The sequence below is a fragment of the Paraburkholderia graminis C4D1M genome, assembly GCF_000172415.1.
Classification (GTDB): domain Bacteria; phylum Pseudomonadota; class Gammaproteobacteria; order Burkholderiales; family Burkholderiaceae; genus Paraburkholderia; species Paraburkholderia graminis.
Genome location: NZ_ABLD01000007.1, coordinates 55806 through 111361, shown reverse-complemented (window position 1 = coordinate 111361; position 55556 = coordinate 55806). Strand labels below are relative to the sequence as shown.

Annotated in this window: 50 protein-coding genes and 2 pseudogenes (2 of these 52 cut by a window edge); 26 read left to right on the top strand and 26 right to left on the bottom strand. The window is 62.9% G+C overall.

The genetic code is table 11. The features are described from left to right. The 3 genes in view from BGRAMDRAFT_RS14605 to ptsP are tightly spaced (at most 13 nt apart) and all read right to left on the bottom strand, a layout consistent with a single transcriptional unit that may run on beyond the window. A protein-coding gene (locus BGRAMDRAFT_RS14605; RefSeq protein ID WP_006049539.1) for a PTS fructose-like transporter subunit IIB crosses the window boundary here: on the bottom strand, positions 1-795 show its 5' end (the start). 1035 nt of this gene lie to the left of the window's left edge; 795 of the gene's 1830 nt are visible here — the first part of the coding sequence; its start codon is at positions 793-795; the stop codon falls past the left edge of the window. 13 nt (positions 796-808) lie between these two features. Beyond that, the gene (locus tag BGRAMDRAFT_RS14600) at positions 809-1852 is read right to left on the bottom strand and encodes a 1-phosphofructokinase family hexose kinase (protein ID WP_006049538.1); all 1044 of its coding nucleotides are present in this window, start codon (positions 1850-1852) and stop codon (positions 809-811) included. Continuing rightward, on the bottom strand, positions 1849-4356 hold the full coding sequence (ptsP, locus tag BGRAMDRAFT_RS14595; RefSeq protein WP_006049537.1) for a phosphoenolpyruvate--protein phosphotransferase: 2508 nt from the start codon (positions 4354-4356) through the stop codon (positions 1849-1851). The genes BGRAMDRAFT_RS14600 and ptsP overlap by 4 nt, the downstream gene beginning before the upstream one ends. 227 nt (positions 4357-4583) lie before the next feature. Between ptsP and BGRAMDRAFT_RS14590 the strand changes: the two genes are divergently transcribed. Then, a complete protein-coding gene (locus tag BGRAMDRAFT_RS14590) occupies positions 4584-5576 on the top strand; it encodes a LacI family DNA-binding transcriptional regulator (RefSeq protein ID WP_006049536.1) in 993 nt (330 codons plus the stop codon). 157 nt (positions 5577-5733) lie between these two features. After that, the gene (locus tag BGRAMDRAFT_RS14585) at positions 5734-6126 is read left to right on the top strand and encodes a response regulator (RefSeq protein ID WP_006049535.1); all 393 of its coding nucleotides are present in this window, start codon (positions 5734-5736) and stop codon (positions 6124-6126) included. A gap of 255 nt (positions 6127-6381) precedes the next feature. On the opposite strand, the gene BGRAMDRAFT_RS14580 is transcribed toward BGRAMDRAFT_RS14585, so the two are convergent. Continuing rightward, the gene (locus BGRAMDRAFT_RS14580) at positions 6382-6837 is read right to left on the bottom strand and encodes a hypothetical protein (RefSeq protein ID WP_006049534.1); all 456 of its coding nucleotides are present in this window, start codon (positions 6835-6837) and stop codon (positions 6382-6384) included. A gap of 380 nt (positions 6838-7217) precedes the next feature. Here BGRAMDRAFT_RS14580 and BGRAMDRAFT_RS14575 point away from each other — a divergent pair, with 380 nt between their 5' ends. Continuing rightward, a complete protein-coding gene (locus BGRAMDRAFT_RS14575) occupies positions 7218-7649 on the top strand; it encodes a phasin family protein (protein ID WP_006049533.1) in 432 nt (143 codons plus the stop codon). 160 nt (positions 7650-7809) lie between these two features. Next, a pseudogene (locus BGRAMDRAFT_RS14570) lies at positions 7810-8151 on the top strand (DUF3443 family protein); the annotation flags it as partial. Positions 8152-8229: 78 nt separating this feature from the next. Here BGRAMDRAFT_RS14570 and BGRAMDRAFT_RS14565 read toward each other — a convergent pair. Continuing rightward, on the bottom strand, positions 8230-10077 hold the full coding sequence (locus BGRAMDRAFT_RS14565) for a hypothetical protein (RefSeq protein WP_006049531.1): 1848 nt from the start codon (positions 10075-10077) through the stop codon (positions 8230-8232). A gap of 237 nt (positions 10078-10314) precedes the next feature. Next, positions 10315-11406 (bottom strand): zinc-binding metallopeptidase family protein, encoded by a 1092-nt coding sequence (locus tag BGRAMDRAFT_RS14560; RefSeq protein WP_006049530.1) that lies wholly within the window; start codon positions 11404-11406, stop codon positions 10315-10317. Positions 11407-11601: 195 nt separating this feature from the next. On the opposite strand from BGRAMDRAFT_RS14560, the gene BGRAMDRAFT_RS14555 reads away from it, so the two are divergent. Continuing rightward, positions 11602-12147 carry a DUF488 domain-containing protein gene (locus BGRAMDRAFT_RS14555; RefSeq protein ID WP_006049529.1) on the top strand — a complete coding sequence of 182 codons (546 nt, stop codon included), beginning with the start codon at positions 11602-11604 and terminating at the stop codon, positions 12145-12147. A gap of 30 nt (positions 12148-12177) precedes the next feature. Here BGRAMDRAFT_RS14555 and BGRAMDRAFT_RS14550 read toward each other — a convergent pair whose 3' ends face one another. The 3 genes from BGRAMDRAFT_RS14550 to BGRAMDRAFT_RS14540 form a co-directional block, all read right to left on the bottom strand. Further along, positions 12178-13977, bottom strand: coding sequence for a chloride channel protein (locus tag BGRAMDRAFT_RS14550; protein WP_006049528.1), 1800 nt, complete (start codon positions 13975-13977; stop codon positions 12178-12180). 2 nt (positions 13978-13979) lie between these two features. After that, positions 13980-14396, bottom strand: a complete 417-nt coding sequence (locus tag BGRAMDRAFT_RS14545) for a MarR family winged helix-turn-helix transcriptional regulator (protein WP_006049527.1) — start codon at positions 14394-14396, stop codon at positions 13980-13982. 93 nt (positions 14397-14489) lie between these two features. Continuing rightward, entirely contained in the window at positions 14490-15656 is a 1167-nt protein-coding gene (locus BGRAMDRAFT_RS14540) for an HPP family protein (RefSeq protein WP_006049526.1), read from the bottom strand. Positions 15657-15956: 300 nt separating this feature from the next. On the opposite strand from BGRAMDRAFT_RS14540, the gene BGRAMDRAFT_RS14535 reads away from it, so the two are divergent. Next, on the top strand, positions 15957-16274 hold the full coding sequence (locus BGRAMDRAFT_RS14535) for a DUF1840 domain-containing protein (protein ID WP_006049525.1): 318 nt from the start codon (positions 15957-15959) through the stop codon (positions 16272-16274). 49 nt (positions 16275-16323) lie between these two features. On the opposite strand, the gene BGRAMDRAFT_RS14530 is transcribed toward BGRAMDRAFT_RS14535, so the two are convergent. Then, positions 16324-16509: a hypothetical protein gene (locus BGRAMDRAFT_RS14530; protein ID WP_006049524.1), complete on the bottom strand. Its 186-nt coding sequence runs from the start codon at positions 16507-16509 to the stop codon at positions 16324-16326. Between the two features lie 202 nt (positions 16510-16711). On the opposite strand from BGRAMDRAFT_RS14530, the gene BGRAMDRAFT_RS14525 reads away from it, so the two are divergent. After that, positions 16712-17242 (top strand): universal stress protein, encoded by a 531-nt coding sequence (locus BGRAMDRAFT_RS14525; RefSeq protein ID WP_006049523.1) that lies wholly within the window; start codon positions 16712-16714, stop codon positions 17240-17242. Positions 17243-17246: 4 nt separating this feature from the next. Here BGRAMDRAFT_RS14525 and BGRAMDRAFT_RS14520 read toward each other — a convergent pair whose 3' ends face one another. After that, the gene (locus tag BGRAMDRAFT_RS14520) at positions 17247-18593 is read right to left on the bottom strand and encodes a class I SAM-dependent methyltransferase (RefSeq protein ID WP_006049522.1); all 1347 of its coding nucleotides are present in this window, start codon (positions 18591-18593) and stop codon (positions 17247-17249) included. 232 nt (positions 18594-18825) lie between these two features. Between BGRAMDRAFT_RS14520 and BGRAMDRAFT_RS14515 the strand changes: the two genes are divergently transcribed. From BGRAMDRAFT_RS14515 to BGRAMDRAFT_RS14460, 11 genes and pseudogenes are all read left to right on the top strand, one after another. Continuing rightward, positions 18826-19719 carry a hypothetical protein gene (locus BGRAMDRAFT_RS14515; protein ID WP_006049521.1) on the top strand — a complete coding sequence of 298 codons (894 nt, stop codon included), beginning with the start codon at positions 18826-18828 and terminating at the stop codon, positions 19717-19719. A gap of 146 nt (positions 19720-19865) precedes the next feature. Then, positions 19866-20186 carry a hypothetical protein gene (locus BGRAMDRAFT_RS14510; RefSeq protein ID WP_006049520.1) on the top strand — a complete coding sequence of 107 codons (321 nt, stop codon included), beginning with the start codon at positions 19866-19868 and terminating at the stop codon, positions 20184-20186. A gap of 151 nt (positions 20187-20337) precedes the next feature. Then, a complete protein-coding gene (locus BGRAMDRAFT_RS14505; protein WP_006049519.1) occupies positions 20338-22500 on the top strand; it encodes a hybrid sensor histidine kinase/response regulator in 2163 nt (720 codons plus the stop codon). Further along, positions 22497-24128: a hybrid sensor histidine kinase/response regulator gene (locus BGRAMDRAFT_RS14500; protein ID WP_006049518.1), complete on the top strand. Its 1632-nt coding sequence runs from the start codon at positions 22497-22499 to the stop codon at positions 24126-24128. Before BGRAMDRAFT_RS14505 ends, BGRAMDRAFT_RS14500 begins: the two co-directional genes overlap by 4 nt. Continuing rightward, positions 24125-24757, top strand: a complete 633-nt coding sequence (locus tag BGRAMDRAFT_RS14495; RefSeq protein WP_006049517.1) for a response regulator — start codon at positions 24125-24127, stop codon at positions 24755-24757. The genes BGRAMDRAFT_RS14500 and BGRAMDRAFT_RS14495 overlap by 4 nt, the downstream gene beginning before the upstream one ends. Positions 24758-25171: 414 nt before the next feature. After that, a complete protein-coding gene (locus BGRAMDRAFT_RS14485; RefSeq protein WP_006049515.1) occupies positions 25172-25381 on the top strand; it encodes a hypothetical protein in 210 nt (69 codons plus the stop codon). A gap of 76 nt (positions 25382-25457) precedes the next feature. Beyond that, complete coding sequence (locus BGRAMDRAFT_RS14480; RefSeq protein WP_006049514.1) at positions 25458-26735, top strand: NupC/NupG family nucleoside CNT transporter; 1278 nt, start codon at positions 25458-25460, stop codon at positions 26733-26735. 16 nt (positions 26736-26751) lie between these two features. After that, the gene (locus tag BGRAMDRAFT_RS14475; protein ID WP_006049513.1) at positions 26752-27141 is read left to right on the top strand and encodes a cytidine deaminase; all 390 of its coding nucleotides are present in this window, start codon (positions 26752-26754) and stop codon (positions 27139-27141) included. Continuing rightward, positions 27138-28102, top strand: a pseudogene (locus BGRAMDRAFT_RS14470) (nucleoside hydrolase). Before BGRAMDRAFT_RS14475 ends, BGRAMDRAFT_RS14470 begins: the two are co-directional and overlap by 4 nt. Before the next feature lie 79 nt (positions 28103-28181). Continuing rightward, positions 28182-29117, top strand: a complete 936-nt coding sequence (gene panE / locus BGRAMDRAFT_RS14465; protein WP_006049510.1) for a 2-dehydropantoate 2-reductase — start codon at positions 28182-28184, stop codon at positions 29115-29117. A gap of 64 nt (positions 29118-29181) precedes the next feature. Then, positions 29182-29481 (top strand): hypothetical protein, encoded by a 300-nt coding sequence (locus tag BGRAMDRAFT_RS14460; protein WP_006049509.1) that lies wholly within the window; start codon positions 29182-29184, stop codon positions 29479-29481. Positions 29482-29567: 86 nt separating this feature from the next. On the opposite strand, the gene BGRAMDRAFT_RS14455 is transcribed toward BGRAMDRAFT_RS14460, so the two are convergent. The 7 genes from BGRAMDRAFT_RS14455 to BGRAMDRAFT_RS14425 are packed head-to-tail and all read right to left on the bottom strand — an operon-like array spanning position 29568 to position 36414. After that, on the bottom strand, positions 29568-30614 hold the full coding sequence (locus BGRAMDRAFT_RS14455; RefSeq protein ID WP_006049508.1) for an ABC transporter substrate-binding protein: 1047 nt from the start codon (positions 30612-30614) through the stop codon (positions 29568-29570). 43 nt (positions 30615-30657) lie between these two features. Next, complete coding sequence (locus tag BGRAMDRAFT_RS14450; protein ID WP_006049507.1) at positions 30658-31785, bottom strand: NAD(P)/FAD-dependent oxidoreductase; 1128 nt, start codon at positions 31783-31785, stop codon at positions 30658-30660. Continuing rightward, positions 31778-33211: an NAD(P)/FAD-dependent oxidoreductase gene (locus BGRAMDRAFT_RS14445; RefSeq protein WP_006049506.1), complete on the bottom strand. Its 1434-nt coding sequence runs from the start codon at positions 33209-33211 to the stop codon at positions 31778-31780. The genes BGRAMDRAFT_RS14450 and BGRAMDRAFT_RS14445 overlap by 8 nt, the downstream gene beginning before the upstream one ends. Then, positions 33208-33567, bottom strand: coding sequence for a (2Fe-2S)-binding protein (locus BGRAMDRAFT_RS14440; RefSeq protein WP_044021109.1), 360 nt, complete (start codon positions 33565-33567; stop codon positions 33208-33210). Before BGRAMDRAFT_RS14440 ends, BGRAMDRAFT_RS14445 begins: the two co-directional genes overlap by 4 nt. A 23-nt stretch (positions 33568-33590) precedes the next feature. Continuing rightward, a complete protein-coding gene (locus BGRAMDRAFT_RS14435; RefSeq protein ID WP_006049504.1) occupies positions 33591-34385 on the bottom strand; it encodes an ABC transporter permease in 795 nt (264 codons plus the stop codon). Between the two features lie 30 nt (positions 34386-34415). Next, positions 34416-35330: an ABC transporter permease gene (locus BGRAMDRAFT_RS14430; protein ID WP_006049503.1), complete on the bottom strand. Its 915-nt coding sequence runs from the start codon at positions 35328-35330 to the stop codon at positions 34416-34418. Next, complete coding sequence (locus tag BGRAMDRAFT_RS14425; protein ID WP_006049502.1) at positions 35323-36414, bottom strand: ABC transporter ATP-binding protein; 1092 nt, start codon at positions 36412-36414, stop codon at positions 35323-35325. The genes BGRAMDRAFT_RS14430 and BGRAMDRAFT_RS14425 overlap by 8 nt, the downstream gene beginning before the upstream one ends. 278 nt (positions 36415-36692) lie before the next feature. Between BGRAMDRAFT_RS14425 and BGRAMDRAFT_RS14420 the strand changes: the two genes are divergently transcribed. Beyond that, positions 36693-37583, top strand: coding sequence for an IclR family transcriptional regulator (locus tag BGRAMDRAFT_RS14420; protein ID WP_006049501.1), 891 nt, complete (start codon positions 36693-36695; stop codon positions 37581-37583). Positions 37584-37672: 89 nt separating this feature from the next. Here BGRAMDRAFT_RS14420 and BGRAMDRAFT_RS14415 read toward each other — a convergent pair whose 3' ends face one another. The 7 genes from BGRAMDRAFT_RS14415 to BGRAMDRAFT_RS14385 all read right to left on the bottom strand — a co-directional run bounded on the left by BGRAMDRAFT_RS14415 (position 37673) and on the right by BGRAMDRAFT_RS14385 (position 45675). Further along, a complete protein-coding gene (locus BGRAMDRAFT_RS14415; RefSeq protein WP_006049500.1) occupies positions 37673-39235 on the bottom strand; it encodes an OprD family outer membrane porin in 1563 nt (520 codons plus the stop codon). 155 nt (positions 39236-39390) lie between these two features. Beyond that, a complete protein-coding gene (locus tag BGRAMDRAFT_RS14410; protein ID WP_006049499.1) occupies positions 39391-40410 on the bottom strand; it encodes an ABC transporter ATP-binding protein in 1020 nt (339 codons plus the stop codon). Beyond that, positions 40407-41429: an ABC transporter ATP-binding protein gene (locus tag BGRAMDRAFT_RS14405; protein WP_006049498.1), complete on the bottom strand. Its 1023-nt coding sequence runs from the start codon at positions 41427-41429 to the stop codon at positions 40407-40409. The genes BGRAMDRAFT_RS14410 and BGRAMDRAFT_RS14405 overlap by 4 nt, the downstream gene beginning before the upstream one ends. Position 41430: 1 nt before the next feature. Beyond that, positions 41431-42345, bottom strand: a complete 915-nt coding sequence (locus BGRAMDRAFT_RS14400) for an ABC transporter permease (RefSeq protein ID WP_006049497.1) — start codon at positions 42343-42345, stop codon at positions 41431-41433. Between the two features lie 2 nt (positions 42346-42347). Next, the gene (locus tag BGRAMDRAFT_RS14395) at positions 42348-43286 is read right to left on the bottom strand and encodes an ABC transporter permease subunit (protein ID WP_006049496.1); all 939 of its coding nucleotides are present in this window, start codon (positions 43284-43286) and stop codon (positions 42348-42350) included. A 15-nt stretch (positions 43287-43301) separates the two neighbouring features. Beyond that, positions 43302-44930 carry a peptide ABC transporter substrate-binding protein gene (locus BGRAMDRAFT_RS14390; RefSeq protein WP_006049495.1) on the bottom strand — a complete coding sequence of 543 codons (1629 nt, stop codon included), beginning with the start codon at positions 44928-44930 and terminating at the stop codon, positions 43302-43304. 172 nt (positions 44931-45102) lie between these two features. Then, complete coding sequence (locus BGRAMDRAFT_RS14385; protein WP_006049494.1) at positions 45103-45675, bottom strand: helix-turn-helix domain-containing protein; 573 nt, start codon at positions 45673-45675, stop codon at positions 45103-45105. Between the two features lie 390 nt (positions 45676-46065). Here BGRAMDRAFT_RS14385 and BGRAMDRAFT_RS14380 point away from each other — a divergent pair, with 390 nt between their 5' ends. The 7 genes from BGRAMDRAFT_RS14380 (at position 46066) to BGRAMDRAFT_RS14350 (ending at position 54695) form a co-directional block, all read left to right on the top strand. After that, the gene (locus tag BGRAMDRAFT_RS14380) at positions 46066-47607 is read left to right on the top strand and encodes a peptide MFS transporter (protein WP_006049493.1); all 1542 of its coding nucleotides are present in this window, start codon (positions 46066-46068) and stop codon (positions 47605-47607) included. 95 nt (positions 47608-47702) lie between these two features. Then, positions 47703-49178: a MocR-like pyridoxine biosynthesis transcription factor PdxR gene (pdxR, locus tag BGRAMDRAFT_RS14375; protein WP_006049492.1), complete on the top strand. Its 1476-nt coding sequence runs from the start codon at positions 47703-47705 to the stop codon at positions 49176-49178. Between the two features lie 380 nt (positions 49179-49558). Further along, on the top strand, positions 49559-50011 hold the full coding sequence (locus tag BGRAMDRAFT_RS14370; protein ID WP_006049491.1) for an HU family DNA-binding protein: 453 nt from the start codon (positions 49559-49561) through the stop codon (positions 50009-50011). Positions 50012-50361: 350 nt separating this feature from the next. Then, positions 50362-51771: a circularly permuted type 2 ATP-grasp protein gene (locus BGRAMDRAFT_RS14365; protein WP_006049490.1), complete on the top strand. Its 1410-nt coding sequence runs from the start codon at positions 50362-50364 to the stop codon at positions 51769-51771. A gap of 149 nt (positions 51772-51920) precedes the next feature. After that, positions 51921-52871 (top strand): alpha-E domain-containing protein, encoded by a 951-nt coding sequence (locus BGRAMDRAFT_RS14360; RefSeq protein WP_006049489.1) that lies wholly within the window; start codon positions 51921-51923, stop codon positions 52869-52871. 10 nt (positions 52872-52881) lie between these two features. After that, entirely contained in the window at positions 52882-53676 is a 795-nt protein-coding gene (locus tag BGRAMDRAFT_RS14355) for a transglutaminase family protein (protein WP_006049488.1), read from the top strand. Positions 53677-53825: 149 nt separating this feature from the next. Then, on the top strand, positions 53826-54695 hold the full coding sequence (locus tag BGRAMDRAFT_RS14350; RefSeq protein ID WP_006049487.1) for a proteasome-type protease: 870 nt from the start codon (positions 53826-53828) through the stop codon (positions 54693-54695). 112 nt (positions 54696-54807) lie between these two features. On the opposite strand, the gene BGRAMDRAFT_RS14345 is transcribed toward BGRAMDRAFT_RS14350, so the two are convergent. Continuing rightward, positions 54808-55556, bottom strand: partial view of a porin gene (locus BGRAMDRAFT_RS14345; RefSeq protein WP_006049486.1) — the 3' portion only. The gene runs 451 nt beyond the window's last position; the window shows 749 of its 1200 coding nt (coding positions 452-1200); its start codon lies off the right edge, out of view; its stop codon occupies positions 54808-54810.

Below are 55556 nucleotides of genomic sequence, written 5' to 3'. Positions count from 1 at the left end.
CTGCTTCTTCGCTGCGGCGACCTGATCGGCGAGCGCGCCGCCCGCCGCCGATTGACCGTTTGCGCTTGCGTTTGCTTGCGAAGCGGGCGCGTTGCCATCGACGGACGCTTCGGCAATCGCTCGTTCGATCAACGCCGCGCCTTTGCCGATCGCGCCCTTCGTGCCGGTTTCGTAGATGGGCTTGCCGCGAAAGCGGCTTTTGTCGACTTGCGTATCGGCGGCGATCACGACGAGGTCGGCTGCGGCGATCTGTTCGTCGCTCAGCGTGTTTTGCGCGCCGACCGAGCCCTGCGTTTCGACGTGAATCTCGTGACCGAGCGACTTCGCGCCTTGCGCCAATCCTTCGGCGGCCATGAAGGTGTGCGCGATGCCGGTCGGGCACGATGTGATCGCAACGATTTTCAGCGCGCGTGGCGAGGCTTGCGCGCCTTGCGCGGCGCGTGCATTGCCTGCGCCTTGCGCCGTATTCGAAGCCGCGCCCGTGCTCGCGCCCGCGGCGACGCGTGCGAGCACCGCATCGGCTTCGCGGATCGCGTCGTCGAGCGACACGCGGTGAATCGTTTTGCCGGCAAACGGCGTTTCGTCGATGCGCTCATCGGCGTCCGCTGCGATCAGTACCGCTTGCGCCGCGTCGATCTGCGCCGCATTCAACGGATGCTGAACGCCGAGCGCACTGCGCGTTTCGACGGCGAGCGAAGCGCCGCGTCTTTGCGCCGCGCGGTTCAAGGCCTGCGCCGCGACCATCGGCGAGGCGCTTTGTTGCGGGGACGATACCAGTCCAATCAGCTTGTCCATTGCTCTTCCTGGCTTACACGGCTTGATGTTGGGTCACGCGCAGCGGGTTCGCGGCGACGCTGAAGGTGCGCAACTCGACTTGCGCGGCGAGCGCGTCGAGCGTCGCGCGATCCGGCAGATGCGGACCGACGCGCGCGAGCTTGCCCGCGGCGAACGCGGTGGCGCGCCGGCCGACCTCGTGCCACGGACGCTTTTCCGCGAGACTCGCGACGAGCCCTGCGACGAGCGCGTCGCCGGCACCGACGGTGCTTGCCACCGGCACGCGCAGCGGCGCGGCGCGCCAGCCTTCATAGGCTCCGGCACTCGCCGCTGCTTGGGAAGAATGCGCTTCGGAATGCAAGCGCGTCACGCCGAGCGCGCCGCGCTCGCCCAGCGAAACCACCACGTACTTGACGCCGCGTTCGGCCAGCTCGCACGCGGCCTCGATCAACGCGTCGTCGTCGGCGAGCGAACGGTCGAGCGCGGCTTCCAGTTCCGCGCGATTCGGCTTGACGAGATCCGGCAGCGCGCCGGGCTCGTTCGCCGCGAGCGCGTCGGCGAGCGGCGCGCCGCTCGTGTCGAGTGCGACCTGCGCGCCCGCCGCATGCAATGCGCGCGTGAGCCGCCGATAGAACGACACGTCCACGCCCGGCGGCAAGCTGCCCGCCAGCACGAACCAGCGGCCCGGCGCGGCGAGTTCGATCACGCGCCGTTCCAGTGCGTCGACGTCGGCCGCGTTCGGCAGCGAGGTCGCGAGATTGATGTCGGTGGTTTGATCGCGTGCGGTATCGACCAGCTTCACGTTAATGCGCGGACGCCCCGCGATTCGCACGAAGCGGTCGACGATCTGCTTGTCGGCGAACATCGCGTCGAACGCGGTTGCGTCGTCGCGACCGAGCAGGCCCGTGACGATCGTCGCAATGCCGTAGTCGGCGAGACAGCCCGCGACATTCACGCCCTTGCCGCCCGCGTTGAATTCGAGCGATGCCGCGAGATTGACCTCGCCGAGCGCGAGATTCGCGACGCGCACGGTCTGATCGAGCGCCGGGTTCGGCGTGACGGTGACGACCGTGTTCATGCGGCCGCCTTGATCTCGGTGGCTTCGAGCGCGCGAACCGCGTCGACGTCCTCGCAATCCAGCGCGCGGCGCGCGAGCGCCTGCAATGCGTCGAGACGCGACGCGCGCAGCCGCGACTTGACGGCGGGAATGTCGCGCGAGCTCATCGACAGTTCATCGACGCCGAGGCCCGCAAGAATCGACGCGCCGAGCGGATCGCCCGCGAGGCCGCCGCATACACCGACCCACTTGCGATGACGCCGCGCGCCGTCGACGGTCTGCTTGATCATGCGCAGCACGGCGGGATGCAGGCTCTCGGCCATGCGCGCGAGTTCGGGATGTTCGCGGTCGACGGCGAGCACGTATTGCGTCAGATCGTTCGTGCCGATCGAAAAGAAGTCGACGAGCGCGGCGAAGTGATCGGCAAACGCGGCCGCCGACGGCGTCTCGACCATGATGCCGAGCGGCACCTTCGGCGCGTCGAGTTCGGCGCGCACGGTTTCCGCGAGCGCGAGCGCCTGGCGCGCTTCGTCCAGCGTGGAGACCATCGGGAACATGATCCACAGCGGGCCTGTTTTGGCCGCGCGATAGAGCGCGCGCAACTGCGGCACGAACAGATCGGGACGGCGCAGGCACAGACGCAGCCCGCGCACGCCGAGAAACGGATTCGATTCGTGCGGCAGATTCAGATACGGCACCTGCTTGTCGCCGCCGATGTCGAGCGTGCGAATGATCAGATGACGTCCGCCGCTTGCTTCGACCATGCGCCGATAGCAGTCGTACTGTTCGTCCTCGCTCGGCGCATCGTGACGTTCGAGAAACAGGAACTCCGTGCGCATCAGGCCGACGCCGTCCGCGCCGTTCGCGATCGCGTCGCGCACCTGATCCGGACGCGTGATGTTCGCGCCGATTTCGAGCACGTGGCCGTCGAGCGTCGCGGCGGGAAGCGCGCGATTTGCCGCGGCGCGTCGAGCCTGCTCCGCGAGTTCGGCTTGCGTTTGACGCGCTCGCTCGAGGTCGCGCGCCGACACGCCGGCATACAGACGGCCGCTCGTGCCGTCGAGCACGGCGGCGCTGCCGTCCTGGATGTTCATCAACGCTGCGCCGCACGCGACCGCCGCCGGCACGCCGAGCGTGCGCGCGAGAATCGCGGTGTGCGAGGTCGGGCCGCCCGACACCGTGCAGAAGCCGAGCGTGACGGCGGGGTCGAGCATCGCCGTGTCCGATGGCGTGAGATCTTCGGCGATCAGGATGGCGGGCGTGTCGAAGCGCGTGTCTGCCGCGACGTTTTCGCCGAGGTGCTTGAGCACGCGCCGCGCGACGTCGCGCAGATCGGTCGCGCGCGACGCAAGCAGCGGATCGGGCAATGCGGCGAGGCGCGCGGCCTGACGTTCGGCGGCCTGATGCCACGACCACGCAACGCCGTGTCCGTCGAGCAGCAGGCGTGCGGCTTCGGCGAGCAAGTCGGTGTCGTTGAGCAGTTCGCGGTGCGCCGCGAAGATCGCGCCTTCTTCCGCGCCGAGGCGTGCGGTCGTGTCGCGTGTGAGCGCGTCGAGTTCGCCGGCGGTATGGCGCAATGCTGTGTCGAGCCGATGCGTCGCTTCGACGGTTTCTTGCGGTTGGTCCTGAATGTCGAGCTGCGCGGTGCGCATCACGCGGATCGGACCGATGGAAAAGCCGGGCCCGGCGCTGACGCCTTCGAACACCGTCGCCGGATCGGCCGGTTCCCACGACACCGGCTGCGCTTTCTGCCGACGTGCGCGCGCCGCGGCGGCGCGCTCGTGCTCTTCGGCGGACAGCGCCTCGATGGTGCGCTTGAGGGCCGTGAGCGCGTCGGCGGCGTCCACGCCTTGCGCCGACAGCACCAGTTGCGCGTTCGCGGTCGCGCCGAGCTGCAACAGGCTGACGAGATTTTTCGGATCGGCGGCGAGCTTGCCGTTGCGCACGCGCAAGGCGGCCTGATAGCGCTTCGCCGTGGCCACCCATGCGCTTGCCGGCCGCGCGTGCAGCCCGTGCGGATAGTCGAGCACCAGTTCCACGCGCTGCGCGAAATCGGCGGGCGTACTGTCGACGACGCTCGTCACCGGATCGACTGAGGCGCCGTTGAGCGCATCGACGATCAGACCCGGATCGCGTGCGTCGATGAGCGCGCGCAGCTTGTCCGCGTCGCCGATCAGACGCGTGAGGCGTTGCAGCAGCGCGATGTGTTCGTCCGACTGAGCGGCGATCGCGACGACCAGGTTGGCGCGCTCGCCGTCGTGCCACTCGACGCCCTCGGGCAATTGCAGCACCGCGACGCCGGTGCGCCGGATCAGATGGCGGTCTTCCTGCATGCCGTGCGGAATGGCGACGCCGCTGCCCAGATACGTATTCGAGACTGTTTCGCGAGCGTGAAGACTGTCGACGTAGCCGGGCTCGATATAGCCGGCCGCGGCCAGCAGTTCGCCCGCCTGTACGATCGCGTCGTGTTTCGAACTGGCCCGTGCGTTCAATCGAACCAGCTCCGCGGTAAGCAGCGACGGCATCGCGTCTCCTGAAATCGAATCGTTGAAGTGGGTGTTATTGGAATCGATACCACTTTGTCCGTCAAGCGTTGCCCGCAAGCGGCATAGTTCACTTGAAATGGCATGAACGCAGGTAGAATGGCTCGAAAGAGCCGAGCAGCCTGTGTCCGGCGACAGCGGGCAAATGCCGAGGTCGTCGGGCAATCCAGGGAAAATACCGAGCGATTCGAGGAATCGATACCACTTTCATGAATCTACGAATCAAGGATGTTGCGCAAGCCGCCGGCGTGTCGGTCACGACGGTTTCGCGCGTGCTGTCGAACAATGGGCCGGTGCGCGATGCGGTGCGTCAGCGCGTGCTGGGCGCGATCGAGCAATTGGGTTATCGGCCGAACGCGGCGGCGCGGCGTCTGCGTTCCGGCGATACGGCGACCATCGGCCTGATCGTATCGGACGTGCGCAATCCGTTTTTCACCGAAGTCAGCCGCGCCGTCGAAGACGCCGCCTATCAGCAGGGCTTGCGCGTGATCCTCTGCAACACGGACGAAAACGCCGAGAAAGAGGCCATGTATCTGCGGCTGATGGAAGAGGAGCGCGTCACGGGTTGCATCTATTCGCCGACGCACGACGCGGCGCAGCGTTTCAAGGCGCAGGCCTATGACTTTCCCGTGGTGATGATCGACCGCGCCGGGCCGGCGGGCAGCGCGGATGCCGTCGTGCTCGATAACCGCGACGCGGCGGCGCGCCTCGTCGAGCATCTGGTGGGGCGCGGCTACCGGCGCATCGCCGGGCTATTCGGCAACGCGAGCACCACGGGCCGCGAGCGTCACGATGGTTTTGCGCACGCGCTTGGCCGACACGGTTTGCCGGTGCTGGCGGAATTCGTCGAACCGAACCCGGCGAGCGCGCTCGAGCATGTCGGCGCGTGGCTCGCGCGCGACGCGGATACGCGGCCCGATGCGATTGTCGCGAGCAACGGGCTGTTGCTGCTCGGCGCGTATCGCGAGATGCGCGCGCGCGGCGTAACGCCTGGAACCGACATCGCGCTCGCCGGTTTCGACAACGACGCGTGGACCGACCTCGTCACGCCGGGCATCACCGTCGTCGCGCAGCCGGTGTATGAGATCGGCAAGATCGCCATGCAATTGCTTACCCAGCGTCTCGCCGATCCTTCCATGTCCACACGTTCGCTCGTGCTGCCTGGCGATCTCGTGGTTCGCGGGTCCACCGCGGCGCGCTAGCGCTTCGCGCTTCACCGGCCACGTTCATGGTGGCGCTCATGACCGAGCTAACGGCCATTTGGTATGCCACTTGCTGGATCGCGATGGTTTTTCTCTCGCCAATCGCTATTACATGTCAGCAACAACGAGTACCTGTCAAAGGTGGAGCGCCCGCCAAGTGCGGGTATTACACGAGGTGCCGCGTGTCCTCGTGGTCGACGACAACGAGGATGCGGCCGAAGCGCTCGCGACGTATCTATCGTATGAAGGTGTGGAAGCGCGCTCGGCGAACGGCTGTGACGAGGCGCTCGCGTGCGTAAAAGACTGGGTGCCCGACGTGGTCGTGCTCGACATCATGATGCCGGGGCGCGACGGCTACGAAACAGCAAGCGCGCTGCGCAGCTATCTGCCCACGCCGAGCCTCGGCATTGTTGCGTTCACTTCGCTCGATGAGGAACACGTGCGGGAGACCGGCCGCGGCCGACACAATTTCGACGGCTATTGTCAGAAGGGCACCGCGCCTAACGTGCTGCTCGCCTTGATGCGCACGCTGTGGCGCGAGAGAAACTGAGCATGCGATCGATCAGTGCAAGGCGAGCGTGACGATGCAGCACAGCACGAACACCAGCAACCCGGCGGCGACGGCCACATCGACTGGATAGCGCATGCTTCACCCGCACTGACGTTTAAACAGTCCTTATCCTAATCAACAGAGGGAAGACGAAAAAGCGGCCAGTGAACAGCAATGTGGGAGAACCAACGCTGCGCGAAGAACGTCGGCGCGAGCGTGTTTGCGGTAGCGCTTCCAGTTGCCGATGCGTGTTTGCTAGGGCTTGCTTTGCGGCGCGCGATCGAACGGCGGCCGCGGCAGCTTGTCGATTGCCGCGAGGTCTTCCGACAGGCTCGTGCGCAACGTGGCGATTGCCTGCTCGGGATTGGCGGGCTTCAACTGCTCGCGCGCGAGCGAGTCGTACACGTAGTGGCGCAGCATCGGATCCTGCGTTTTGTTCAGCACGTCGTGATAGACCGCGACGATGTCGCCCGGTCGTCCGCTCAGCGCGTAGAGACGGCGCAACTGTTCGAGATCGTTGACGACTGCGAAGCCGGGACCCATCGGGCCGATTGGACCGGCGGGCTCCATCGCGGCATGAGGTCCATGCGGCGCATCGCCTTGCGCGTGCGCGGGCTGCGGCGCGTTTTCTTCTGCCGATGCGGTTGTTGCCGCGATTGCGGCGAGGTTTATCGCGGCGGCCAGCGCCGCGCCCAATATCTGTTTTTTCATCACGTCGCTCCCATTCGACAAATGCCGGCGCGACAGTGCGCCGGTTCATCGAAAAGATAGACGAGACACCGTCGCCGCGGGTTACGAACGCGTGTCCGCACACTTACGAACTCTTGCTGCCGATGCGCGTGTGCATGCGGATGGAGACGCGCCGCGAAGAACTTCGCACGGCGCGTGGAACGGCGCATGCGCTGGCGCAATGACGTCGGATGGCGCATGATGGACGCAATGTGCCGTCCGACCCCGCAACCGCGCAGCGCGGCCGCAGGGGCGCGGCGCACCGGGAGCGCCTGCGTTTGCGTGTGTGTCTGTGTTTGCGTCGCGTGAATCATGCGGCGCAGCGCCGCCGGCGATCGTTCAACCGTAAAGGAGGATTTCGCATGGACCGACCTGATACCGCCAATCCGTTTGGCGATTTCACCAAAATGCTCGAGCAGTTCAAGCTGCCCGGCTTCGACGTGCCCGCCATCATGGAAGCACGGCGCAAGGATGTCGAAGCACTGGTTCAGGCGAATCAGACTGCGTTTCAAGGCATGCAGTCGCTCGCGCAGAAACAGGCGGAGATGTTGCGCACGACGCTGGCCGAGTTGCAATCGCTGACGACGCAACTATCGGCAAGCGGCAGCACGCCTTCGCCAAAAACCGCGGAGCTGATCCAGCAAAGCCTGCACAAGTCGCTCGCGGACATGCAGCAGCTCGCGCAGGCGGCGTATCAGACGCAAGCGGAGTCGTATGCGGTGATCGCAAAACGCGTCGAAGAAAACGTGCAGGAATTGCGCTCGCTTTTGCAGCAGCAACAGCAGAAGACGTGATTGCCCAGTAGTCTGCCGCTCGCGGACGGCTGATGCCGTTCGCAAGCCAGGCCGCGGAAGGTCGTCGAAATCCGGCGAACGTTTCGCGGCTTTTTCATGTGCCGCGCTCGTCGTTGCTCGTTTAAAGCGGCGGAAATTTCAGCGCGCGCTTACATCGTTCGCTTCGCTGCGTGCCACGGGGCTCCTTTTCGGAAGCAGCGTGTTGCCGGTTTGCGCGAGTCCGAACAACGCGTATTACTGCCCGTCTTCGACACAGCAGTTGAGCGCGATGATCGAAGGCGCGAACGGCGCGACGAGCGCGGTGAATTTCAGCGTGGCCAATGCGAATACGGTTGCGCAGACCTATGCCGGCGACTCCGCATTGCCGCTGCTGGCAGGGCCCGTTTTCGTGACATCGTCGATTTTCGATTGGGGCTTGCCGTTCTTCTATGGACGCAACGTGTACGCCGCCATCGAGCAGCAGGCCACACCGAGCGGCGTCGGGCCTTACGTCGCGTATTGAACCGTTGCGAGAGTCGGCCAATAAAAAAAGCCACACCGGCTTATAGGCCGGTGTGGCTCTCGTTTGACCTGCTGTTCTTTATTGCTTGTCCAACTCTTGTAGCAGCTTGAGTACGGATTTGCCGAATGCCTGCGGGCGGCCCTTAAAGATCCGCTCGACGGCTTTATCTTCGATCAGCCGCCGGCGCAGCGCTTCGCGTTCGTCGTGCTGTTCTGCGAGACGTGCTGCGGCTTTCACGTATTCGTCCTTGGAGTAGGTCGTGAGCCAGTCTGGCAGACCCGCGCGCTCGAAAAGTCCGCGGTCGATATGTTCGAAGACTTCCGGCCCGCAAAGATTGACGCCCGGCAGACCCATCGTGAATGAATCGACGATACCGTTGGTGTTGCCGAACGGGAAGGGGCTCACGAACATGTCCAGGCCGTTCAGTACTTTCAGATAGTTCGGATAGGAGAGCGAGCCGTACACGTCCACGTCGGATTCGGGCAGCGTTGCATGAATCGATTTCCTGACGTAGGCCAGATCGATGCTTTCGCTCCAGGCGGTCATGAAGTGGAAGTGCACCGGCACACGCGCTGTCTGCACGATCGCTTTACATGTCTCGAGAAAGTCCGGGTTGATTTTCATGGCGCTTGCCGTCACGCCGATATGCACGACGTCGCGACGTTCGGGAACGGATGCCGTGATGGGCGTCAGCAGTTTTGAAGGCACATACGGCTGTCCATCCTTCGGAAGACGAAGCAACTTCTCGCTGAAGCACGCCGGGTCGCCCACAAAATCGTCCTCGACACTCACATAGTCGATGTGCGCGGAATGCATGGTCGCGGGATGGCCGAGTCCGGCAATCTGCAACGGCGCAACGCGCAAGTTCGATAGAAAGATGGTGTGCGCGAACATGCCGACGCTCGGCATATACAGCACGTCGGGTCGTTCCCGCTCGGCGAATTCCTGAATCTGCCGAATGCAGTCGCCGATAAACTCCGGATGCTCGAACTCGATGAAGCGGTCGAAAACCGCGCGCCCGGTTTCGTCCACGTGCTGATCTTCGCCGAACGCGACGACTTCGAAATGTTCGCGTGCCGCGAGCATGGTGCGCGAATGCGTCCGGTAAATAGAATGGCCGCCGGAAAACCATTCGAGCACGACAAGCATGATTGGCTTGCGGCCTTTAACTGGCCTATGGGCAACGCTGGATTCAGGTCCCAACAACTCGAGGGTCTCCAGCTTTTTGCGTACCAGACGACTGATGCTGCGCTTGAGCTCATGCCGCTTCGGCGAAGTGGAATAGCTGCAGTGCATATACGAGCCGAAAACCGCGTTGGCCGGCAGATCGTCCAGGTCTTCTACCAAGTCGACCTTTGCCGGAAGCCATTCGAGCAGACGTTCGCGCTTGTCGTGCGCAGCGGGAGAGATATGTACCGCGGCACTGACGATTGAAATGGCGAGACTCGTCGCAAGCACGGGGTCGCACTTGTGAAGTTCCTCGAAATCGATGTCGTACTTCGAGCCGGACGTGTAGAGCACGAGTTGCTTGCGGGTCAATACGTCGCGAGCCGCGGCGTCGTCGCTGTCACGCGACGTCTCGAGCAGTTTCTCGACGATGTGGTCCGTCGAACCGTACGAACTCACCGCGAAAATCATATCGATCCAGGAACGGCCGCAGAACATGACGTTGATCCTGTCGGCGTCAAGCGCGTATTCCGGTGCCGAGAGCAGCGCAGTGAAGGCGTCCGCGATGCGCTGCAGCGTTTGCCGCGCGGCTTCGTCGTCGGCGGGATTCGGGCGGTTTTTCGCAAAGCGCTCGATACCGAGCCCGCCGCGATTTTGCCGCAGGGTGTCCAGCAGTGCGGCGAACTCTTCATGCGCGGCGTCGTAGTCGCCGGCGTGGACCTGGGATTCGAAACGATCGAGGGAAAATTGTGTGCTCATGGCCGTGGTCAGTAGTGAGCGGCTTGCGGTGTTCTGCGCGGCCGTCGTAATCAATGGAAAACGCGAGCGGCGGAAATGCGGGCAGCCTGGATCAGACTGCGACGCATGTCTCGTCGGCTAAATACGATTTTCAGAGATTTGAGCGGGCAGGTATCTAGGAGCAGTCTTATTTTTGAGACGGAACTCCTGGACGACTCCTGCAGGCCGGCGCGGCTGTGAGCGCGGACTCCGGCGCTGCTAGTGCTGTGCTGGCGGCGAAGCCGGCGATTTGTCCCCCGCTTCCGCGATCACTCGATGCACGAAGCGCAGTTTGTCCACGACGGGCGCGGCCAACGCGAATGGATAGCCGTCCGGCATGCCGAGGCTGCGATTCAGGCCGTTCAAGGCGTAGGTGAGCGGAAACCAGCGCTTCATGAGCGTATCGAAGCTCGCGTTTTCAACGGGCGTGCGGTCAGTCAGCGTGGGCTCGCGCGGATCGTCGGAAAGCAGCGCGATGCCATACGCGGTCGAGGTGTCGAGCACGTCGACGATCATCAGATAATGCGCCCATGTCTCCGCCCAATCTTCCCAGGGATGCATCGTTGCATACGCACTGATGTACGACGCCTGCCAGTCGGCCGGCGCGCCGACACGATAGTAGGTGTCGAGTGCGTCGCCGTAATTCGCGCGCTCGTCGCCGAAAAGCTCGCGGAACGCTGGGAGCCAGCGCGGATTGTTCGCTATCAGCCGGCTGAAATAGTAGTGCCCGGTTTCGTGGCGGAAGTGGCCGAGCAGCGTGCGATACGGTTCGCCCATTGCAGTGCGGACTTTCTCGCGATGCGCGTCGTCGGCCTCGGCGATGTTGAGCGTGATAAGCCCGTTGTCGTGGCCGGTCATCACACGCGAACCGTCGCCACTGTCTTCGAGAAATTCGAACGCGAGACCTTGCTGCGGATCTTGCCGGCGCGATTTGACGTCGAGACCGAGTTCGGCGAGCGTGTAAAGCAGCCGCCGTTTCGCCACTTCCAGACGATACCAGTAGAGCCGGTTATCCGGCGTGCTGAGATTCGGAATGGTGCGCGTCAGTTGGCAGGCGCGGCATAGCGTGTCGGGCGAATCGGCCGGAATCATCCAGTTGCAGACGTTTTCCACCGCGTAGTTGTGGCATTGCTTGTAAAGCGCACCGTCTGCTTGGGGATGCAGGCTGCGCCAGCGCGCTTCGCCCGCATCTTCAAACGCGCTGATTGCACGCAGTTGCGGCAGATAGCCGAGCAGTGCCGCGCAGCGTTCACAGCGGACGTTTTCGAAGAACACTCGTTGCGAGCAGCGGTTGCAGTGGAACGTTTTCATGACGAAGCTCGAGCGGTGAGTGGCCTGAAGTGCCAGTAAGAAGCCTGGGCTTTGCGCAATGTCCGTGCCGCGTTTCGCTGGCGTCGCCGGTTTCGGGCATGGCTGATGCGTGCTGAATGTGCAGCGAGTCAGGTAATCGGCCAACGCCTTGCTGGCAATATAATCCTTTGCATACTGCGAAGTCACGAGGTGATCATGACGCGGCCGTTTTTCACGATCGGGCATTCCACGCGCGCGCTTTCCGAGTTCATCGGTCTGCTGGAAAATTCGGACGTCGAAGTATTAGTCGACGTGCGCAGCATTCCACGTTCGCGAACGAACCCGCAGTTTAACCGCGATACGTTGCCGGAGTCGCTGGCGCCGGCTCATATCGACTACGTGCATCTGGAGGAACTGGGTGGGCGGCGCGGGCGCCGCAAGGACGAAGGTCCGTCTGTGAACGACTACTGGACGCATCCCGCGTTTCGTAACTACGCCGATTACGCAATGACGGACGCTTTTCAGAAGGGACTGGCGGAACTGCGGGAACTGGGGCATCGCCGACGTTGCGCGATCATGTGCTCCGAAGCAGTCTGGTGGCGTTGCCACCGGCGCATCATTACCGATTACCTGCTGATGCACGGCGAACCGGTGTGCCACATCTTGAGCGCGCAGCACGTTGACACCGCAACCATCACGCCGGCTGCACAGGCGCAGCCTGACGGCCTGCTGATCTATCGTGCGGATTCCGCTTCGCATTGAAGCGGAATCGTTGCGGCTAGCCGGTTGCGCTTAGCCGGCCTTGCCGATAGGAGCGAAGCGGCGTTTCGCGCGCGTCGGCGTCAAACGACGGAACCGCTCTTTCTTGTGCTCTTCTTCGAAGTAAGTGAGCGACGGCTTGACGAGATCGCTGCGCGAGACGATGCCAACAAGACGCATGGACTTCGAATCCGCCACGACGGGCAGCCGTTCGAGGCTGTGCACAGCAAGTCTCGTCGCAACCAGTCGGCATGTTTCGGTCGGCAACGCGAACACCGGCGAGCGCCGTTCGAAGACACTGTCTACGTTCATGGCAGTGCGCAAATCGGGGTTCTCATCGCGGAACTGTTCGAGCAATGCGCGATCGGCCACGCCGATTACCGCGCCTTCACGCACGACGGGATACGCGCGGCGAGTCTGCTTCGCGCCGAAGAAAGTGTCGAGCGCCGCGCCGACCGTCATGCCGGCATCGATCGAGTCGACCGAGGCGGTCATCACTTCATCCACGTGATGGCGCTCGAGCGGATCGACGCCGTACTCACGGTAGATGTGATAGCCGCGCCGCGCGATTTTTTCCGTCATGATCGAGCGGCGCATGGTCACGGTGGCGAAGCCATGCGCGACGAGCGTTGCAGTGAGCAGCGGCAGCAGCGCGTTGCTGTCGTGGGTGAGCCCGAAAGCGAACACGATTGCGGTGAGCGGCGCGCCGAGCGTGGCGCCGAGCGTCGCGGCCATGCACACGAGCGGCCACAACGCAGGCTCATTGCCCGGCAGCCAGTGCGAGAGGACGGTGCCGAGCCCCGCGCCGAGCATCAGCAGCGGGGCGAGCACGCCGCCGGACGTGCCGGAACCGAGCGCGACGACCCACATGACGGCCTTCACCGCGAGCAGCACGATTGCGATCTGCAACGCGATGTGCTGATGCAGCAGATCGCCGATCACGTCATAGCCCACGCCCAGCGCGCGCGGTTCGAGCCATCCGCCGATACCGACGACGATGCCGCCGAGCGCGGGCCACCACATCCAGTGAATCGGCAGTTTGCCGAAAAGATCTTCGGTCTTGTAGAGCGAGGCGGACAGTGCCGACGCCAGCGCACCGGACAAAAGCCCTGCAATCAGGCAGGAAAATAGCGACCAGCCATCGGGCGCGGCTGTTTCGAGCGGGAAGAGCGGACCCGTGCCGAAGAATGCCGCGCGAGCAAAACCGGCCACCGCGCAGGCCACAGCGACCGGCAGGAAACTGCGCGGCCGCCATTCGAACAGCAGCAATTCGACCGCCAGCAGCACGGCCGCCAGCGGCGTGCCGAACACGGCGGTCATGCCCGCGGCGGCGCCTGCGACGAGCAGCGTCTTGCGTTCCGCCGCCGTGACCTTGAAGCATTGCGCGATCAGCGAACCGAGCGCGCCGCCCGTCATGATGATCGGCCCCTCGGCGCCGAACGGACCGCCGCTGCCGATCACTATGCCCGACGACAGCGGCTTGAGCACCGCCACTTTCGGCGACATCCGGCTCTTGCCGAAGAGAATGGCTTCGATTGCCTCGGGAATGCCATGACCGCGGATTTTCTCCGAGCCGAAGCGCGCCATCAATCCGACAATCAGTCCACCGACTACCGGCACGCCAATGACCCAACCGCCCAGGCTGTTATGCGCCGGCGAATGTTCGGCGAATGACAGCGTGCCGAAGAAGAACAGGTTCGTGAACAGATGAATCAGATTGAGCAGCACGAATGCTGCCAGCGTACTGACCGCGCCGATGCACGCAGCGAGCGCGAAGATGCCTGGCAGCCGTGCGTTCGCGGAGAAGTCGCGCTTGTGGGAGTCCATGGTCATAGTTAGTCGAGGTCGATCTGGGGAACCTGGAACGCGCCTTTCAGCGATTTCAGCTCGGCGCGGTGCAGTTCCGCGAGTCTCGCAAGCACCCGCTCACCGGCTTTTTCAATGTGCACTTCAACCTGGCGGCGGTCGGTCTCGCTAGTCCGGCGGCGCACGAGCTCGAGCGCCTCGCAACGCGACACCAGCGCGACGACGCCGTGATGTTGAGCCTGAAGCCGCTCGGCCAGTTCGCCGACCGTTGCCCAGTCGCGCTCCGGATAGCCCTTGATGTGCAGCAGCAACAGATACTGCAGCGGCGTAATGCCTTCGCTCTGCGCGGCCTGTTCCGAGAACCGCTCGAAGCGCCGCATCTGATAGCGGAACTCCGACAGTTGCTCAAAGTCGGCTTTGCGCAGCCCGCGAGCCCGTTCTTTCATTGTTCGTCTGCCTGCTTGAAGAAGACAAAAATTATATCACAAAATGATGTAATCGACCGGTGCTATTCGTCTGCGGATAGCTTGCCGCAATCCTTACGCGGCCTGCTGCGCCTTCACCACGGTCTGACGATAAAGACCGGAAATCAGATCGACTTGCGTAATCATGCCGACTACATGTCCGGCGGCATCGAGTACAGGAATATGGTGGTGCCCGTAGTCCGCGAACATCGGCACGAGGTCCGTTATCGGCGCATTCACTTTGACGGTGCACACGTCGGTCGTCATCACGCTGCCCACGGTCGGCGCACGCAGTGCATCGCCGCGCAGCCAGCCGTCGAAATAGGCGACGAACGGCACGAACTGGCCAAAGATTCTTTTATCGACGAGGTCGGCACGCGTCACGATGCCGACCAGCGTGTGGTCCGCGTCGATCACGGGCAGGGCTTTGACCTTGTTGCGCTTGAGCAGCGCCCAGGCGGCGACCGCGCGCGTCGCCGCCGATACCGACACGACGTGGCGCGACATGATGTTCTCGCAGGTCAACTCGTTGAAGCTGCGCGAGAAGGCCTGAAGCTGCGTTTCGCGCAACAGCGATTCGAGGTCGTCCGGATCGATGTCGAGCATTTCGCTGCGCCGCCTGAGCACCGCTTCGAGGTCGGCGCGCGTGAAGCCGGCACGCGACGACGCGTCGGCCGCACTGCCCGGCGCGCTGCGTGCCGCGCGCACCGAATGCGGATAGCGGTGGCCCGTCGCCGCGTGATAGGCGATCGCGGCGGCCAGCAACGCGGCGGATTGCACGGCGATCGGCTCGAGCACGAAGCGGTAGCCGAGCGCATGAATTGCCGGCCCGCCGAGCACGGCGGTCAAAGCGACCGCGCCCGAGGGCGGATGCACGCAGCGAAGCGCGAACATGCCGCATATCGCCAGCGCGACTGCCAGCGCGGCCGCGAGTGTCGGGTCGGCAATCACGTTAGCGCAGGTCACGCCGATCGTCGCCGAAACCAGATTTCCGCCGATGATCGACCACGGCTGCGCCAGCGGACTTGCCGGCACCGCGAATAGCAGCACGGCCGAAGCGCCCATCGGCGCAACCAGCAGCGGAATGTTCGCGCCGGGTCCGAACAGCAGGTACATCGAGCCGCCGGTGAACGCGATGCCGATCAGCGCGCCCAGACAGGAACGCGCGCGCTCCTGCCATTGCACTGTGACTGGTACGGGGACGAAGCTGGACAGCCAGCGCAGGACGAGAGAGCGGGACAAGGTGCGAAAAAGGCGAGTGAGTGGATTGTGCTGGAGTGCGACGATACCAGGGAAACCCCGGGCAACGCGAATACCGTCTGGTCATGATTATATTTCAATATGATATAAACGGCCCGCGCGTCGGCAGACGACGAGGGGTTCCGATTCAGCGGGGCAGCGCATCAGTACGGCGTTGGGCTCCATTCACCAGCCGCGCTAGCGGCGCGATTTCACCTGTCATTTAAATCACGTTGCGATATAAATGTGATGGGTGCCTAACGGCACTCAACCGCGCTGCGTGCGTATGCAAAAGGAGCCATCATGCTGATCACTTTTCAATCCAGTGCGTCACCTGATGTGGTGATGCTTCGCGACCTCGCCCAATATCTATTGGGGCTGATCGGTAAGCGTCTGAACGAGCGGGGCGTGATCATGCACGACGAATTGCCCGCCGCGATTAACCGCCTGGAATCGGCCATTACCGAAGACGCCAGCGCGGAAGTCGCGCTCGAGGCGTTGCATCGCTCGCCTGGCAATCGGCGTGAGCCGAGCAATGGGCTTTCGCAACGTGCATGGCCATTTCTGGATATGTTGCGCGAGGCGCGCAAACGCGGCGCGGACATTATCTGGGGGCTGTAACCCCCGCCGTGCCGACGCGTTCTTCAGATGTTGCGGCCGCGTTTATCGGCTAGGTGAATAGCGGCACGGCTTCGATCAGCGCGAAGCCGACTAGCGCTCCGACCGTCGCGCCTATGAGCCGGGGATGCAGTCTCTGCAGGTGCAGCGTGTCGAGCAGCGCGCCGATCAGAATGATGCCGAGCAGCGCAAAGGCGACCAGCAGAAAGCCGATTTCGAAATCGTTGCCAATGATCATTTGATCCTCCCACGGGAAGCGCGACCGGCATCGACAACATGTTGCGCAGATCACGCTCGCATTCATTATATGTCATATTATGACGTATCAGGCGATGAGTAGTTGGAGGCCGTGCACAGCAGCGTTGCGGTCTACCTCGCTTATGCCGCAAAGCGGCATATACTGAATTGCGCAGGTTCGTTTTCCTTAGAGGAGGAACGACATGTCGGCCTTCAACCGCATTCTTCTCTGTTATGACGGAACCCGCGAAGGGCAGCACGCGCTTGCGGACGGTGCCCGTCTTGCGCAAGAACTCGCAGCGCAAGTGCATGTGCTCTCTGTCATCGACAATTCCGCGTGGGTGCAAGGCGCGGATATTACGTCGGCGATACCGGTGGATATGATTAACGATTCGGTCAAAAGCGTGCTCGACGAAGGCTTGAAAAAGCTGGCCGCCAAGGGCATTCACGCGACCGGGCACTTTGCGATCGGCGATCCGCTCGATCAGATTCCTTACTTCGCCAAAGAGCTGAACGTCGATCTGATTGTCGTGGGACATCATCGGGCCGGCCGGCTCGCACGGTGGTGGGGCGGCAGAACCGATGGCCTGTTGCTCGACAGGGTGAGTTGCAGCGTGCTCGTCACGATGGGGCCGGAAACCGAATCGGCCGCGGAATCGGCCGCGGAATCAGCCGCTGAATCACGCGGTGCCGCGAGTCCCGGCGAAACGACGTCTCCAGTCGAGCATTCGTGACGCCTCAATCGATCTGCTCGCCGCCGTTCGCGTGTTCCAGTTCATTCACCTGATCGATCGCGGCGTTGCGGGCATAGATGTACGCGCGATTGAATGGATAGTCGCTGCGGGTCCACGGCAGGCGGCCGGCCGATTCGTCGTGTATTGTCGCCGGCTCTGCGGGACGCGATGCAACGATCTGAAACAGCGACGTCCAGCCGCGTTCGAATCCCATTGCCGACCCGGCGAGATACAGCCGGTACGCGCGAATGATCTTTTCCGCGTCCTCGCCGAGAATGCGGCGCGCTTCGTCGATATGCGCGTCGAGCGCATCGGCCCAATGCCAGAGCGTGCGCGCGTAATGCGGGCGCAGGCATTCCGCGTCGACCGCTTCGAGATTGCCGCGCGTCATCGCATCCATCATGACGCTCACGTGTACGAGCTGGCCGCCCGGGAAAATATATCGGTCGATGAAATCGCCCATGCCTCCGCCGACTTCTCCGTTTTCCACGCCGCCGGCGGTAATGCTGTGATTCATCATAAGACCGCCGGGTCGGAGCAGTCGCCGCATCTTGGCAAAGTACAAAGGCAGGTTAGGGCGGCCGACGTGTTCGCACATGCCGACCGAAGCGATCTTGTCAAAGGGCGCCGATTCGTCGACGTCGCGATAGTCCTGAAGCAGCATCGTGACGCGCCCTTGCAGTCCTTTTTCTTCGATGAGCCGGCTGACGTACGCATGCTGGTTCTTCGACAGCGTAATGCCGGTAGCGGCAACACCGTAGTGTTCCGCGGCCCACAGCAACAGCGCGCCCCAGCCCGCGCCCACGTCGAGAAAACGTTCGCCGGAGCGCAGCATCAGTTTCTTGCAGATGTGATCGAGCTTTGCCTTCTGTGCGTCGGCAAGCGACATATCCGGTGAAGAAAAGTAGGCGCACGAATAAACGCGCAGCGGATCGAGCCACAGCGCGTAAAAGTCATCGGAGATGTCGTAATGGTGCTGAATCTGCGCGGCGTCTTTTGCACGGCTATGATGCGTGCGCTCCCAGACCGCGCGTCGCGTGCGGCTCACGCGATCGAGCAGCCATCCATGCGATTCGTGCGTAGGGTCGCCGCGCAGCAAAGCCGGCGCGGCGGCCATCAGGTCGTGCATGTCGCCTTCGATTTCCAGCCGGCCTTCCACATAGTCTTCCGCGAGCCGCCCGATCGCGCCCTGCCGCAGGTGCAGCAGCGCCCGCATGTCGCGAATCTCAAACGACAGACGCGGTTCTCGCGCGCCGATACGATGGCCGTCGGGCAGCGCGACGGCGCAGGGCACCGGCATGCCGGCTATCTGCTGTTCTGCGGGCGAACGCAAAAGGCTCCAGAGCGTCATGGCGTCGACTCCTCGTGAGAACTTTCGTGTTTCTGGGAAGCATCATTCGTGCCGCGACAAACGAGCTAAGCAACGCTGTATAAGCAATCGAAAAACGTTGACATAGCAACCAGCGCATTCGCTATTAGCCCGCCTTTCCCCTCATTGCAAAGCTTTCATTGCAGTGACAGGATGCTTACATGCAGGGCGTCGATGCGGACGCCCCGCGCATTTCATCAGACGTCGACACATCATGCAGCGCAGGGACTTCGTACTCGCAGCGTTAGGCACGGCCGGCATGCTCGGCCGCCCGCCGGCCATGTCGACAGCCGACTTCGAGATCGTGTATCCGCGAATCCGCACTGGCGGCGAGGTGCACGCGGCATTCGCACTCGCGGTATTGGATCTGGCCATGAAGACGGCCAACGTCACCTACTCGATTCGTCAGGCCGATGTCGCGATGGAGCGCCGCCGCGCGTTAGCCGAATTGGCCGACGGCAATTCGATCAATCTTCTTTGGACGAGTATGGACAGGCGCGCCGAAAGCGGCCTGAACGTGGTCCCTATTCCGGTGAATCGCGGCTTGATCGGTTATCGCCTCTTCGTCATAAGAAAAGACCGGCAAGCCCAATTCGACCGCGTTCAAAACCTCGCCGATCTGCGACAGTTGACGGCCGGCCAGGGGCTCGGCTGGGTCGACACCGACATTCTGCTCGACGCCGGTTTGAAGGTCGAAACATCGAGCACCGACACGCTCTTCGCGATGACGCGCGCCGGGCGAATAGATTATTACCCCAGGGGACTCATCGAGGCGTTTCCCGAAATTGAAGCGCACAATCGGATCGACCCTGAATTGACGGTGGAAAAACGTTTGCTATTGAAGTACCGGTCCGACTTTCTGTTTTATGTCGCTCGCCGGAATCCGGCTTTGGCATCGACAATCGAGCGCGGCTTCATGGCGGCTTATAAAAACGGCTCGTATATGCGGCTGTTCAATGCGCATCCGTACATTCAGGGTGCGTTGGCGCAGGCCGATTTGCGCGAGCGGACAGTGATTGAACTGGAGAATCGCTATCTTTCCGCAGCAGACCGAAAGATTCCGGAAGAGTACTGGATGCAGTGGCCAATTGTGGCGCGCAACCGCTAGGACAATGGCAATCTGCGAGCCGGGTCAGGATTTCCTTACCCGCGAATCGGGATACCCCTGGCGCATTCTCCGCGCTGACTGACTGCCGTGCGATGCGCTTCGTTCTATGATGAGCGGGTCAAAATGGCCTAACCGGATGAGCAGAAATGATTCCGTATCTGTCGCAGCGCGAAAACGAGGTGGAGCATATCAATTCGATCTGCTTCCGGCTATTCGATATCTGGTGCGAACGACGCTGCATCACGCCGCTGGGGTATCTGCTGCATTGCTGGCCGCTGGTCGACAGCGGACCGAAGGCGATCAGGCGAGTAGGCGAAACACTGCGGGAATTGCGCAAGTCTCATCATACGGAACTGGATGGCGACGTCGCGGCAATGCTTCGCGAACTGGCCGATTGCGTGGACGATCTCCTGCTTCGCGCAGTGCACGAGCCGGCAGGGGCAACCGGAATCCGGCTGTCGTCGTGAGTCGAATGCAGCACGCTTGGCACGCAATCCGGCAACGCTCTCGCATGGCGTCATAACGTAATAACCGCTTGTTTAAGGCGGGTGCCGTAAAACCGCAGTCGCTGCACGAGCGCGCAACGCGAACTGACATCACCATGCTTGCGGGGGCAATATGGCTGTCGACCTCATGGGACAGTGGCGGTATCCGCTCAGGCGGTTGCGGCACAGTGTCGTGCTCCGGCTACTCGCAGTCGTGATTCTGTTTAGTTGCGTGCTCACCTTGTTGTTGACCGCGCTGCAGATCGAGCGCGATTACAGCGCCGGTGTTGCGCTGATCGAGAACCGTCTCGCGGACATCGATAAAAGCTACCGCGATAGTCTCGGCGAGGCGCTGTGGCGGTTAGACGATGCGCAATTGCGGCTCGAACTGGGCGGCATTGTGCGTCTCGCGGACGTCAGCACGGCTCAGGTGCGTCAGTCCGGAAGCGGCACGGCGCCGCTGCTCGTGTCCGCCGGCAAGCCCGCAGGCGGACCCGCAATCACGCGCGAGTACCCGCTCGTCTATCGCGTGCTCGGCAAGGAACAACGCATCGGCACGCTGTATGTGCAGGCGACGTTGAACGATCTCTACGACGATCTCACGCACACGGCGCTGCTCATTCTCGTTACTCAGGCCGCCAATACCTTCCTCGTTTCTCTTTTCATTTTCTACGTACTCACGCGGCTCGTGACGCGTCATCTCGCGGTACTCGCGCATACTGTCGAGGACTACGATTTTCGCGAGCCCGCGCAGCCGTTGAAACTGAATCGGCGCGCGCCCCGTGAGCCCGACGAACTGGAACGCGTGGTGACGGCCTTCAATTCGATGGGCGCGCGCCTGCACCACGCCTATCTCGACGAGCGCGAAGCCGCCGCCGAGCGCGAAGCGCGTCGCTCGGCCGAGGCCGCGAATCGCGCGAAAGGGGAGTTCCTCGCCAACATGAGTCACGAATTGCGCACGCCGTTAAACGCCATTCTCGGCTACGCGCAGATCTTGCGGCGTGACGCAAGCCTGAGCGAGCACCATCGCGAAGGCGTCGGCGTGATTCAACGCAGCGGCGAACATCTGCTCGCACTGATTGGCGACGCGCTCGATTTCGCGCGGGTCGAAGCGGGCCGCTTGCGCATCGAGATGAATGACGTGCCGCTCGCCGGCACACTCGACGCAATTCGCGAGATCATTGAAGTGAAGATTGCGCAGAAGCATGTCGAGTTTATCTGGCGCGTTGCGCCCGATGTGCCCGATGCAGTACGCGCGGACGAACGGCGCTTGCGTCAGGTGCTGCTGAATCTGCTGGTCAACGCATTCAATTACACGGATCAGGGCAGCGTGAGCCTGTTGATCGAAATGAGCGCGGCGGGCAAGGTCTGCTTCGAAGTGCGCGATACGGGCATCGGCATGGATGCCGATCAGCTCCAGACTATCTTTGAGCCTTTCGAACAGATCATGCATACGGAGCGTGGCGCGAGCGGCACGGGGCTCGGCCTCACGATCAGTCAGCAGTTGCTTCGCGCAATGGGCAGCGAGATTCATGTGCAGAGCCAGCCTGGCCGCGGCAGTCTGTTCTGGTTCGAACTCGACGCGGCGGCAGTCGTCGCTCCGCTCGAGGCGCCTGCCCGCACGGACGCGCGCATGGCGACGGGTTACAAAGGCCCGCGCCGCAAGGTGGTCGTGATCGACGACGTCGCGATGAACCGCGCGGTCATGGTCGAGTATCTCGGCCGGCTCGGCTTCCAGATCGTCGAGGCGACAGGCGGCCGGCAAGGACTTGCGAGGATCTTGAGCGAACGTCCAGCGCTGATCGTCACCGACGTCGTGATGGCGGATATGGACGGACTCGAAGCGACCCGCCGATTGCGGCAAATTCAGGGCTTTGCGAATGTGCCGGTCATCGCGACATCGGCGAGTCCTTCCGGCGTGGGCGAACAACGCAGCCTCGCGGCCGGCGCGAATGCGTTTCTTTCGAAGCCGATCGACTTCGACAAACTGCTCGCGCAACTCGCGCGTTTGCTCGACCTCGAATGGACTTACACGCAAGCCAACGATCCTGCGGTCGTGCTCGATGCACCGACTGCACCGCTTGTCCCCGTGCCCGAAAAAGAACTTCAGCAGTTGCATCTGCTCGCGCGCCGCGGCGATATGCAGGAAATCGCGCTGTGGGCGGAGCGCGTCGGCAGACATGCCCCGCATTACCACGCGTTCACCGCGCGGATTCTTTCTCTCGCGAAGGGCTATCAGTCGAAGACGCTGCTGCATCTTGTCGAAGAGCAACTCGAACGTCAGGCGGTAAGATGAGCGAGATGACTCTTCCTGGCGACGCTTCGCCCACTGTTCTGATCGCCGACGACAACCCCGCGAATCTCGCGGTCGTCGTCGAAAGCCTGGTCGCGCGCGGCTTCAAGGTACTGGTCGCGCTCGACGGTCCGGAGGCGATCCAGCGGGCGCAATTCTCGCAGCCCGATCTGATTCTGCTCGACGTGAGAATGCCGGGCATCGACGGTTTCGAAACTTGCCGGCGCCTGAAATCCGACGAGCGCACGCGCAATATCGCCGTGATCTTCATGACGTCGCTAACGGGCAGCGATGACATGGTCGAAGGCTTCTCCGCAGGCGGCGTCGATTACCTCACAAAACCCGTTCACGTCGATGAGATGATGGCGCGCATCAGCACGCACCTTGCGTTAAGAGGCATGCACCAGAAGCTGATTGCGCAGAACCGTCAATTGCAGGAAGAAGTATTCGTGCGCCAGCGGGCCGAAAGTGCATTGTCGCGCGTGCGCGACGGTCTCGAAGAAAGCGTCGCTCAGCGCACCGACGAACTTGCGCGGGCCAATGCAACGCTGCAAGCGCAGATCGAGGAGCGCAGACGCGCCGAAGCGCGGCTCGTTGCAAGCGAGTTCCGTTTTCGCACGATTGTCGAGACGAGTCCGGTGCCGCTTTGCATTACGTCGATGCCGGAAGGGCGCATTCTCTATACCAACAAACCGTTGCGCGAACTATTCGGCGTCGACTACGTGACCACGCACATCACGAATATCGGCGAGCTTTATGCGGACACTGACGACCGCGACCGGCTGGTCGATCAACTGCGTCATGAAGGAAACTTTCGCAATACCGAGGTCAAGTTCAGGCGGCCGGACGGCACGATGTTCTGGGCGATCGCCACCGCGCGCGTCGCGACTTACGACGATGCGCCGGCTATCTTCGTCGGCCTTAACGACATCACGGAACGCAAACGCATCGAACAGGAACTGGTCGAGTCGCGCGAGCAATTGCGAGAACTTTCCGCCTATATGGAAGCGATTCGCGAGGAAGAGAGAAAGCGCATCGCGATGGAAATTCACGACGAATTGGGCCAGCTTCTCACTGCGCTAAAAATGGATGTGTCGCTGCTCAAGATGCGTCTTCCCGGCGATCAGGAAGTCGCGAGAAGAGCCGACGATATGCGTGAACTCGTCGAGAGAACCATCTGGATGGTGCGCAACGTCGCCAGTCATTTGCGGCCGGCCGCGCTCAATTACGGTATCGTGTCGGCGCTCGAATGGCTCGTCGACGATTTCGGGCGGCGCAGCGGACTCGCCTGCCAGTTCCGCCTGAACGGCAACGAGCCCATACTGTCCGATGCGCACGCAACCGCCATGTTCCGTATCGTGCAGGCTTCGCTGACCAACGTCGCGCGGCATGCCAGCGCGACGCGCGCGGACGTCACGCTCACGAGTACGCAGGCCGCGTTGGACCTGCATGTCAGCGACGACGGCTGCGGTTTCGATCAGGAGGCGGTGCGCCGCGATTATTCATACGGACTGCTCGGCATGAGCGAGCGGGCGCGTCTGATTGGCGGATCGTTGCTGATCGACAGCGCGCCGGGCACCGGCACTTCGGTTTCGATTCATATACCGCTTCAGGACGGGCTTCAGACATGATCAACCTTTTGATTGCCGACGATCACCCTTTGGTGCGCGGAGGTCTCAAGCAGATAATCGAAACGACGCCCGACATCGTCGTGGCCGGCGAAGCGGCTCAAGGCTCCGAAGTAATCGAAAAACTGCGCACCTGTCAGGTCGATCTGCTGTTGCTCGACATGACGATGCCCGGCATTAGCGGTGTCGATCTGATCCGGCGCGTGCGTGCCGAGCGTCCATCGCTGCCGATACTCGTGTTGAGCATCCATAACGAGGCACAAGTCGTCTCTCGCGCGCTGCGCGCGGGCGCAACCGGTTATGTGACGAAAGACAGCAACCCCGACGTGTTGCTCGCGGGGATTCGCAAGCTCGCCGAAGGCGGGCGCTTTATCGATCCGAAGCTGGTTGAGGGGATCGTGTTCGAAACCTATTCGGGCGATGCGCCGCCGCACGAAATTCTTTCCGATCGCGAGTTTCAGGTTCTGCAGATGCTCGCGCTCGGCAAGAGCCTGAATGACATCGCCGACGCGTTCGCGCTAAGCGCGAAGACGATCAGCACGCACAAGATGCGGCTCATGCAGAAGCTCGGCCTCGCCAATAACGCCGAGCTGATTCGCTATGCGATCAGACACGGACTCGTCGCCGAGTAGGTCACGAACACGTAATTTTGACGCGTCAGGAAAACCTGAGCCTCAAAACAGGCATTCCTGAACCGACATTCCGCCGCCGCCGATGGAGGCGTTGCCACCGCCGACTTACGATGCATGATGGGAACCGGCGGAGGACCTAATGGCAGCGTCAGAGCGATCATTGCGTGACCTTATCGAGAAGTGGCTCGACGCAACAGGTGCCGCATCGGCACGCGTGCAGTTGCAACCGTCCCCGCGTCGTGGGATGAAGCGCTGCGTCTGCGTCGAGGCGCAACGCGAGGCCGGCGCACTCACGCTGTTTTTCTTTCGACACGGCGACGGCCTTTGGCACGTCTTTCCGCCTGACGAGCGGCCGGCCATGAGGATCGCCATGATGGCCGCCTAAACGGCAGTTTGCGCAACGGAGGCAGGATCATGACCCGACAGGAATGGGGTTTGGTGTCGCCGGAAGTACTGGCGCTGCGCATGTGGATGAGTGTGTGGTACGACCATGCAGTAGTGTCCGGTTTCATTCGCGCGCCCTTCGAACTGAACGACGCCGATGCTGAGCGGCTCGAAGGTTATTTCAGCCTCGGCCTTACGCCGCAAGAAGGCGCTGTCGTGTTCTTTTCCAAATCTCACTGATTCGCGCTTTAAACATTTCTCTCCCGCAGCAGTTTCGTTTAGCATCAGTGCCACTTTCATATGAAGAACAAGAGACATGGCACTTATCGCTCGCGACGTACTCGGCATTGCCGTACTGCTGCTCATCGCCTTTATCTTTTCGACCAATCGTCGCGCTATTCGCTTACGGACTGTAAGTAGCGCCTTGCTCGCGCAATTCTGCATTGGCGCATTCATTCTGTTCGTGCCACTCGGCAAGACGATTCTCGCGGCCGCCGCGGCCGGCGTGAATAACGTGCTCGGCTATGGCAATGCCGGCATTGAATTCCTCTTCGGCGGACTCGTGCAGGCGAAGATGTTTCAGGTATTCGGCGACGGCGGCTTTGTGTTTGCGGTGCGCGTGCTGCCGGCCATCATCTTCGTGACGGCGCTCATTTCCGTTCTCTACTACCTCGGCGTGATGCGCTGGATCGTGATCGTACTCGGCACTGTCTTCCAGAAACTGCTTGGCGTGTCGAAGCTCGAATCGTTTTCCGCCGTCACCACGATCTTTCTCGGGCAAAGCGAAATGCCCGCGGTCGTCAAACCGTTCACGCGCGACATGACGGGCGCCGAACTATTCGCGGTGATGTCGAGCGGCATGGCCGCGGTCGCGGGCTCGGTGCTCGCGGGTTATGCGGGACTCGGCGTGCGAATTGAATATCTGCTCGCGGCGTCGTTCATGGCCGTGCCCGGCGGACTGCTGTTCGCCAAGATCATTCATCCGTCGACGGAACCGAGCCGCGTTCATCTCGACAACCTGAACTTCGACGAAAAGCGTCCCGCCAATGTGATCGAAGCGGCGAGCTCCGGCGCGACCGTGGGACTCAAAATCGCCGTGATGGTGGGCGCGATGCTGATCGCATTCGTCGGACTCATCGCGCTGCTCAACGGCCTGGTGGGCGGCATAGGCGGCTGGTTCGGCCACCCGGATCTATCCATGCAATCCATCCTCGGCTTGGTGTTCGCACCGCTCGCGTGGCTGATCGGCGTGCCGTGGAGCGAGGCCGCGATTGCCGGCAATTTTCTCGGGCAGAAGATCATTCTCAACGAGTTCGTTGCATACGCATCGTTGTCGCCCTATCTGAAGGATGCCGCGAGCGTGAGCGCAGCGGGCCTGCAGGCGCTCGATCCGCGTACGCTTGCTATTCTGTCGTTTGCGTTATGCGGCTTTGCGAACTTTGCGTCGATCGCGGTGCTGACGGGCGGCTTTAGCGCCGTCGCGCCGGAACGACGCGCCGAAGTCGCGCGCTACGGCTTGCGTGTGGTGCTCGCGGCAACGCTCTCGAATCTGATGAGCGCGACCATCGCGGGCATGTTCATTACGCTCAATTGATTCGAGGACGTCTCGCATGAACATGGAACAACTGTTGGAGCGCGCGGGTGCCGCGCGAGAAAAGGCCTATGCGCCGTATTCGAAATTCAAGGTCGGCGCTGCGTTGCTGACGAAAGACGGCCGCGTATTCGACGGCTGCAATGTGGAGAACGCGTCGTATGGTTTGTGCAATTGCGCTGAACGTACCGCGTTTTTCAGCGCGATTGCAGCGGGCTACCAGCGCGACCAGTTTGCCGCGCTCGCCGTGATCGGCGATACCGATGGCCCGATTGCGCCCTGTGGTGCGTGCCGCCAGGTGATCATTGAACTCGGCGGCCCCGAGTTGCGCATTCGACTCGGCAACCTGCATGGCGCGACGCGCGACACGACCGCGCGCGAACAACTGCCGGACGCGTTCTATCTATGAGCAGGCACAAGGTGATTTACGACACCGACCCCGGTGTCGACGATGCGATGGCGCTCGTCTTCCAGGCGCTGCATCCGGATATCGAACTGCTCGGATTGACGAGCGTGTTCGGCAACGCGACGATCGAGACGACCACGCATAACGCGCGCTTTCTCGCGGGCCGCTTCGCGCCCGGCGTGCCGGTCGCGCGCGGCGCCGCGGCTCCGCTCGAGCGCGCCGCGCCGCAGCCGCTCGCGTGGATTCATGGCGACAACGGCCTCGGCAACATCGTGCTGGGCGACTCGGCGGCTGCACCGCTCGACCCGCGGCCCGCGCACCGGTTCATTATCGACAGCGTGCGTGCGCATCCCGGCGAAGTCACGTTGCTGGCAGTCGGCCCGCTGACCAATCTCGCGCTCGCGCTCGCCGACGATCCGCAGATCGCGCCGCTCGTGAAGCAGGTAGTCGTGATGGGCGGCGCGTTCGGCACCGAGGGCGTGCTCGGCAACGTGACGCCCGCAGCCGAGGCCAACATTCTCGGCGATCCTGACGCCGCCGACATCGTGTTCGGCGCGCCGTGGCCTGTCGCCATTGTCGGGCTCGACGTCACGCAGCGCACCATCATGAGCCAGGAGTATCTTGCGTCGATCCGCGATCGCGGTGGCGCCGCGGGCCAGTTCATCTGGGACGTATCGCGGCACTACGAGGCGTTCATCAGCAAAGCGCGCAGTTAAAAGGCATTTATGTGCACGACTCGTCGGCGGTCGCGTATGTGCTTGCGCCGCATCTGTACACCACGCGCAGCGGTCCGGTGCGGGTGTTGACGGAAGGCATCGCCGTCGGCCAGACGATACTGAAGCCGTCCACGATGCCGGTGCCCGCGCCTGCATGGGACTCGCGGCCCGAGTGCAAGGCATGTATCGGCGTCGACGCGGCCGGCATGCTCGCGTTATACGAGAACACCGTCTGCGCGAAGCCGTGAGCATGTGCGCTTGTCCGGTGCATTGCGCCAATCTTTGCTACATTGCTTCGAGCGACGACATTCATTCGAGAGGCCAAAGATGCGAATTCTGGTTGTAGGCGCGGGCGCCGTGGGCGGCTACTTCGGCGGACGGCTCGCAGCGGCGGGACAGGACGTCACTTTTCTCGTGCGCGCGGGCCGGGCGGAAAGGCTTCGGCGCGACGGACTGGTGATCAAAAGCGCGCGCGGCGATCTTACGCAGCGTGACGTGAAGACGATTCTGGCCGGCGTGAACGCCGAACCGTTCGATGTCGTGCTCCTAAGTTGCAAGGCATACAGTCTCGACGATGCAATCGATTCGTTTGCACCGCTCGTCGGCGAATCGACTGTGATTCTGCCGATGCTGAACGGCATGCGTCATATCGACGTGCTCACGCAACGATTCGGCGAAGCGCGTGTGCTCGGCGGCCAATGCGTGATTGCGGCCACGCTCAATGCCGATCAGCAGATCGTGCATTTGAACGACACGCATGCGGTCACGTTCGGCGAACTGGCGGGCGGCGTCTCCGAACGCGTGCAGGCGATTGCCGACGCGATGGCCGACGCGAATTTCGACGTGGTGGTCAGCGAGAACATCTTGCTGCGCATGTGGGAAAAGTGGGTCTTCCTCGCGACGCTCGCGGCGAGTACATGTTTGATGCGCGGCTCGATTGGCGAGATTCTGTCCGCACCGGACGGCAAGCGCGTGATCGAGAATCTGCTCGCCGAGGCCCGCGCGGTTGCGCAACATCACGGCTTTACGATGGCGCCGGATTTCGATGCGCGTGCCACGCAAATGCTTTTCACGCCGTCGCCGCTTACCGCTTCCATGTTGCGCGATGTAGAGAACCACTCGCACACCGAGGCCGATCATATTCTCGGCGATCTGATCGCGCGCGGCGGCGAAGCGCAAAAGAGCGAGCAGAGTTTGTCGTTGCTGCGCATCGCGTATAGCCATCTGAAGACGTATGAGGCAAGGCAAACGCGTACCTCGTGACGTAGTGAAAGTGAGCGTGAGTGGTGAGTCGTGAGTCGTAGCCCCATGACCGGAGGAGGTCAACATGCCGGCTCCAATCGGATCGGTGCCCGCGCTTAGCGCTGCGTCGGCGACCATCTTCTCGATCGGTATTGCGTTTCTCGGCTATTGGGGAATGTATGAGCCGACCGGCTGGCGGGTAGCGGACGTGATCGTGTTCATCCTCGCGCTACTCGGCTTCGGCTGCCTCGGGCTCGTACCGTGGATGGCAACGACGCCTGTCGAACCCGAAACGAGCGACGCGAAAATACGCATTGCGCGACATCTGTTTCTCGGCGGCGTAGCGGCGATCTGGCTTGCGGTGGCCGTGTCGGTCATCTTCTAAAACGCATTCGCGCACAAGAAAATCGCGCGCCTCTATGCAACGAGGCGCGCGATTTGTCATTTATGTCGAAGCACGAACCGCTGCGCTCACCGTTCGATCTGCCGGTTCCAGCGCGTGTCCCACTGCGCGCGATGCGCGTTGATCGTGTCCCAATCTACCACCGTCACCTTGCGCACGAGGTCTTCCAGATTGCCGAGGCTTTGCTGCATCGCCGGCGTCATCTTCGCGAGACGGTTGGTCGGAATCTGCTTGCCCGCTTCGGCGGCTTTAGTCTGCGCCGGCGCGGACAGCAGGAATTGCGCGAGCTTTTGCGCAAGCTGCGGATCGGGGTTGTTGTTGACCACGCATAGATCGACGAGCAACAGCACCGGGCCTTCTTTCGGATTCACATAAGCGACCGGAATGCCCTTGTCGGAGAGATCGCCGACGGCAGTCGGCGTCAACGGAAAGAGACCCGCTTCGCCGGTCTGCACCATTTCCGAAATCTTCGCCGAGTTCGGCACGTATTCGACGACATTCGGGCCCACCGTGCTTGCCCATTTCGTGAAGCCGGGTTCGACGTTCTGCTCGCTGCCGCCCATCAAACGGTTGATCGCGAGAAAGCCGTGCAGGCCGAACGTGCTGCTCGACGCCGACTGGAACACCACCTTGCCCTTGTACTTGGGATCGGCGAAATCCATCCATGAAGTAGGCGGCGCCCAGCCTTTCTCGGCAAACAGCTTCTTGTTGTACGCAATGCCCGTCATGCCGAGTTGCACGCCCGCGCCCATGTCGTCCTTCATGCGCGCAAACGGATAGAGTTCCTTGAGCACCGGCGAATCGTCGAGCTTCTTGCATACTCCCATGCTCACGGCACGCGCCATCACGCCGTCATCGAGAAACACCACATGAATTTGCGGACTCGCCTTGTTCGCGAGCAGTTTGGCGAGAATGTCCGACGACGTGCCCGGCACAACCACCACTTTCACATTGTTCGCTTTCTCGAAGTCGGGCAGTACCTGGCTCGTATAAGCCTTTTCCATCGGCCCGCCATTCATGCCGATGTAAATGGTCTTGGTCTGCGACCACGCAGGCGCTGCCGCGCCGAATGCACACAAGGCGGCGAGCGCCGCGATCGTTCGGAACAGTTTCATTGATGATCTCCAGGTTTCGTGAATGTGGTGTTCAAGCGTGGTTCTATGCGACGGATGACGCAGCAAGCTGCGCAAAGCGGCCAATCGAAAACGCGTCGAGAGGCGTGGCCGTGGCGCCGTCGATGACGAGATCGGCGAGCACTTCGCCGACACCGGGCGCGAGCAGAAAGCCGCCGCCCGAAAAACCGAATGCATGCAGAAGACGCGGCACCGCGCGGCTCGCTCCGATGATCGGATTATTGTCGGGCGTCTCGCCCTCCACGCCGCTCCATGTGCGGATCAGGAGCGCCTCGCGCAGCGCGGGCAGCAGCGCGCACGCATCGCGCATCACGGCCCGCGTGGTTTCCGTCGACGGCCGGCCGTATTCGCCATCGCCACTGCCGCGTCCGCCGCCGATCACGCAATTGCCGCGCGCCACTTGCCGCGCGTAGATGCCGCCGCCATACACGCCGAGGTTGTGCGTGATGAAAAGCGGCAATGGCTCGGTGACCCACATGTTCGGATAGATCGGCTTCATCGGCGCTCTTTCGCCGAAGTAGCCTGCAACGGTATTCGCCCACGCGCCCGCGCAATTGATCAGCCAGTCAGCGCTGATTTCGTTATTGCCGGCGCGCATCTGAAAGCGTCGGCCGTCGTGACGAATGTCGCCCAGTTCGGTTTGCTCGCGCACGTCGGCGCCCGCGGCACGCGCGGCGCGTGCGAACGCGGGCGAGACGAGACGCGGATTCGCATGACCGTCGCTCGCACACAGCGAGCCGCCAATCGCCGCTTCGCCAAGCCACGGATAGCGCCGTCGAAACGACTCGCCGCTTAGCAACTGCGCATGCAGTCCGTATTCGCGCGCCATGCCGGCCCATTGCTCGAGCGCGGCGAGATCGCTTTCGCTGCGCGCAAGCCGCAAATGTCCCGACACGGTGAATTCGCCGTCGATGCCGATCAATTCCGGCAAGCGGTCCCACACGCGCCGCGCTCGCATCGCGAGCGGCATCTGTTCGACCGGGCGGCCCTGGCAACGCACGCCGCCGTAGTTCACGCCGCTCGCCTGCGCGCCGCAAAAACGCCGCTCGATTAGAGCCACGCGCAAGCCGCGTTTCGCAAGCGCCAATGCCGCCGACGAACCGACGAGTCCGCCGCCCGCAATCGCGACGTCGTAGTGCACGGCGTCACTCATCGCGCGCCTCCTCGGGAATCTCGGCGACGTCGTCCGCATAGAGCGCGGGCGACAGCGGAATCGGCTTGACCGGCGGCTGGCTGCGCAGACGGCCAACCGCTTGGAGCGGCCGGCCGGTTTCCTCGGCGAGCAGTTGAAGCGCCGCCTCGCCGCACATGCGGCCCTGGCAACGTCCCATGCCGACGCGAGTGAGCGCCTTCAGCCGATTGATCTCGCTCGCCTCGCCGCCGCGGATACAGTGCCTCAACGTGCCCGCGTCGATTTCTTCGCAGCGGCACACCGTCATATCGTCGGGCCACTGCGCCGCGCAGTTCGCGGGCGGCGCGAAAGCTGTTTCGATGCCCGCGCGAAAGACGGCGATACGTTGCAGGCCGCGTTCGAGCGATGCGGCATCGGCCATGCCGGGTCCGCGCGGATGCGCGATGCCGAGGTCGTCGAGCAAGGCTAACGCGGCGCGGCGTCCGGCGAGTTCGGCGGCATCGGCGCCGGCGATGCCCGCGCCGTCGCCGGCCAGATAGAGGCCGCGCACGGAGCTGCGTCCCGCGGAATCGAGTTCGGGCAGCCAGCAGCGATTGAGCGCGTCGAAGCGGAAGCGGCAGCCTGCGAGATCCGCAAGCTGCGTTTCGGGCTTGAGGCCGAAACTGACGCCGACCGCATCGCAATCAATTACTTCGGATGGCGAACTACTGCCCGAGTTACGCCATTCAATCGATTCGACATTCAGTGCCCCGCGAATGCCGACCAACTGCACGCCGCGCTCGATGCGTATCCCATGTGCCTTCAACCAACCCACGTAATACAGACCCTTTGCGAACGTCGACGGAACGCGGATGAGTTTCGGCGCGGCTGCGATCTGCCGCGAAAAAGGGCTTGTGTCGAGCACGGCGGCCACCTGCGCGCCGGCCTTTGCATACTGATAAGCGACGAGATACAGCAACGGTCCCGTGCCCGCCAGCACCACACGTCGGCCGATTACACAGCCTTGCGCCTTCAACGCGACCTGCGCCGCGCCGAGCGTGTAGACGCCGGGCAACGTCCAGCCAGGAAGCGGCAGAACGCGGTCGGTCGCGCCGCTTGCAATGATCAAATGCGAGAACGGCACGCTGACTTCCCGCCCCGCGGCGAGCGTATCGAGGCGGCCCGCTTCGCAAGCCCATGCCAGTGTGTCCGGGCGATAGTCGATGTGCGGCAGCAGCGCGGCCATCGTCGTATGCAACGCGTCGGCCTTGTGCGCCTCGAAACCGTACAGTGTTTTTTTCGAGCGCTCGAAGCCGCCGTTGGCGGGCGGCTGGCGATAAATCTGTCCGCCCCAACGCGCGTTTTCGTCGATCACGATAGGGCGCACGCCTGCCGCGACCAGCGTTTCGGCGGCGCGCACGCCGGCCGGTCCCGCGCCGACAATCACCACGCGGCGAGCGTCGTTCATGGCGCGTCTCCGCTGATTGCGGCATCCGCCGAACGGTTGCGTGTGAGCACGCGCATGCCGTCCGTGACGAGCGTCGAACAGGCTCGCACGCGCTTGCCTTCCTCGGTGCGCATCCAGCAGTCCTGGCATGCGCCGATCAGACAGAAGCCCGCGCGCGGCGCGCCGCTGAATTCGCTGTCGCGCACGCGGCGCTGTTGCATCAGCACGGCGGTCAGCAACGTATCGCCTTGCAGCGCGGAGACCTCATCGCCGTCGATATAAAAGCGCAGCGGTTCGCGCCGCGTTTCGGCCACGCGCACGAATTGCGGCTCGCGCGCGGACGTTGAAGGGTGAGATGACGGCAAGTTGGACGGCATGAGAGCGTGAGCGGAAGAAGACATCAGTGCTGGCCGATCAGAATGCGATTGAGCCCATACACGCGATCGAGCAGCAGCATCGCGCCCGCGGTAATGAAGATCACGAGCGCGGACACGGAGGCCATCATCGGGTCTATGGATTCGGTCGCGTACATGTACATGCGCACCGGCAGCGTGACCGTTTGCGGCGAGGTGACGAAGATCGACATCGTCAGTTCGTCGAAGCTGTTGATGAACGCAAGCAGCCAGCCGCCGGTGATGCCAGGCAGAATCATCGGCAGCGTAATGCGGCGGAACGTGGTCCACGGATCGGCGCCGAGCGAATGCGCGGCGTGCTCGACGCTGCGATCCAGACCGCTGACCGAGGCGAGCACGAGCCGCATCACGAACGGCGTGATGATGATCATGTGCGCGACGATCAGCCACGCGAACGAGCCGGTCGCGCCGATCATCGCGAAGAAGCGCAGCAACGCGATGCCGAGCACGAGGCCGGGAATCACGAGCGGCGAGAGCAGCAAGCCATTCAGAAAAGCGCGGCCGGGAAAGCGCGCGCGACCGATCGCGAGCGCGGCGGGCAGCGCGACGATCAGCGAGAGCGTCGCCGATGCAAACGCGAGCTTCAGGCTATTGACGAATGCCGCGATGAAATCCGGGTAATTGACGATCGCGCGAAACCAGCGCAGCGACACGCCGTGCGTCGGCAACGTGAGCGTTTCGTCGGGCGTGAACGCAACCAGCACCACGATCACGAGCGGCGCGAGCACGAACGCAATGACGAGCGTGTGGAAAATCAGCGCAACAGGACCGTTCTTTCTCATGATGTTCTCGCGCAGCCGTTGTACGTTGTATCAACCGAGGCTTCTGGTGTACCTGCGTTCCAGAACCCGGTAGTAAGTGAGCATCACGATCAGGTTCGCGACCAGCAACAGCAGCGCGATGGTCGCGCCGAGCGGCCAGTTCAGCGAGCCGAGGAATTCGTCGTAGACGGCGGTCGCGGCCACCTTCAGGCGACGTCCGCCGAGCAAGCCCGGAATCGCAAATGCGCTTGCCGACAAACCGAACACCATCAGGCTGCCCGACAGAATGCCGGGCGTGAGTTGCGGCAACACGATGCGGCGCAGTGTGGTCGCGGGCGACGCCATCAACGACAGCGCGGCGTTTTCCGTTTGCGGATCGAGCTTTTGCAAGGCGGTCCACACGGGAATCACCATGAACGGTAGCATCACGTGCACGAGTGCGATGACAATCGCGAACGTCGTGTATTCGAGCTTGTACGGTCCAAGGCCGATCAGAGCGAACGCCTGGTTCACGAGACCGCTGCTGTTGAGCAACATGCTCCAGCCGAACGCGCGCACTACAACAGAGACGAGCAGCGGCGCGAGAATCACCAGCAGAAACATCGAGCGATACGGATCGCGCATGCGCGACAGCACGTAAGCCTCGGGCGTGCCGATCACGACGCATAGCAGCGTGACGAGAAACGCAATGCCGAACGTGCGCAGAAAGATCGCGTGAAAGTACGACGAGCCGAGTACTTCCGCGTAATTGCCGAACTGGAATGCGGCGATCGGGCCGCTCGCCGGATCGAAGCGATAGAAGCTCAGCACCAGTGTCATCAGAAGCGGCACCAGCACGAGCGCGACGAACAGCAGGAATGCGGGCAGGCACATCAGCCAGAGCGGCACGAATGCGCGCCACGGCGCGCGCCTTGCGCTTGCGGATTCCGTCTTGCCGTCTTCCGTTGCGGGAAGCGTGCTATCCATGCTGCGCATCCCGTTGAATGAAGCGGATCGCTTCGCTGTTCCAGTCGACGCCGACCGCCGCGCCTTCGGGCAGCGGCTCGTTGCCTTCGTTCTGGCAACACACCAGCACTTCACCGAGCCGGCTGTCCAGCCGGTAAAGCCACTGGCTGCCGAGGAAGAAGCGGCTCGTCACGGTGGCGCTCACACGTCCCGCATCCGGCGCGCACAGGCGCAGTTTTTCGGGGCGAATGCACAGCGTCACGGCGTCGCCTGGGGCGATTACACGCTCGCGCGCCGGCAGTTGCGCGGTGCGTCCGGTTTCGCACAGATCGTGTCCGAGGTCGATGCGGATCGCGTCGCCGTCGCGCGCGATCACCGTGCCGGGCAGCATGTTCGCCTTGCCGATGAACTGCGAGACAAAGCGATTCTCGGGCCGCTCGTAGGCTTCATACGGCGTATCGATCTGCGTGATGCGGCCCGCTTCCATCACGACCACGCGGTCGCTGATCGACAGCGCTTCGGACTGATCGTGCGTGACCATGATCGTCGTCGTGCCGATTTTGCGTTGAATGCCGCGCAGTTCGAACTGCATGTCCTCGCGCAGCTTGGCGTCGAGATTCGACATCGGTTCATCGAGCAGCAGCACCGGCGGCGCGATGACGATGGCGCGCGCAATCGCCACGCGTTGCCGCTGTCCGCCCGACAATTCGCGCGGAAAACGATGCGCTAGCTGATCGAGCCGCACGAGCGACAGCGCTTCGCGCACGCGCTCCTTGCGCTCCGCCCTGTCGATGTTGCGCATCTCGAGCCCGAAGCCGACGTTGTCCGCCACGCTCATATGCGGGAACAGCGCGTAGCTTTGAAACACCACGCCGAGGCCGCGCTTGTTCGGCTTCATATGCGTGATGTCGCGGCCGTCGAGCGTGATGCGTCCGCGTGTCGTTTCGAGGAAGCCGGCGATCATCTGCAACGTCGTCGTCTTTCCGCAACCGGACGGCCCGAGCAGCGAAACGAACTCGCCTTTTTCCACCGACAGGTTGACGTCCGCGACCGCCTGAAGCTCGCCGAACGATTTGCCGACGTCTGTGAGTGTGAGGAAAGACATGGGTGTGGCCTTTGAATGCCTCGATGGAGCCGACTCTAGCCAGCCAAATTACCGGGCGTCAATTGAGAATTCCGATTGACGATATAAGTTTTGGAAAAATTCCGGTAAGCGGAATAGCGGCGATGGCATCGAGCCAAATCGTTCCGCTGCGTGAGCTTGGGAGAATCCCTACATTGCCACGTTAACGTACAACACGGAACGAAACTCGGGCATCATTCCGCTGCCGGACGACACGCCTTATAGTGTTCCGGTCAATGGAATAAACGAGAGTCTGAACGATGAATGCTGCCGTCAAACGAGATCTCAGCCAGAACGTCGATGAAACCGGCGCGGCGCCGGGCACCGGAATGCTGGAGCGCGCCTTTGCCGTGATTCGCGCGTTATCCGAAGCGCAGCCCGACGGCGCCCGCGTCACGCGTCTCGCGAAAGCGGTCGGGCTCACGCAAGGCACGGTGCATCGCATCCTGCAGGCGTTGATCGCGGAGGGCATCGTCGAACAGGACGAGGGCTCGAAGCTTTATCGGCTGAGCGTGAACTTCTTCGCGCTCGCGGCCCAGGCGGGCAATCCGAGCGGCATGCGTACGCTATGCCGTCCCGCATTGCTGAGATTGTGCGCGAGCCTCGGCGATACGATTTTTCTGCTCGTCAAAAGCAGTTTCGACGCCGTGTGTCTCGACATCTGCGAAGGGCCCTTTCCAATCCGCTCGTTCACCGGCGATATTGGCGGACGCGTGGCGCTCGGCGTGGGGCAAGGGAGTCTCGCGATTCTCGCGTTTCTGCCCGAAGCGGAGCGCGAGGAAATCATCCGTTTTAATGTGCCGCGCATTCGCGGCTATGGCGTGCTGGACGAAGTGTATTTGCGCACCGAGATCGAACGCGTGCGGCAGTTGGGCTACGCGGGCCGCAATAGCGGCGTGCTCGACGGCATGGCGGGCGTGGCCGTGCCGATTCTCGACCGCACCGGCGTGGCTGTTGCCGCGTTGAGCGTCGGCACGCTGGCGGCGCGTTTGAGCGACGACCGCCTGCCGATGGTGGTGGAGTTGCTGCGCCGTCAGGCTGAGGCGATCGGCCCGCAAACCAATCCGTTCGACGTCGCGTTGCGCCGGCCCATGCACGGCCTCTCGCGCGCGATGACGAGCGTGCGTATCGCGGGCTCGGAGCAGGAATAAAAAATACGACGCGCCGCGCCCGCATGGTCGGCGTCACGTGCCGACATGCGCAACGTGACGCCTTCTATCGCAGCGCAAACGCGCGGCGCTCAGAACACTTTCACCGGCACATTCACCACGAGGCGGTACTCCATGTTGTTACCGTCCGAGTAGTAATTGCTGCCGTTGTGCCACATCGCGATGAACGTGACCTTGGTGTCCTTGAAGCGGCCGCTCTGCAGCGTATAGCTCGGAATGAAGCCGAACTCGTGATGATGGCCGTGCACCGGCTGTCCGTTCTTCCAGTACAGATCATGCAGCGCGGCGCTCGGCGACGCGTTCTCCGCAGCTCCCGCCGATGCGTCCGCGCCCCAGCCATACGCGCCCCACAACATCGCCTTGAGTCCGGGCACGCCCGCGTATTTTCCGTCGAACGTATAGCGCAATTGCAGCGATTGCTCGTGCGGTGCGTTGTAGTCGACATCCATCGAATTGGTCAGGTAGATGCCGTTGGTCTCGTTCACGTAGTCGAAGAACTGGTCGCCGAGCACCTGCTGATAGCCGAGCAACAGCGCATGCGGCCCATGCTGCGCGGACACGGAAAGGCTATACGCATTGCTGTTGATGTGCCCCTGACGCGACGCGCCGGTGTCGTGCGTCGAGTAGATGTTGGCGAGCCCGCTCCACTTGATCGTGGTCGGGTCGCCGAACGACTGCGCGACCGAACCGTAGTACTGGCGCCAGACATCGTCGGCCTGATCGACGTAGAGCGCCATCTCGCCGTTCTTCGCATAGTGCCAGGTGCCGCCGAGATACGTCACCCGGTCGATGCGCGTGCCGCCATACGAAGTGGTCAGATTGCTCAGATTCGTGTGGCCGCGTGCATCGACCTTGGTGAAGCTGCCGGCCTCGAGCGTCGTGTGAGCAAGATCGTTGCTGACGAGCGAGACGCCGAGAAAAGTCGGCGGCAGCGCGCGGTTGTCGTGCGGTTCGAGAAACGGATTCGTTACGTCCTGCAAACCATATTTGACGACCGTTTCGGAGATGCGTCCCTTGATGTCGTACATGCCTGGATAGGCCCACGCGAGCTGCTGCGAGCCGCCGCCGCTCTTGCCCACATGCACCATGTTGCCCGCGCCGTTGCCGCCGTCGAGCTTGAGCGCGCCGAACAGCGACGCATCCACGCCGAAGCCGACGAGCCCTTGCGTGAAGCCCGATTCATAATTGACCTGCGCGCCTTGCACCCACGCATGACGATAGGTGTTGGGCGGCGCCTGGAAGTAGTCCGCGTAGTTGCGGAACTGCAGATTCAGATGACTATCGGCGATGAAACCCTTGCTCGCCGCCTGGCTCGACGGCGGTGTCGGCGGAAGAACGGTTTGCGAAGCCTCGGCGTTGACGATGGCGTTCGTCGTATCCGGCTGGTCGTTGCGAAGCTGGCCGCCCTGATCCGCGCGGCGCTTGTTCGCGGGCTGGGCCTGCGTCACTTGCGCGGGCGACGACAACGTTTGCGCGGCAGGCGCAGCGTTGCTTGCGTCGGGCGCGGGCTGCGTCACGCTGTCGTCGGCGTACGCGTTGGCGGCGATGGCGAGCGCGGGAAGGGTGAAGGCACAGCAGATCGCGGCAGTGACTCCGGACTTTTTTGACCGGTTTTTTGTTGGGTTATGTTTCATTGGGAATGTCTCGACAGTTGTTATTGAAACTCTGGCTGGCGCTTAGCCAGTCCATGCTGATCGCTCGTCATGCTGATGACATGACGAGCGAATCCCACGGCGTGACGTAAGCGCCGCGCCGGTGAATGAGGTCGTTGTCTTAAAGGCCGCTGGCTTTAGCCGTCGCCGACACGAATGCAGGCCACCCGTGTCGCGCTCGCGCCGTGCGCGACGGGCTGCGGAATCTGCGCTGCGCAGGCGTCGATCGCGTCGGGGCACCGTGTTCGAAATGCGCAGCCCGACGGCGGATTCAACGGCGAAGCAATCTCGCCGCGCAACAGCAGATGGCGGCGCGCGCGCTCCACCGTCGGGTCAGGCACCGGCACGGCGGAGAGCAAAGCGCGCGTATACGGATGAAGCGGCGTGCGATAAACGTCGCGCTTGTCGCCGAACTCCATCACGCGTCCGAGGTACATCACGAGCACGCGGTGGCTAATGGCTTTCACGACCGCGAGATCGTGCGCGACGAACAGCAGTGACAGCGACAACTCGCGTTGCAGATCGCGCAGCAGGTTGACGATCTGCGCCTGGATCGACACGTCGAGCGCGGAAACGGGTTCGTCGCAGATCACGAGTTGCGGCTCCGAGATCAGCGCGCGCGCAATGCCGACACGCTGACACTGGCCGCCGGAAAACTCGTGCGGATAGCGGCGCAAATGCTGCGCGTTCAGACCGACGCGTTCGAGCATCGTCAGAACGCGGCGCTGCACGTCGGCGCGCGCGAGGTTCCTGCCATGCGCGATGAGCGGTTCGGCGACGATCTGTTCGATCGTCATGCGCGGATCGAGCGACGCAAGCGGGTCCTGGAAAATCATCTGCACGTCGCGTCGTAAAAGCGTCGTATCGCGCCGCGTGCCGGGCAGCACCGTTTCGTTGCCGAGCCAGCGCACGCTGCCGCTTGCCACCGGCGCGAGTCCGATGATCGCGCGCGCGAGTGTCGACTTGCCGCAACCCGATTCGCCGACGAGGCCCACGGTCTCGCCGCGCCGCACGTTGAACGACACGCCGTCCACGGCGCGCAGCATGGTCTTGCCGGACCACGGGTACGCGCCGCGCGGCACGCCGAATTGCACCTTCAGTTGCTCGACCGAGAGCAGCGTCGTGGCTTCGCCGCTTGCAATGGAAGTCGCGTTCATACGTGTTGTGCCTCCAGAATTTCGCTCACGGGACGATGACAGGCGCGACGCGCTTCTGGATAACCGTCCGCTGTAACGAGTGACGGACGTGACTCGCGGCACACGTCCGTGCAATACGTACAGCGCGGCGCGAATGCGCAGCCCGCGACGATTTCGCCAGGCAGCGGCGGGTTGCCGGGAATGGTTTGCAACGGGCGATCGTCGTCGCTGTCGCCGCTGTCGCTCATGTCATCGCTCGTCAAACGCGGCAATGCGTTGAGAAGGCCGCGCGTGTATGGATGCGTCGGCGCCGCGAAGAGCGCTGCGGCGCTCGCCTGTTCGACGGTCTGGCCGGCGTACATCACCATCACGTCGTCGCACAGGCCGGCCACGACGCCCATGTCGTGCGTGATCAGGATGATTGCGGTGCCGCGCTCGCGATTCAGTTCGCGCAGCAACTCGATGATCTGCGCCTGCACGGTCACGTCGAGCGCGGTGGTGGGTTCGTCGGCGATCAGAATTTCGGGCTCGGACAGCAGCGCCATCGCGATCATCACGCGTTGCCGCATGCCGCCGGAAAACTCGTGCGGATACATGCCGATGCGTCGCGGCGCATCGGGAATTCGCACCGATTCGAGCGCTTCGACCGCGCGGCGGCGCGCTTCACGGCGCGTCATCTTGCGATGCAGTTGCAGCGTCTCCGTCATCTGCCGCTCGATGGTGAGGAACGGATTGAGCGACGTCATCGGGTCCTGAAAGATCATGCCGATGCGGTTGCCGCGAATCCTGTTGAGCTCGCTTTCCTTCATCGCGAGCAGATTGTCGCCGCGATAGCGCGCTTCGCCGGACACTTTGCCGTTGCCTGCGAGCAGTCCGAGCATGGCCATCACCGTCTGGCTTTTGCCCGATCCCGATTCGCCGACAATGCCGAGCGTGCGGCCTGCTTCGAGTGAAAACGACACGCGCTGCACGGCGTCGACCGGCGCGCCTTCGCGGCGCGTAAAGCGCACGCTGAGATCTTTGACTTCGAGTAGCGGCATGTCAGCGGTCCTTCGGATCGAATGCGTCGCGCAGACCGTCGCCGACGAAATTCACGCAGTAGAGCGTCACGCACAGCATCACGGCCGGGCACAGCAGCAGCCACGGCATCGATTCGAGCTTCTGCGCGCCGTCCTGAATCAGCACGCCCCAGCTTGTCATGGGTTCCTGCACGCCCAGGCCGAGGAACGACAGCACCGACTCGGTGAGCACGATGTTCGGCACGGTGACGCTCGCGTACACGACCACGACGCCGAACAGGTTCGGCACGATGTGGCGTGCGATGATCGAGCGCGAACTCACGCCGATCGCTTTCGCGGCGTCGATGAATTCGCGCGAGCGCAGCGACAGCGTCTGCCCGCGCACGACGCGCGCCATGTCGAGCCACGAAAACGCGCTGATGGTGAGCACGACGAGATAGAACGCGCGGCCGAACATCGTCATCATCAGAATGGCGATCAGCATGTAGGGGATCGCGTACATCATGTCGACGATGCGCATCATGACCGCGTCGACGCGTCCGCCGAGATAGCCCGCGGTCGCGCCGTACGCGACGCCGATCAGCCCCGACACGAGCGTGCCGAGCAGGCCGACTTCGAGCGACACGCGCCCGCCTTGCAGTGTGCGCGCGAGCAGATCGCGGCCGAGTTCGTCGGTGCCGAACCAGTGCATGTTTTGCAGCGTGGGCGGCAGGCTGATCGCGGACCAGTCGCTGTCGATGGGACCGTTGGGCAGCAGCCACGGGCCCGCGACACAGGCAATCACGATCAGCAGCAGCACGACCGAGCCGGCGAATGCGGCGCGATTGCGCACGAAGCGCGCGGCGGCGGTGGCGAGCGGGCCGCGCGAACGCGGAGCGTTTGCAATGGCCGCGAGCGGATCGAGCGTCGCGGCAGCCGGTTGAAGAGAGCGGGCCATGATCAATACCGGATACGCGGATCGAGCCACGCATACGCGAGGTCGACCAGCAGATTGAAGAGCACTGCGACGGCCGTGGTCAGCACCACGAGGCCGAGCACGAGCGTGTAGTCGCGATTGATCGCGCCGTTGACGACCAGTTGCCCGAGGCCCGGCAGCGCGAACACCGATTCGGTGACGACGGCCGCGGTGATCGACGAGATGCACACCGAGCCGAGCAGCGACACGACAGGCATCAGTGCGGGCTTCAGCGCGTGGCGCAAGACGATCGTGCGGCCGGGCAAGCCCTTCGCGCGTGCTGTGCGAATGAAGTTGCCGGTCAGCACTTCGATCATGCTGCCGCGCATCACGCGCGCAATGGCGGCCACGTTGATGAACGTGAGCAGCACGATCGGCAGCACGCGGTAACGCCATTCGCCTTCGCCCCAGCCGCCGGCAGGCAGCCAGCCGTGGCCGTCGGACGTCTTCAGCAGGACCGCGAAGATCCACACGAGCACGGGCCCGAGCACGAACGGCGGCACCACGTTGCCGATATTGCCGAGCACCATCACCATGTGATCGACGAAACGGTCGCGCCGCACGGCGGCGAGCGTGCCGAGCGTCACGCCGATGACCAATGCGATCGGCACCGACACACCGCCCACGCCGAGGCTAACGGGCAACGCTTTCCACACGAGGTCGTTGACCGACCAGTCGGCATAGCGGAACGACGGCCCGAGATCGCCGTGCAGCAGCGAACCGAGGTAGTGCAGATACTGCAGCCACAGCGGTTCGTCGAGCCGATACTTCGCGTTCAGGTTCGCGAGCACGGCCGCCGACAGTTGCTTGTCGGTGTCGAACGGCCCGCCCGGCGTGAGATGCAGCAGCAGATAGCACGCGGTGATCACGGCGAGAATCGTCGGGATCGCCCACAGCGTGCGGCGCAGCGTATAGGCCAGCATGTCGATGCTCCGCGTTTAATGCTTGATCAGATACATGTCCTGCGTGGCGCGCTGATCGACGTAGTTGGTCGACGTGTAGCCGCCTACATACGGCTTCACGAGCCGCACCGCCGAGTACTGAAAGAGCGGCACCATCGGATAGTCGTTCATCGCCATGTCGTGCGCCTTGGTGAGCAGGGCCGTGCGCTTTGCGTCGTCGAGCTGCTGGTTGGCTTCGTCGACGGTCTTGTCCACTTGCGGATTGCAGTAGCGCTGATCGTTCTGCACGCTGTGGCAGCGGATCAGATCGAAGTACGACATCGCGTCGTTGTAGTCGACGAACCAGCCGTCGCGCGAAGCCTGCACCTTGCCGTCGTGGCGCTGTTTGAGCAGCACCTTGTATTCGACGTTTTCAAGCTTCGCAGTAACGCCGAGCTTGCTGCGCCATTCGGATGTCGCGAAGAGCGCGACCTTCTTGTGCAGATCGTTCGTGTTGTACGTGAGCGTGAAGGTGAGCGGCTTGGCATCGGAATAGCCCGCGCTTTTCAGCAGATTGCGCGCATAGTCGACGCGCTTTGCCATCGGCCAGCTTGCCCATTCGGGCTTGAAAATGTCCGCGCCTTGCGTGCCCTTCGAGATGAGGCCGTACATGGGCAGCTCGCCGTCGGCGGTCAGGCGCTGCGTGAGCAGATCGCGGTCGAGGACCATCGACAGTGCCTGACGCACGCGCTTGTCCTTGAACAGCGGATCTTCGTTGTTCAGGCTGTAGTAGTACGTCGCGATCTGCAGGCCGGTCTTCAGCTCGCCGCCGAACTGCTTGCTCACCTGCGCGTAGATGCCCGACGGAATCGAATACGTGTAGTCGAACTGGCCGGCCTGATACATGCGCATTGCCGTTTCGTCGTTTTCGATCGGCAGATAGGTCACTTTGGTGATCACGACCTTGCTTGCGTTCCAGTACGTCTTGCTCTTTGCGCCGACGAGCCGGTTACCCGGCTGCCAGTCGGCCAGCATGTACGGACCATTGCCGACGAAATTGCCCGGCCGAGTCCAGTCGCCGCCGAACTTGGTCACGACGTCGCGGTTGACCGGCGCCATTGTCGTCATCGCGGCCAGTTGCGGGAAGAAAGCGGCGGGCACCTCGGTGGTGACTTCGAGCGTGTACGGGTCGGCGGCTCGAACGCCGAGGCTCGAGAGCGGCGCCTTGCCCGCGAGAATCGCCTTGCCGTTCTTCACGAACTCGACCAGCACCGTGTATTTCGAGCCGGTCTTCGGATCGAGCACGCGCTGCCACGCATAGACGAAATCGTTTGCGGTGACGGGCTGGCCGTTGCTCCAGCGCGCGTCGTGGCGCAGCTTGAAGACCCACGTGTCGGGCCCCGTGCGCGTCCACGACTGCGCGACGCCGGGCACGATCGCGCCGGCCGCGTCGATGCGCGTGAGTCCTTCGAACATGTCGAGCCCGATGGTGTTGCCGGTCCACGATTCGATGTGCGCCGGATCGAGCGACTCGGTTTCGCCCGGCACCTGGCGGGTCATTTCCTGGCTGGCGGCGAGCGTGACGCCGGCCGGCACGGTGACGGCAAACGCCGAAGAAGAAAGCGAAGACGTCAAGGTAAGGACGAGCGCACTCAGCGCCGTCGCGTAAGCAAACGGGGTTTTCATCGGTTCGGAATCGCAGGAAAGGTCGGGAGAAGAACGCGCCGGCGCTAAAGCGCCTTGCTATCTGCTTTGTTCGGGCCTGGGCGGCCCTTGTTGTTTGTCAGACATGCAGGAATCCTTACATTTAGTAATGCAGGCTGTCCTGCCGGATGAACCGGAAAACTAGCCTGCTTCTTTAAAACAGTCTCGGTGTGCCGACCCAGACGACCACCGACTCCACGCGTGCGGTATTCGCCCAGCTATGCGGCACAGTCGATTCGTAATGCGCGCTGTCTCCTGCGCGCAACACGAAGGTCTTGCCTTCCAGCGTCAACGACACTTCGCCGTCGATCACATACATAAACTCTTCGCCGGCATGCGTCGTGACTTCCGAACGCTTTTGTCCGACCGGCATCTTCACGAGGATCGCCTCGAGCTGACGGCCGCCCGTCACGTTCGTCAAACGGGCGAACAGATTCGCCGAGTCCGCGAAGCCAAAAAACTTCAGCTGATCGCCGCGGCTGACCGAACGCTCTTCGCTGGGCGTATCGACGAAATACTGCACCGTCACCCCGAGCGCGTGAGCGATGCCCGCCAGCGACGTGATGGAGGGCGACGCGAGGCCCCGCTCCACCTGCGACAAAAACGGCTTGGAGATACCCGCCGCAGTTGCCGTGTCGTCCAGCGTGCGCTTCAGCCGTTGCCGCAACGCGCGAATCTTGCTGCCTACTTCGAGTGCCGAATTGCTCTTATGAATTGTCGTGACCATAGCAGGAGGAAATTAGCCCGTCAAAATTTGTTTGATATAAGCAAATATGGTTTGATGGCGCCTTGCCGGGACTGCGGGCCTGAGATCCCGGCTTCAAACGCAACGCCTTTTTCGAGACAACACGCTATGTTGCCAGAAGCTAACAGCCGGTCCGCCGATCCGACGGGCGACGCGAAAAGCCGCGCTTGGATGCAGACAGACGTGCGGCGACTTTAGGCAGTGTCCGCATCCATGCATTCTGGATATGAGCGCGGCCCGCGCACGACACGAAACGCAAGCTCGCGCATGCTGCCGAACAACGCATCGCCGTCCGGCCGTTTTTGCAATCCGATGATTCACGGCGCGCGGCAGTTTGCCGACAGCCCCACTATTTGAAACAAGAGGTACTCGATGGATTCACCACAACGCCCTGAAGCGCAGGTCTCGCAGACGCGCTCGTTTTCCACGGTCTTTCTGATCGAAATGTGGGAACGCTTCGGCTATTACGGCATGGCCGCATTGCTCGTGCTGTTCATGATCGACAAGCTGCATTTCGCGGACAGCCACGCCACGCTCACGTGGGGCGCGTTCACGGCGCTCGTGTACGCGTCGCCGTCGATCGGCGGCTGGATCGGCGACAAGATTCTCGGCACGCGACGCACGATGATCTTCGGCGCCATCGTGCTCGCGGCCGGCTATCTGATGCTCGCGCTGCCGAACGACCAGCTCGCGTTCATGTATGCATCGCTGGGCGTGATCGTCGTGGGCAACGGGCTTTTCAAGGCGAACGCGGCCAATCTCGTGCGGCGCATCTATGAAGGCGACGACGCGCGCATCGACAGCGCGTTCACGATCTACTACATGGCGGTCAATATCGGCTCGACGGTGTCGATGCTCGCGACGCCGTGGATCAAGGACCATTGGGGCTGGCATGCCGCGTTCGCCGTCTGCTGTGCGGGGATGCTGCTGTCGGTGGCGAACTACTTCGTGATGTTCCGCACGCTCGCGCATATCGGCTCCGCGCCCGATGCCGAGCCCGTGCGCTGGAAGCGCGTCGGCGCGATTGCGGCGGGCGGCATTGCGCTCGGCGCGATCGCGATGTTCGTGCTGCAGCACAAAGCCATTGCGGTGGCGTGCGTGTACGCGGCGGGCCTCGCGATTCTGGCGATTTTCGGCTACATGCTGCTCAAGTGCGAGCGCTCCGAACGCGCAGGTCTGGTGGCCGCATTGATCCTCACGGCGCAGGTGATTCTGTTCTTCGTGTTCTACGTGCAGATGTCGACGTCGCTCACGCTGTTCGCGCTGCGCAATGTCGATCCGCGCTTCTCGCTGTTCGGCGCGACGCTGTTCACCTGGAGCGCGGCGCAGTTCCAGGCGCTCAATCCGATCTGGATCATGCTGCTGAGTCCGCTGCTTGCGCTGCTGTATACGCGGCTCGCGAAGCGCGGCAAGGACGTTCCCGTCGCGGCGAAATACGCGGTCGGCTTTGCGGTGGTGGCGGCCGGCTTCTTCGTCTACGCGGCAAGCGGCCGCTATGCGGTGGAAGGGCGCGTGTCGTCGTGGTTCATGGTCGGCGGCTATGGCTTGTACTCGCTCGGCGAACTGCTGGTGAGCGGCCTCGGCCTTGCGATGATCGCGCGCTACGTGCCCGCGCGCATGAGCGGCTTCATGATGGGCGCGTACTTCGTGGCAACCGGCGTGTCGCAGTATCTGGGCAGCGTGGTCGCGAATTTCGCGCAGATGCCGGCCGGCGACATGCATCCGCTCGAATCGTTGCCGCTCTATACGAAGCTGTTTACCGGCCTGGGATGGCTCGCGGCCGCGGGTGCGCTGGTCGCCGTGCTGCTGTTGCCGCTGATGCGCAAGCTCTCGCGCGAGCATCAACGATGCAGCGACGCTTCGCGTGACGACGCCAAAGAGCACGCTGCACGAAGCGGCGCGGTGGCGCAGTAACAAGCCCGCCGGCGCGTTGAACTCGCGCTTGCCGCAGGTCTCGCGGAAGTATCATGGCGATGACATAACAGGTAGCCAGCAGGTAGCAGCCAGAAATGGAAATTCACATCGCCGTCGAAGGCCATCACGATCTCTCCGGACAGATCTATCGGCAACTGCGGGCCGGCATACTCGAAGGGCGTCTCGCCGGCGGCACGCGCCTGCCGTCCACGCGCGATCTCGCGACGCAACTGGGCGTGTCGCGCAAGACGACGCTCGACGTCTTCGAGCGGCTTCTCTCCGAGGGTTATCTCACCGCGCGGGCCGGTTCGGGCACTTTCGTCGCCGACGGGCTCGAGCGCTTGCCGACCGAGCGCTCGCCGCATGCGCGCGCGGCCGACTCGTCGCGCGATCGCGAGCAGGCGACGAAGGACGCCGTGCGCGCCCAACCGCTGTGGGACCAGATGCCCGACAGCTTGCCGTTGCCGCGGCCTTCGGTTGCGTCGCCCTACGATTTCGTCGGCGGCGCGATCGACAAGACACTCTTTCCGTTCGACGTCTGGCGCCGCTGCGTGAATCACGCGCTGCGCGCGCAATCGCGCGGCCCCGGAACATACCGCGACGCTGCCGGCGAACAGGAACTGCGGCTCGCGATTTCACGCTACCTCGCATTCAATCGGGCGGTGTCGAGCAACTGGGAAGAGGTGATCGTCACGCAAGGCGCGCAGCACGCGCTCGATCTGCTCGCGCGCATCACGCTCGGTCCAGGCGAAGTCGCGGCCATCGAAGATCCCGGCTATCCGCCTGCGCATGCATGCTTCGCCGCGACCGGCGCACAGGTGGCGCACGTGCCGGTGGATCGCGAAGGTTTGATCGTCGGCAAGCTGCCGGACAATGCGCGGCTCGTCTATGTGACGCCGTCGCATCAGTTTCCGCTCGGCATGCCGATGAGTCTCGAGCGTCGCGTCGAACTGCTGGAATGGGCGCAAAAACGCGGCGCCGTGATCATCGAAGACGACTACGACTGCGAGTACCGTTTCGAAGGCCGGCCGATGGAGCCGTTGAAAAGCCTCGACCGTGCGGGACTCGTCGCCTACGTGGGCACCTTTTCGAAAACCATCTTCCCGGAGTTGCGGGTCGGCTATGTGGTGCCGCCCGCGTCGCTATACAAGCCGCTTTTCAAGGCGCGGCAAATCGCGGACTGGCACGGCTGCACGCTCACACAAACTGCGCTTGCATCGTTCATGCTCAACGGCGATTTCGCCAAGCACCTGCGGCGCATGCACAAGACCTACGCGGCGCGGCGCGCGACGTTGCTCGCGCATCTGCAAGGCGATCTCGCGCCGTGGTTCGAGCCGATCGTGCCGACGGCCGGCATTCACCTGGCCGCGCACCTGAAGGCGCCGTTGACCGAGCAGGTTCTGGTGGCGGCGGCGAGCGAGGCGTCGATTGGTCTGTATGGACTCGCGCCGTTTTACCAGCGCGCAAAACCGCGGCCCGGTCTGATTTTCGGCTACGGCAGCATCGCCGGGCAGCATATCGACGCGGCGTTGACGAAGCTCGCGGACATCCTGCCGGGCATCGCCCGATAGTGCACCTGGACCGCGGCGCGACGTGATGACGTTGCAACGGCCAACATCGCGCGGCCAATGCGGAGTTACCCGAAGCGTTAAAAAGGTTGCGGCAATCGTGTGTCCCGCACAAGCCGGTCACGCAGAATATGCCGCTATACATGGGTTGAAACGGCTTGTAACGCACTTTACGAATCGACGCCGCCAGCTCCGCCGAAGCAGTTTAGCCCCTGAAACAAGGCTCAAAATGTGTTGCGCAGTCTGCGCCGCGCAACAAACCTGCGCTGTTATACATAAAAGAGTCGCGCAAATCGCTTGAGCGCTTGTAGAATCCGGCGTTGAAGCGTGCGCATACCGTGTGCGCTTCGTGCAATTCACTGACCACAACAGGTAGGAGAAACATGCCGACTTCCGCAAAAAAGGTGGCCAAGAAGGCTGCTGCCCCGGTACCGACCAAGAAGGTTGCTGCAAAGAAAGTCCCTGCGAAGAAAGCTTCCGCAGCTAAGAAGGTCGCCGTGAAGGCGTCCAGCGCACCGTCGCCGATCAAGGACACCTTCACGAAGGCCTCGCTGGCTACTCACGTTGCTGAACGCGCTGGCGTCGAACCGAAGGCTGCCAAGGCCGTCCTGGCCGCGCTCGAAGACACGATCCTCGGCGCTGTCCACAAGAAGGGCGCGGGCGAATTCACGCTGTCGGGTCTTCTGAAGATCGTCGTGCAAGCTGTGCCGGCCAAGAAGAAGCGCTTCGGCAAAGACCCGTTCTCGGGCGAAGAGCGCTGGTTCCCGGCCAAGCCGGCTAGCGTGCGCATCAAGGCACGCCCGCTGAAGAAGCTGAAGGACGCTGCGGCAGGCTAATCGCGCTTCTGCGTCACTTGATGCGTCGCTCACGGCTACAGTTGACGTAGCGTATTTTGAGCCTCGCACTGCAAGTAGTCTGAATCCCCGTGGATGCAAATCCACGGGGATTTTTTCATGGCGAACAACGGCGTGGTGCATCGTCGATCGATCCATGCACTCTACTAGCGCATCGTGGGCCGCAGCAGTACGATGGCAGCGAGGCGCCAGGCTTTGCGATGCGCGCTTCATGTGCATGTCTGTCGGATTCCGCGCTAAAAGCCCAATGGCATAGCGCTTGCTTGAATGAAGTCGAACACCGAATGCGCAGCGCATTCGCCTTCTATCCGACAACAAGAGCGGGGCGTGACATGCGATGCTATGACGAGATGCGTCATCATGACGATGCCGTGCGGCCACACTACGCGCGCTTTGAGCGGTGGCTAGAGAAGCAGGGCAACGAAGCAATCGCGCGCAAGCGTGCGGAAGCGGACCTGCTGTTCCGCCGGGTCGGCATCACGTTCGCCGTGAATGGCGACCTCTCCGGCACTGAGCGGCTGATTCCCTTCGATCTGATTCCACGCATCATTCCGCGCCACGAGTGGCAGACGCTGGAAGCCGGTTTGCGGCAACGCGTGCAGGCGCTGAATCTCTTCATTCACGACGTCTATCACGATCGCAAGATTGTGCGCGCCGGCATCGTGCCCGCCGAGCAGGTCTATACCAACGCGCAATACCGGCCGGAAATGCAGGGCGTCAATGTGCCGCTCGGTGTTTACGCGCACATTGCCGGCGTCGACGTGGTGCGTGCGGGCGACGACGGCGAGTTCTACGTGCTCGAAGACAACCTGCGGGTGCCGTCGGGCGTCTCGTACATGCTCGAAAACCGCAAGATGATGATGCGGCTTTTCCCCGAGCTGTTCGTGCGCAACCGCATCGCGCCGGTCGCGCATTATCCCGACCTTTTGCTCGATACGTTGCGCTCGGTGTCGCCCGAAGGCGTCGACGATCCGGTCGTCGTCGTGCTCACGCCGGGCATGTACAACTCCGCGTATTTCGAGCACACGTTCCTCGCGCAGCAGATGGGCGTCGAACTCGTGGAAGGCAAAGACCTGTTCGTCGACGACAACTACGTGTTCATGCGCACGACGCAGGGACCGAAGCGTGTCGACGTGATCTATCGCCGCGTGGACGACGACTTTCTCGACCCGCTCGCGTTCCGCAACGATTCGGCGTTGGGCGTGCCTGGCTTGCTGACCGCGTATCGCGCGGGACGCGTCGCGCTCGCGAACGCAATGGGCACCGGCATCGCCGACGACAAATCGATCTACCCGTACGTGCCGGACATGATCGACTTCTACCTGGGCGAGAAGCCGATCCTCAACAACGTGCCCACGTTCCAGTGCCGCAAGTCGGACGATCTCGCGTACACGCTCGCGCATCTGGCGGAACTCGTCGTCAAGGAAGTGCATGGCGCGGGCGGCTACGGCATGCTCGTCGGACCCGCATCGACGAAGGCCGAGATTGAAGCGTTCCGCGAGCGTCTGATCGCGCGGCCGGCGGGCTATATCGCTCAACCGACGCTCGCGCTGTCCGCATGCCCGACCTTCGTCGAAGCCGGCATCGCGCCGCGCCATATCGATCTGCGTCCGTTCGTGCTGTCGGGCAAGACCGTCACGATGGTCGCAGGCGGACTGACGCGCGTCGCGTTGCAGGAAGGCTCGCTCGTCGTCAATTCGTCGCAGGGAGGCGGGACCAAAGACACGTGGATGGTCGACTGAAGCGGTTGCCGCACGGCTCCCGATAGCCGCGCGTGCAACTCAGCGCGCCGGGGCATTTGTCAGATGCCGCGGGCGCATAGGAAACCAGCGGGATAACCAGCGCGAGCCTTTAACTCAACATCTCGCGTCATCAGACACGGAACGCCGTCATGCTAAGCCGCACCGCCGATCACCTCTTCTGGATGGCCCGCTACATGGAGCGCGCGGAGAACACCGCCCGCATGCTCGACATCAACCTCAAGGCGCTTTTGTTGCCGCAGACGCCCGAACAGGAGGCGCGCGCGCAACGTTCGGTGCTGCGCATCTCCGAACTCGAGGCCGCTTTCGCCGAGCGTCATGACGAGCCGACGCGCGAACACGTGCTCGACTTCATGGTGGCGGACGCGACCAATCCGTCGAGCATCCACTCGTGTCTGCATGCGGCGCGCGAGAACGCGCGTGCGGTGCGCGGCACGTTGACGACCGAATGGTGGGAGACCATCAACGATACGTGGCTTGAATTCAACGAGCGCATTTCGTCTGGTCAGGCGTCCGGCAATCCCGGCGCGTTGTTCGAATGGGTGAAGTTTCGCTCGCACCTTTCGCGTGGCGTAACGATTGGCACCGCGTTGCAGGACGACGCATTTTTCTTCACGCAGCTCGGCACTTTTCTGGAGCGCGCCGACAACACCGCGCGCATTCTCGACGTGCGCTTTGCCGACGTCGAGCCGAATTCACGCGACGCCGCGCGTCAGTTGGAGGACTTCTATTACTGGACGTCGATCCTGAGTTCGGTGTCGGCGCTCGAGATCTATCGCAAGGTTTATCGCGACGTCGTGACGCCGGCGCGCGTCGTCGAATTGATGATCCTCAATCAGCAGATGCCGCGCTCGCTGCTGGCTTCGCTCGAAGGCGTCTGCGCGAATCTGGCGATGCTGCGCACGCCGGGCTCGAACCAGTGCGAACGGTTTGCCGGCAAGCTGCGCGCCGAACTGCTTTACTCCGACATCCGGCAAATTTTCGAAGCCGGCCTGCACGCGTATCTGACGCAGTTCCTGGCTCGCGTGTTCGAGCTGGGCAATCTCGTCGCGCGTACTTATCTGATGCTGCCAGTCGCCTGACGGAGTGCTTATGTACCTGACGATCCGCCACGAGACGTCCTATCGTTATGAAGCGACTGTCCATTACTCGATCCAGCAACTTCGGCTGACGCCGGCAAGCGGCGCGTCGCAGGTCGTGCGGCGCTGGAACATCGACGCGCCGGGCAAGCTCGACGCGGCCGTCGACGCCTATGGCAACGCGCTGCACACGCTCGTCATCAACAAGCCGCATAACGAGATCCGCCTTCACGTATCCGGCGAAGTCGACACGATCCCGCTCATCGACGGCCGCCTTCGCGACGATGCCGGCCCGATCCCGCTCGAGCATTTCACCTGCGCGACGCGTTTGACGGAGGCCGATGCGGCGGTCCGCGAACTGGCCGGATCGGTTCCTGACCTCACGAGCACGTCGAGTCTGATCGCGCTGTCCGAGCGGATTGTGGAGCGAGTCGGCTACCACCCCGGCGTGACGGAAGTGACCAGCACGGCGGCGCAGGCGCTCGAACTCGGCAACGGCGTGTGTCAGGACCACGCGCATCTGATGCTCGCATGCTGCCGGGCGCGCGGCGTTCCGGCGCGCTACGTGAGCGGCTATATCGAACCGGGCGACGTGCCGCACGCGGCGAGCCACGCGTGGGTGGACGTGTGGCTCGACGGCTGGGTTTCCGTCGACGTCACGCATGCGGCGTTTGCCAGCGAGATCTATTGCCGCCTGGCCGTGGCGCGTGATTACGAGGCCGCGGCGCCGGTGCGCGGACGGCGCATCGGCGGTAGGGAGGAACAGCTGAACGTGTCGGTGACGGTCAGCGCAAGCACGCCGCAGTAGCCGGCGAGGAGGCAGCGGCGGCGCTTCGCCCACCCAACGCGGCATCGCTATCAAGAACATAACCGCAGACGCCGTAATACGAGAAAGGGCGCATCGGCGCCGCATTACAATAGCGTCGTTCAAGTCTTTTTTTGCGGGTACGTTTCACTATGACTTACTGCGTAGCGATGACCGTCGAGGAAGGTCTCGTGTTCCTTTCCGATACACGGACCAATGCGGGCGTCGATCACATCAGCACCGCGCGCAAGATGGCGGTGTTCGAGCAGCCGGGCGAGCGCATGCTGGTCCTGCTGGGCGCGGGCAATCTGTCGCTCACGCAAGCGGTGCTGCACGAACTGTCGGAACCGGCCGATGCGTCGCAGCCCACGCTGTGGAACGTGCCTACCCTGGGAGACGCCGCGCGCGTGATCGGCCAGGCGGTGCGCACCGTGCATCAGCGCGAGGCGGAGGCGCTGCAGGAATTCGGCGTCGACTTCAATTGCAGCTTCATTCTCGGCGGCCAGATTGCGGGCAACCGGCCGCGTCTTTTCATGATTTACGCGGCGGGCAACTTCATCGAGGCGTCGTCGGTGAATCCGTACTTTCAGATCGGCGAGGCGAAGTACGGCAAGCCGATCATCGACCGCGTGCTGACGCCGTCCACGCCGCTCGACGAAGCCGCGAAATGCGCGCTTATTTCAATGGATTCGACCGTGCGCTCGAACCTGTCGGTTGGGCTGCCGCTCGATCTGCTCGTCTACGAGAAGGACACGCTGCGCGTCACGCGCTTCGTGTCGATCGATCACGACAACGCTTACTTCCAGATGATTCACCGCACGTGGGGCGAGAGGCTGCGTCAGGTGTTCGGCGAGATTCCCGATCCTGACTGGCAGGAGTCGCAGCAGGTGCCGACGTTGCAGCGCGAGCGGGCGCTGGTGCTGCATCGCGCGCCGGTGGGCGCGGACGGCGTCGAACACGAATTCGACGCCAAGCCGGCGCAGACTCTGGCGCAGGCGGAAAAAGGCAAGGCGCAGCGGTAGGCTCAACCGCTGCCCGCCACAACAAAACCTACGGACGAAAAAAAACCAGCCACCGGCTTGCGCCCGTGGCTGGTTTCGAACTGCGTAAGCTTCAGCAGTCCGTCAAGCCCATTTAGAACTTGTGGCGAATGCCCAGGCTGATGATTTCCTGGCTGCTCGAACCGGCCTGGTAGCCATACGAGCCAACCGATGCACCGGCGTTGACAATGCCACCGGTCGCTGCATCGCGCTGATGACCGCTTGCGTGCTGGTATGCGCCAACGAGGTACAGGTCGGTGCGCTTCGACAGGAAGTAGTCGCCGCCCAGCGAAACCTGGTGGTAGTTCGCCGACGTGTCGCCTGCGCCGTGCGTGTACGTATAGCCCAGACCAAGCAGCATTGCCGGCGTGAGCTGGTAGCCAGCGTACGCGCCTGCAACGTGATACTTCTCTTGCTCTGTGAAGCCCGAGAACGCGTCCGGCTTGTATTGCGCGAAGCTATAGCGAACGTTGAACGTGAACGGACCGGTCACGTACTGTGCAGCCGCCGACGTGATGTCGATCTGCTTGGCCGATGCGTACGCGCCGTTGATGTTCGAGCCGTCGAACGTACCGTCAGACGTCACGCCTGCGTTCCACGTGCCACCCTGGTTGCCCGGAGCGACGCCGCGGCTTGTCAGCGTGTTCGCGTTTTGCATGCGGAAGTAGCCAGCTGCAACGCTGAACGGACCGCCCGACCACGTTGCTGCACCTGCCCAGGATTGGCCTGCGCCGGTTGCGCCCGCAACGCCGCCCAGTGCGTACATGCCTTCGAACTGGAAGCCGCCCCACACCGGCGAAACGTACTTGATTGCGTTGTTCGTACGCGAGCTGTTGTCGTTGT

What these genes read in the sequence shown, in the direction of transcription:
- BGRAMDRAFT_RS14600 (WP_006049538.1), bottom strand. Translation starts at nt 1,852, where the DNA reads ATGAACACGGTCGTCACCGTCACGCCGAACCCGGCGCTCGATCAGACC.
- ptsP (WP_006049537.1), bottom strand. Translation starts at nt 4,356, where the DNA reads ATGCCGTCGCTGCTTACCGCGGAGCTGGTTCGATTGAACGCACGGGCC.
- BGRAMDRAFT_RS14590 (WP_006049536.1), top strand. Translation starts at nt 4,584, where the DNA reads ATGAATCTACGAATCAAGGATGTTGCGCAAGCCGCCGGCGTGTCGGTC.
- BGRAMDRAFT_RS14580 (WP_006049534.1), bottom strand. Translation starts at nt 6,837, where the DNA reads ATGAAAAAACAGATATTGGGCGCGGCGCTGGCCGCCGCGATAAACCTC.
- BGRAMDRAFT_RS14575 (WP_006049533.1), top strand. Translation starts at nt 7,218, where the DNA reads ATGGACCGACCTGATACCGCCAATCCGTTTGGCGATTTCACCAAAATG.
- BGRAMDRAFT_RS14565 (WP_006049531.1), bottom strand. Translation starts at nt 10,077, where the DNA reads ATGAGCACACAATTTTCCCTCGATCGTTTCGAATCCCAGGTCCACGCC.
- BGRAMDRAFT_RS14560 (WP_006049530.1), bottom strand. Translation starts at nt 11,406, where the DNA reads ATGAAAACGTTCCACTGCAACCGCTGCTCGCAACGAGTGTTCTTCGAA.
- BGRAMDRAFT_RS14555 (WP_006049529.1), top strand. Translation starts at nt 11,602, where the DNA reads ATGACGCGGCCGTTTTTCACGATCGGGCATTCCACGCGCGCGCTTTCC.
- BGRAMDRAFT_RS14550 (WP_006049528.1), bottom strand. Translation starts at nt 13,977, where the DNA reads ATGACCATGGACTCCCACAAGCGCGACTTCTCCGCGAACGCACGGCTG.
- BGRAMDRAFT_RS14545 (WP_006049527.1), bottom strand. Translation starts at nt 14,396, where the DNA reads ATGAAAGAACGGGCTCGCGGGCTGCGCAAAGCCGACTTTGAGCAACTG.
- BGRAMDRAFT_RS14535 (WP_006049525.1), top strand. Translation starts at nt 15,957, where the DNA reads ATGCTGATCACTTTTCAATCCAGTGCGTCACCTGATGTGGTGATGCTT.
- BGRAMDRAFT_RS14530 (WP_006049524.1), bottom strand. Translation starts at nt 16,509, where the DNA reads ATGATCATTGGCAACGATTTCGAAATCGGCTTTCTGCTGGTCGCCTTT.
- BGRAMDRAFT_RS14525 (WP_006049523.1), top strand. Translation starts at nt 16,712, where the DNA reads ATGTCGGCCTTCAACCGCATTCTTCTCTGTTATGACGGAACCCGCGAA.
- BGRAMDRAFT_RS14520 (WP_006049522.1), bottom strand. Translation starts at nt 18,593, where the DNA reads ATGACGCTCTGGAGCCTTTTGCGTTCGCCCGCAGAACAGCAGATAGCC.
- BGRAMDRAFT_RS14515 (WP_006049521.1), top strand. Translation starts at nt 18,826, where the DNA reads ATGCAGCGCAGGGACTTCGTACTCGCAGCGTTAGGCACGGCCGGCATG.
- BGRAMDRAFT_RS14510 (WP_006049520.1), top strand. Translation starts at nt 19,866, where the DNA reads ATGATTCCGTATCTGTCGCAGCGCGAAAACGAGGTGGAGCATATCAAT.
- BGRAMDRAFT_RS14505 (WP_006049519.1), top strand. Translation starts at nt 20,338, where the DNA reads ATGGCTGTCGACCTCATGGGACAGTGGCGGTATCCGCTCAGGCGGTTG.
- BGRAMDRAFT_RS14500 (WP_006049518.1), top strand. Translation starts at nt 22,497, where the DNA reads ATGAGCGAGATGACTCTTCCTGGCGACGCTTCGCCCACTGTTCTGATC.
- BGRAMDRAFT_RS14495 (WP_006049517.1), top strand. Translation starts at nt 24,125, where the DNA reads ATGATCAACCTTTTGATTGCCGACGATCACCCTTTGGTGCGCGGAGGT.
- BGRAMDRAFT_RS14485 (WP_006049515.1), top strand. Translation starts at nt 25,172, where the DNA reads ATGACCCGACAGGAATGGGGTTTGGTGTCGCCGGAAGTACTGGCGCTG.
- BGRAMDRAFT_RS14480 (WP_006049514.1), top strand. Translation starts at nt 25,458, where the DNA reads ATGGCACTTATCGCTCGCGACGTACTCGGCATTGCCGTACTGCTGCTC.
- BGRAMDRAFT_RS14475 (WP_006049513.1), top strand. Translation starts at nt 26,752, where the DNA reads ATGAACATGGAACAACTGTTGGAGCGCGCGGGTGCCGCGCGAGAAAAG.
- panE (WP_006049510.1), top strand. Translation starts at nt 28,182, where the DNA reads ATGCGAATTCTGGTTGTAGGCGCGGGCGCCGTGGGCGGCTACTTCGGC.
- BGRAMDRAFT_RS14460 (WP_006049509.1), top strand. Translation starts at nt 29,182, where the DNA reads ATGCCGGCTCCAATCGGATCGGTGCCCGCGCTTAGCGCTGCGTCGGCG.
- BGRAMDRAFT_RS14455 (WP_006049508.1), bottom strand. Translation starts at nt 30,614, where the DNA reads ATGAAACTGTTCCGAACGATCGCGGCGCTCGCCGCCTTGTGTGCATTC.
- BGRAMDRAFT_RS14450 (WP_006049507.1), bottom strand. Translation starts at nt 31,785, where the DNA reads ATGAGTGACGCCGTGCACTACGACGTCGCGATTGCGGGCGGCGGACTC.
- BGRAMDRAFT_RS14445 (WP_006049506.1), bottom strand. Translation starts at nt 33,211, where the DNA reads ATGAACGACGCTCGCCGCGTGGTGATTGTCGGCGCGGGACCGGCCGGC.
- BGRAMDRAFT_RS14440 (WP_044021109.1), bottom strand. Translation starts at nt 33,567, where the DNA reads ATGCCGTCCAACTTGCCGTCATCTCACCCTTCAACGTCCGCGCGCGAG.
- BGRAMDRAFT_RS14435 (WP_006049504.1), bottom strand. Translation starts at nt 34,385, where the DNA reads ATGAGAAAGAACGGTCCTGTTGCGCTGATTTTCCACACGCTCGTCATT.
- BGRAMDRAFT_RS14430 (WP_006049503.1), bottom strand. Translation starts at nt 35,330, where the DNA reads ATGGATAGCACGCTTCCCGCAACGGAAGACGGCAAGACGGAATCCGCA.
- BGRAMDRAFT_RS14425 (WP_006049502.1), bottom strand. Translation starts at nt 36,414, where the DNA reads ATGTCTTTCCTCACACTCACAGACGTCGGCAAATCGTTCGGCGAGCTT.
- BGRAMDRAFT_RS14420 (WP_006049501.1), top strand. Translation starts at nt 36,693, where the DNA reads ATGAATGCTGCCGTCAAACGAGATCTCAGCCAGAACGTCGATGAAACC.
- BGRAMDRAFT_RS14415 (WP_006049500.1), bottom strand. Translation starts at nt 39,235, where the DNA reads ATGAAACATAACCCAACAAAAAACCGGTCAAAAAAGTCCGGAGTCACT.
- BGRAMDRAFT_RS14410 (WP_006049499.1), bottom strand. Translation starts at nt 40,410, where the DNA reads ATGAACGCGACTTCCATTGCAAGCGGCGAAGCCACGACGCTGCTCTCG.
- BGRAMDRAFT_RS14405 (WP_006049498.1), bottom strand. Translation starts at nt 41,429, where the DNA reads ATGCCGCTACTCGAAGTCAAAGATCTCAGCGTGCGCTTTACGCGCCGC.
- BGRAMDRAFT_RS14400 (WP_006049497.1), bottom strand. Translation starts at nt 42,345, where the DNA reads ATGGCCCGCTCTCTTCAACCGGCTGCCGCGACGCTCGATCCGCTCGCG.
- BGRAMDRAFT_RS14395 (WP_006049496.1), bottom strand. Translation starts at nt 43,286, where the DNA reads ATGCTGGCCTATACGCTGCGCCGCACGCTGTGGGCGATCCCGACGATT.
- BGRAMDRAFT_RS14390 (WP_006049495.1), bottom strand. Translation starts at nt 44,930, where the DNA reads ATGAAAACCCCGTTTGCTTACGCGACGGCGCTGAGTGCGCTCGTCCTT.
- BGRAMDRAFT_RS14385 (WP_006049494.1), bottom strand. Translation starts at nt 45,675, where the DNA reads ATGGTCACGACAATTCATAAGAGCAATTCGGCACTCGAAGTAGGCAGC.
- BGRAMDRAFT_RS14380 (WP_006049493.1), top strand. Translation starts at nt 46,066, where the DNA reads ATGGATTCACCACAACGCCCTGAAGCGCAGGTCTCGCAGACGCGCTCG.
- pdxR (WP_006049492.1), top strand. Translation starts at nt 47,703, where the DNA reads ATGGAAATTCACATCGCCGTCGAAGGCCATCACGATCTCTCCGGACAG.
- BGRAMDRAFT_RS14370 (WP_006049491.1), top strand. Translation starts at nt 49,559, where the DNA reads ATGCCGACTTCCGCAAAAAAGGTGGCCAAGAAGGCTGCTGCCCCGGTA.
- BGRAMDRAFT_RS14365 (WP_006049490.1), top strand. Translation starts at nt 50,362, where the DNA reads ATGCGATGCTATGACGAGATGCGTCATCATGACGATGCCGTGCGGCCA.
- BGRAMDRAFT_RS14360 (WP_006049489.1), top strand. Translation starts at nt 51,921, where the DNA reads ATGCTAAGCCGCACCGCCGATCACCTCTTCTGGATGGCCCGCTACATG.
- BGRAMDRAFT_RS14355 (WP_006049488.1), top strand. Translation starts at nt 52,882, where the DNA reads ATGTACCTGACGATCCGCCACGAGACGTCCTATCGTTATGAAGCGACT.
- BGRAMDRAFT_RS14350 (WP_006049487.1), top strand. Translation starts at nt 53,826, where the DNA reads ATGACTTACTGCGTAGCGATGACCGTCGAGGAAGGTCTCGTGTTCCTT.